Annotated in this window: 50 protein-coding genes and 1 tRNA gene (2 of these 51 cut by a window edge); 20 read left to right on the plus strand and 31 right to left on the minus strand. The window is 40.0% G+C overall.

What is annotated here, in order from left to right; translation table 11 throughout:
* The 10 genes from HCN54_RS00655 to HCN54_RS00700 form a co-directional block, all read right to left on the minus strand.
* Positions 1–1,170, minus strand: partial view of a DNA polymerase III subunit alpha gene (locus HCN54_RS00655; RefSeq protein ID WP_167596161.1) — the start only. 1,839 nt of this gene lie to the left of the window's left edge; 1,170 of the gene's 3,009 nt are visible here — the first part of the coding sequence; it begins with the start codon at positions 1,168–1,170; its stop codon lies beyond the left edge, outside the window.
* 15 nt (positions 1,171–1,185) lie between these two features.
* Positions 1,186–2,406 carry a DNA polymerase IV gene (gene dinB, locus HCN54_RS00660; RefSeq protein ID WP_167596162.1) on the minus strand — a complete coding sequence of 407 codons (1,221 nt, stop codon included), beginning with the start codon at positions 2,404–2,406 and terminating at the stop codon, positions 1,186–1,188.
* A gap of 97 nt (positions 2,407–2,503) precedes the next feature.
* Positions 2,504–3,244 carry a LytR/AlgR family response regulator transcription factor gene (locus tag HCN54_RS00665; protein ID WP_167596163.1) on the minus strand — a complete coding sequence of 247 codons (741 nt, stop codon included), beginning with the start codon at positions 3,242–3,244 and terminating at the stop codon, positions 2,504–2,506.
* Positions 3,241–4,275, minus strand: coding sequence for a sensor histidine kinase (locus HCN54_RS00670; protein ID WP_167596164.1), 1,035 nt, complete (start codon positions 4,273–4,275; stop codon positions 3,241–3,243). The genes HCN54_RS00665 and HCN54_RS00670 overlap by 4 nt, the downstream gene beginning before the upstream one ends.
* Before the next feature lie 75 nt (positions 4,276–4,350).
* Positions 4,351–5,571 (minus strand): ABC transporter permease, encoded by a 1,221-nt coding sequence (locus HCN54_RS00675; RefSeq protein WP_072984379.1) that lies wholly within the window; start codon positions 5,569–5,571, stop codon positions 4,351–4,353.
* Between the two features lies 1 nt (position 5,572).
* Positions 5,573–6,313, minus strand: coding sequence for an ABC transporter ATP-binding protein (locus tag HCN54_RS00680; protein WP_167596165.1), 741 nt, complete (start codon positions 6,311–6,313; stop codon positions 5,573–5,575).
* Between the two features lie 4 nt (positions 6,314–6,317).
* Positions 6,318–7,523 carry an efflux RND transporter periplasmic adaptor subunit gene (locus HCN54_RS00685; protein WP_167596166.1) on the minus strand — a complete coding sequence of 402 codons (1,206 nt, stop codon included), beginning with the start codon at positions 7,521–7,523 and terminating at the stop codon, positions 6,318–6,320.
* Positions 7,524–7,527: 4 nt separating this feature from the next.
* Positions 7,528–8,886 carry a TolC family protein gene (locus HCN54_RS00690; RefSeq protein ID WP_167596167.1) on the minus strand — a complete coding sequence of 453 codons (1,359 nt, stop codon included), beginning with the start codon at positions 8,884–8,886 and terminating at the stop codon, positions 7,528–7,530.
* 174 nt (positions 8,887–9,060) lie between these two features.
* Positions 9,061–9,903, minus strand: coding sequence for an EcsC family protein (locus HCN54_RS00695; RefSeq protein WP_167596168.1), 843 nt, complete (start codon positions 9,901–9,903; stop codon positions 9,061–9,063).
* 282 nt (positions 9,904–10,185) lie between these two features.
* Positions 10,186–10,258 (minus strand) — tRNA-Phe (locus HCN54_RS00700).
* Positions 10,259–10,403: 145 nt separating this feature from the next.
* Between HCN54_RS00700 and HCN54_RS00705 the strand changes: the two genes are divergently transcribed.
* The 7 genes from HCN54_RS00705 to HCN54_RS00735 all read left to right on the plus strand — a co-directional run bounded on the left by HCN54_RS00705 (position 10,404) and on the right by HCN54_RS00735 (position 18,103).
* On the plus strand, positions 10,404–11,135 hold the full coding sequence (locus HCN54_RS00705) for a type III pantothenate kinase (RefSeq protein ID WP_240924919.1): 732 nt from the start codon (positions 10,404–10,406) through the stop codon (positions 11,133–11,135).
* On the plus strand, positions 11,135–12,391 hold the full coding sequence (locus tag HCN54_RS00710) for a hypothetical protein (protein WP_072984368.1): 1,257 nt from the start codon (positions 11,135–11,137) through the stop codon (positions 12,389–12,391). Before HCN54_RS00705 ends, HCN54_RS00710 begins: the two co-directional genes overlap by 1 nt.
* Positions 12,392–12,422: 31 nt before the next feature.
* On the plus strand, positions 12,423–13,799 hold the full coding sequence (locus tag HCN54_RS00715; RefSeq protein ID WP_225597692.1) for a tetratricopeptide repeat protein: 1,377 nt from the start codon (positions 12,423–12,425) through the stop codon (positions 13,797–13,799).
* Positions 13,800–14,390: an LPS export ABC transporter periplasmic protein LptC gene (lptC, locus tag HCN54_RS00720; RefSeq protein WP_225597693.1), complete on the plus strand. Its 591-nt coding sequence runs from the start codon at positions 13,800–13,802 to the stop codon at positions 14,388–14,390.
* A complete protein-coding gene (locus tag HCN54_RS00725) occupies positions 14,390–14,584 on the plus strand; it encodes a hypothetical protein (RefSeq protein WP_167596169.1) in 195 nt (64 codons plus the stop codon). The genes lptC and HCN54_RS00725 overlap by 1 nt, the downstream gene beginning before the upstream one ends.
* Before the next feature lie 3 nt (positions 14,585–14,587).
* Complete coding sequence (locus tag HCN54_RS00730; RefSeq protein ID WP_167596170.1) at positions 14,588–15,874, plus strand: hemolysin family protein; 1,287 nt, start codon at positions 14,588–14,590, stop codon at positions 15,872–15,874.
* 105 nt (positions 15,875–15,979) lie between these two features.
* Positions 15,980–18,103, plus strand: a complete 2,124-nt coding sequence (locus HCN54_RS00735) for a peptidylprolyl isomerase (RefSeq protein ID WP_167596171.1) — start codon at positions 15,980–15,982, stop codon at positions 18,101–18,103.
* Positions 18,104–18,339: 236 nt separating this feature from the next.
* On the opposite strand, the gene HCN54_RS00740 is transcribed toward HCN54_RS00735, so the two are convergent.
* From HCN54_RS00740 to HCN54_RS00750, 3 genes are read right to left on the minus strand one after another with little or no spacing between them, the layout of a single operon-like run.
* Complete coding sequence (locus HCN54_RS00740; RefSeq protein ID WP_167596172.1) at positions 18,340–19,257, minus strand: GYDIA family GHMP kinase; 918 nt, start codon at positions 19,255–19,257, stop codon at positions 18,340–18,342.
* Between the two features lies 1 nt (position 19,258).
* Entirely contained in the window at positions 19,259–20,344 is a 1,086-nt protein-coding gene (locus HCN54_RS00745) for a serine hydrolase domain-containing protein (protein WP_167596173.1), read from the minus strand.
* A gap of 58 nt (positions 20,345–20,402) precedes the next feature.
* A complete protein-coding gene (locus tag HCN54_RS00750) occupies positions 20,403–21,734 on the minus strand; it encodes a hydroxymethylglutaryl-CoA reductase, degradative (protein WP_167596174.1) in 1,332 nt (443 codons plus the stop codon).
* 343 nt (positions 21,735–22,077) lie between these two features.
* On the opposite strand from HCN54_RS00750, the gene HCN54_RS00755 reads away from it, so the two are divergent.
* Genes HCN54_RS00755 through HCN54_RS00770 form a run of 4 tightly spaced genes read left to right on the plus strand, consistent with a single transcriptional unit; the run spans position 22,078 to position 28,014 of the window.
* Complete coding sequence (locus HCN54_RS00755) at positions 22,078–24,249, plus strand: S9 family peptidase (protein ID WP_167596175.1); 2,172 nt, start codon at positions 22,078–22,080, stop codon at positions 24,247–24,249.
* A gap of 6 nt (positions 24,250–24,255) precedes the next feature.
* Positions 24,256–25,668, plus strand: a complete 1,413-nt coding sequence (locus tag HCN54_RS00760; protein WP_072984352.1) for a peptide MFS transporter — start codon at positions 24,256–24,258, stop codon at positions 25,666–25,668.
* A 15-nt stretch (positions 25,669–25,683) separates the two neighbouring features.
* Positions 25,684–27,426 carry a peptide MFS transporter gene (locus tag HCN54_RS00765; RefSeq protein WP_167596176.1) on the plus strand — a complete coding sequence of 581 codons (1,743 nt, stop codon included), beginning with the start codon at positions 25,684–25,686 and terminating at the stop codon, positions 27,424–27,426.
* Between the two features lie 39 nt (positions 27,427–27,465).
* Entirely contained in the window at positions 27,466–28,014 is a 549-nt protein-coding gene (locus HCN54_RS00770; protein ID WP_167596177.1) for a thioredoxin family protein, read from the plus strand.
* 7 nt (positions 28,015–28,021) lie between these two features.
* Here HCN54_RS00770 and HCN54_RS00775 read toward each other — a convergent pair whose 3' ends face one another.
* From HCN54_RS00775 to surE, 4 genes are read right to left on the minus strand one after another with little or no spacing between them, the layout of a single operon-like run.
* Complete coding sequence (locus HCN54_RS00775) at positions 28,022–30,067, minus strand: ComEC/Rec2 family competence protein (RefSeq protein WP_167596178.1); 2,046 nt, start codon at positions 30,065–30,067, stop codon at positions 28,022–28,024.
* A gap of 47 nt (positions 30,068–30,114) precedes the next feature.
* Complete coding sequence (locus HCN54_RS00780) at positions 30,115–30,726, minus strand: C40 family peptidase (RefSeq protein ID WP_240924920.1); 612 nt, start codon at positions 30,724–30,726, stop codon at positions 30,115–30,117.
* A complete protein-coding gene (gene lpxB, locus HCN54_RS00785) occupies positions 30,707–31,825 on the minus strand; it encodes a lipid-A-disaccharide synthase (protein ID WP_167596179.1) in 1,119 nt (372 codons plus the stop codon). Before lpxB ends, HCN54_RS00780 begins: the two co-directional genes overlap by 20 nt.
* A gap of 33 nt (positions 31,826–31,858) precedes the next feature.
* Positions 31,859–32,641, minus strand: coding sequence for a 5'/3'-nucleotidase SurE (gene surE, locus HCN54_RS00790; protein ID WP_167596180.1), 783 nt, complete (start codon positions 32,639–32,641; stop codon positions 31,859–31,861).
* A 124-nt stretch (positions 32,642–32,765) separates the two neighbouring features.
* Between surE and HCN54_RS00795 the strand changes: the two genes are divergently transcribed.
* From HCN54_RS00795 to HCN54_RS00805, 3 genes are read left to right on the plus strand one after another with little or no spacing between them, the layout of a single operon-like run.
* Positions 32,766–34,913, plus strand: a complete 2,148-nt coding sequence (locus HCN54_RS00795) for a carboxy terminal-processing peptidase (protein WP_225597705.1) — start codon at positions 32,766–32,768, stop codon at positions 34,911–34,913.
* A gap of 3 nt (positions 34,914–34,916) precedes the next feature.
* Positions 34,917–36,035 carry an ABC transporter permease gene (locus tag HCN54_RS00800; RefSeq protein ID WP_167596181.1) on the plus strand — a complete coding sequence of 373 codons (1,119 nt, stop codon included), beginning with the start codon at positions 34,917–34,919 and terminating at the stop codon, positions 36,033–36,035.
* Between the two features lie 3 nt (positions 36,036–36,038).
* Positions 36,039–36,848 (plus strand): DNA/RNA non-specific endonuclease, encoded by an 810-nt coding sequence (locus HCN54_RS00805; protein ID WP_167596182.1) that lies wholly within the window; start codon positions 36,039–36,041, stop codon positions 36,846–36,848.
* On the opposite strand, the gene rodA is transcribed toward HCN54_RS00805, so the two are convergent.
* From rodA to purH, 6 genes are all read right to left on the minus strand, one after another.
* Positions 36,849–38,114 (minus strand): rod shape-determining protein RodA, encoded by a 1,266-nt coding sequence (gene rodA, locus HCN54_RS00810; protein WP_167596183.1) that lies wholly within the window; start codon positions 38,112–38,114, stop codon positions 36,849–36,851.
* Positions 38,114–40,030, minus strand: coding sequence for a penicillin-binding protein 2 (gene mrdA, locus HCN54_RS00815; protein ID WP_072984332.1), 1,917 nt, complete (start codon positions 40,028–40,030; stop codon positions 38,114–38,116). The genes rodA and mrdA overlap by 1 nt, the downstream gene beginning before the upstream one ends.
* A complete protein-coding gene (locus tag HCN54_RS00820) occupies positions 40,027–40,533 on the minus strand; it encodes a rod shape-determining protein MreD (protein ID WP_167596184.1) in 507 nt (168 codons plus the stop codon). The genes mrdA and HCN54_RS00820 overlap by 4 nt, the downstream gene beginning before the upstream one ends.
* Entirely contained in the window at positions 40,523–41,347 is an 825-nt protein-coding gene (gene mreC / locus HCN54_RS00825; RefSeq protein ID WP_072984328.1) for a rod shape-determining protein MreC, read from the minus strand. Before mreC ends, HCN54_RS00820 begins: the two co-directional genes overlap by 11 nt.
* 14 nt (positions 41,348–41,361) lie before the next feature.
* On the minus strand, positions 41,362–42,390 hold the full coding sequence (locus HCN54_RS00830; protein WP_009779085.1) for a rod shape-determining protein: 1,029 nt from the start codon (positions 42,388–42,390) through the stop codon (positions 41,362–41,364).
* Between the two features lie 70 nt (positions 42,391–42,460).
* Positions 42,461–43,987: a bifunctional phosphoribosylaminoimidazolecarboxamide formyltransferase/IMP cyclohydrolase gene (gene purH, locus HCN54_RS00835; RefSeq protein WP_072984326.1), complete on the minus strand. Its 1,527-nt coding sequence runs from the start codon at positions 43,985–43,987 to the stop codon at positions 42,461–42,463.
* A 138-nt stretch (positions 43,988–44,125) separates the two neighbouring features.
* Here purH and HCN54_RS00840 point away from each other — a divergent pair, with 138 nt between their 5' ends.
* Positions 44,126–45,379, plus strand: coding sequence for an ABC transporter permease (locus HCN54_RS00840; protein ID WP_167596185.1), 1,254 nt, complete (start codon positions 44,126–44,128; stop codon positions 45,377–45,379).
* A 70-nt stretch (positions 45,380–45,449) separates the two neighbouring features.
* Here the strand turns inward: HCN54_RS00840 and HCN54_RS00845 are convergent, their stop codons facing one another.
* Entirely contained in the window at positions 45,450–45,908 is a 459-nt protein-coding gene (locus HCN54_RS00845) for a GAF domain-containing protein (RefSeq protein WP_167596186.1), read from the minus strand.
* A gap of 38 nt (positions 45,909–45,946) precedes the next feature.
* Here HCN54_RS00845 and xrtF point away from each other — a divergent pair, with 38 nt between their 5' ends.
* The 3 genes from xrtF to HCN54_RS00860 are packed head-to-tail and all read left to right on the plus strand — an operon-like array spanning position 45,947 to position 47,503.
* On the plus strand, positions 45,947–46,489 hold the full coding sequence (gene xrtF, locus HCN54_RS00850; RefSeq protein WP_167596187.1) for an exosortase family protein XrtF: 543 nt from the start codon (positions 45,947–45,949) through the stop codon (positions 46,487–46,489).
* Positions 46,486–46,923 (plus strand): exosortase F system-associated membrane protein, encoded by a 438-nt coding sequence (locus tag HCN54_RS17600; RefSeq protein WP_167596188.1) that lies wholly within the window; start codon positions 46,486–46,488, stop codon positions 46,921–46,923. The genes xrtF and HCN54_RS17600 overlap by 4 nt, the downstream gene beginning before the upstream one ends.
* A gap of 40 nt (positions 46,924–46,963) precedes the next feature.
* Positions 46,964–47,503 carry a DUF3347 domain-containing protein gene (locus HCN54_RS00860; RefSeq protein WP_167596189.1) on the plus strand — a complete coding sequence of 180 codons (540 nt, stop codon included), beginning with the start codon at positions 46,964–46,966 and terminating at the stop codon, positions 47,501–47,503.
* A gap of 90 nt (positions 47,504–47,593) precedes the next feature.
* Here the strand turns inward: HCN54_RS00860 and groL are convergent, their stop codons facing one another.
* The 7 genes from groL to miaB form a co-directional block, all read right to left on the minus strand.
* Entirely contained in the window at positions 47,594–49,237 is a 1,644-nt protein-coding gene (gene groL / locus HCN54_RS00865) for a chaperonin GroEL (RefSeq protein WP_167596190.1), read from the minus strand.
* A 76-nt stretch (positions 49,238–49,313) separates the two neighbouring features.
* A complete protein-coding gene (gene groES, locus HCN54_RS00870; RefSeq protein WP_167596191.1) occupies positions 49,314–49,589 on the minus strand; it encodes a co-chaperone GroES in 276 nt (91 codons plus the stop codon).
* Positions 49,590–49,735: 146 nt separating this feature from the next.
* Positions 49,736–50,083 (minus strand): preprotein translocase subunit SecG, encoded by a 348-nt coding sequence (gene secG, locus HCN54_RS00875; RefSeq protein WP_167596192.1) that lies wholly within the window; start codon positions 50,081–50,083, stop codon positions 49,736–49,738.
* 53 nt (positions 50,084–50,136) lie between these two features.
* Positions 50,137–51,084 (minus strand): hypothetical protein, encoded by a 948-nt coding sequence (locus tag HCN54_RS00880; protein WP_167596193.1) that lies wholly within the window; start codon positions 51,082–51,084, stop codon positions 50,137–50,139.
* Positions 51,085–51,124: 40 nt separating this feature from the next.
* Entirely contained in the window at positions 51,125–51,640 is a 516-nt protein-coding gene (locus HCN54_RS00885) for an LptE family protein (RefSeq protein WP_167596194.1), read from the minus strand.
* A 52-nt stretch (positions 51,641–51,692) separates the two neighbouring features.
* A complete protein-coding gene (locus tag HCN54_RS00890; protein ID WP_167596195.1) occupies positions 51,693–52,949 on the minus strand; it encodes a sigma-54 interaction domain-containing protein in 1,257 nt (418 codons plus the stop codon).
* A gap of 10 nt (positions 52,950–52,959) precedes the next feature.
* A complete protein-coding gene (gene miaB, locus HCN54_RS00895) occupies positions 52,960–54,405 on the minus strand; it encodes a tRNA (N6-isopentenyl adenosine(37)-C2)-methylthiotransferase MiaB (RefSeq protein WP_167596196.1) in 1,446 nt (481 codons plus the stop codon).
* Between the two features lie 268 nt (positions 54,406–54,673).
* Between miaB and topA the strand changes: the two genes are divergently transcribed.
* Both topA and HCN54_RS00905 read left to right on the plus strand, forming a co-directional pair.
* Positions 54,674–57,184 (plus strand): type I DNA topoisomerase, encoded by a 2,511-nt coding sequence (gene topA, locus HCN54_RS00900; RefSeq protein ID WP_167596197.1) that lies wholly within the window; start codon positions 54,674–54,676, stop codon positions 57,182–57,184.
* Between the two features lie 3 nt (positions 57,185–57,187).
* On the plus strand, positions 57,188–57,671 hold the beginning of the coding sequence (locus tag HCN54_RS00905) for a formimidoylglutamase (protein WP_167596198.1). 683 nt of this gene lie beyond the right edge of the window; only the first 484 of its 1,167 coding nucleotides appear in the window; the start codon lies at positions 57,188–57,190; the stop codon falls past the right edge of the window.

Consider the following 57,671-nt stretch of genomic DNA (forward strand, 5'->3'; position numbering starts at 1 on the left):
ATGTTTAAAAGTGACATACGAGCCCAGTAAAGCAACTTGATTGTTTTTTCCGAATTCTCTAAAAATATATGCCGTTATATCCTCACGATCCCAAGTAGAAAAGTCGATGTCAAAATCAGGCGGACTACTTCTATATTCATTTAAAAAGCGCTCAAAATATAGATCTAATTCTATAGGGTCCACATCAGTTATGCGTAACAAATAAGCTACAATACTGTTCGCACCGCTACCGCGACCTACATAAAAATAATCTTGACTTCGGGCGTATTCAATGATCTTCCAATTGATTAGGAAAAAAGAAACAAAGTCTTTTTTCTTGATAAGCGTAAGCTCTCGTTCTAGTCGCTCCCTAATTTTAGGTGTGATCTCATCGTAACGCTCTTTTAAACCTTTTTCACAAAGTGCTAAAAGATGTTTGTAGTCTTTTTGTTCGCTGCCAAAAACAGTTTTTAAATTTTGATTTTCACGCTCTTTAGCAAATTTAAAATCGATGCTGCATTGCTTTAATAACGCTTGAGTGTTTAATAGAATCTGCGGAAACTCTTCAAATAGATTTTCTATCTTTTTTGGATCAAACATCAACTCATCAGGCAAGGCCTGTGCTTCTTTTGGGAGTTTGCTCAGCAGACAATTCAGATCTATGGCACGCAGTAACCGGTGCGCATTAAAATCTCTTTTAGAATTGAAACTCACCGGAAGCAACAAAACCAATTTGTCGTGATAAGTGCTGTATTGAGAAAAGCGTAGCTTGTTTAAATCGTGAATACCAATACCTATAAACTCATTTTCACTGAAATGGGTTTTGTCTAATTCAAGCGCGCGTTCAAAAGCATAAATGGTGAATGCATTTTTAAAAACCGGAGCTGTTTCGGGGAAATTAGTTTTGTTATGAAGGTGTTGTGCTAAGAAATTATTGAGTTCAAGATAGCCTTCGTTGTTTTTAGCAAGGCATACATAGCACTGTTCGATTCCGTTTCTAAAATCTACACCTAGCACAGGCTTGACTTTTTTTTCTTTCGCTTTGCGTACAAAATTGAGTCCGGCAGAAGTACTATTAATATCAGTGAGTGCAATAGTGTCCAGTTTATGATCTACCGCAAGATCAAGCAACTGCACTTCAGAAAGAGTGCCGTAACGTAAACTAAAAAAAGAGTGACAATTTAAATACATAAAATGCTTAGGTTGCTATTGATGTCTGTGTGCTAAAACAATAGGCGGCTGCCCATTAAACGGATTGCCTTGTCCACCAATGGTGCGCGAACCTTCGCCCAGCGTTGCAGCGCGCATAATACTGCGGTCGCCGTAACGTAGGCGTATCGCATCCATCGCTTTATAGAGATTCACGGTGCGGCTAGTGTTTTCAAAAAGATCTATCTGGTAGTGTCCTTCGGTCAAGCCGCTATAGCGTACACCTACTAATCGTATAAGCAGTCTGCGGTTATAAAGTTTTTCAAAAAGCTCTAAAACCTGCGGAATCAAGTTGTGATCTGCCGCGGTATATGGAATCTTAAGTTGTTTTGAATAGGTCTGAAAATCTGAATATCTCACTTTTACCGTAATGCAGGAAGTCAATTTATTGCCTGCACGTAATTGAAAGGCCAGATTTTCGGCCATTGCACGTATGGTTGTTTTGAGTTTTATGAGATCTGTGGTGTCTCTACCATACGTACGCTCACTAGAGATTGATTTGCGCTCGTGGTATTGCACAATAGGTGTGCGGTCAATACCATTGGCACGTTCCCAGATGACTCTTCCGTTTTTGCCAAAAACAGAAACCATCATTTCTATCGGCATTTGCTGTACCAGTCCTACTTTTTTAACGCCCAGATTACAAAACGTTCTAAAAGTTTTTTCACCCACCATAGGAATTTTTCTGATAGAAAGTGGCTCGAGAAAGATTTTCTCAAAACCAGCATCAACCTTTAGTTGGCTGTCTGGCTTAGCCTCATTCGTAGCGACTTTTGATACGGTTTTATTTATTGAAAGACCAAAGGAAATAGGCAAGCCTGTTTCTCTAATAATTTTAGTTCTAAGCTCTTTTGCAAACTTATAGCAACCAAAAAACCGATCCATCCCGGTAAGATCTGCGTAAAACTCGTCTACACTTGATTTCTCTAAAACCGGTACTTGTTCCTGTAGAATATCGGTTACCATTTTAGAGAATTTGGTATAAACACTTGCGTTACCGCGTATGTAGGTAGCGTGTGGACAAAGCTGTCGCGCCATACGCATCGCCATACCAGAGTGTACGCCATAAGCACGACACTCATAGCTGGCAGCGCTCACCACACCACGATCGCCGGTACCACCTACAATCACTGGTTTGCCTATAAGTTTGCTGTTTAATCTTCGTTCGCATGAAACGAAAAAAGTATCAAGGTCGAGATGTAAAATATTTCGATTCATAATTTATTAGGAATAAATACAAAATTATGGAAATATTCCTAATAAGTGAAAATCTCAAATTTTATTTGATGTTAAAACTTATGCAGCCTTGTCTTGTCTAGGATTGTATAGAATTGTCAGAAATATAATTTTGAAAGGCTTCTTTGTAGCCTTCAGAAACAGTTATGCGTTTTCCTGAAATGATAACTTGACTGCGTTCTATTTCATCGATTTTATCTAACGAAATAATAAATGAGCGATGTATGCGCATAAAGTTAGACGGCAACTCTTGTTCTAAAGCTTTTAGACTTTTTAGGGTGAGCACCGGTTTTGACTGACTCGCGAGGTAAATCTTTATGTAGTCTTTTAAACCCTCAAAATAAAGGATGTCGTCGAGTTCTAATTTTACCTGTTTATATTCAGATTTTACAAAAAGGTATTTTTTAGGTGGTGTGGTGGTAGTGTCAGTAGCCGTGCTAACTAACTTAAACCACGATAGCGCTTTGTTTGCCGCTAGTAGGAATTCGGTGTAATTAAAGGGTTTTAAAAGATAGTCTAGCGCATCAACTTTATAGCCTTGCAAGGCATAACTATCAAAAGCTGTTGTAAAAATAACACGCGTGGTTTTGCTAAGCGTTTTAGATAATTCAATGCCCGTTAAATCGGGCATCTGTATGTCTAAAAAAATAAGATCTATTTGTTCTGTATTCAGAATTTTAAGCGCTTGAATAGCGCTACTGCATTTTCCTTTTAGATCAAGAAAAGGTGTTTTTTGAACATAACTTTCTATAAGATTGAGCGCCATAGGCTCATCATCAACAACAATACAGGAAAGTTTAGGTTCTTGAGAAATACTCATCTAACAGGAATATTGAGCTTAGAGATAAATAAATCATTTTGCACATCTATTTTGAGCTTGTGATCATTACCGTAAATCAATTGTAAACGTTTATCTAAGTTAAGCAATCCTATGCCAGAACCACTCTGATCTGTGGCATCTTTAGGGTAATAATTGTTAACCGAAACAAATTTAATAGTTTCTTCTTCTACACTGATTTTAAAATCAATGCGTGATAATTCAGTTGATGAGATCCCGTGTTTAAACGCGTTCTCGATAAGTGTGATGATCAGTAGGGGCGCTATTCTTACGTCGCCGGAAACTGTAGGAAAACTATAATTAACGATGACATTGCTAGAAAACCGCAGTTTCATTAACTCGATATAGGTTTTTAAAAAATCTATTTCTTTCTGAAGCGGTACATACTCGGTAGCGGTTTCATAAAGCAGGTAACGCATTAATTTACTTAAGCTGTGAATGGTTTCTTTAGCTTGGTCTGGAGCAATATCTACAAGCGAATAAATATTGTTTAACGAATTAAAAAAGAAATGCGGCTGAAGCTGGTAACGTAAATACTGCAGTTCTGATTCAAGCTTGATCTTTTCAGCTTCTTGCGTGCGGGTCTCGTCTTTTTTCCACTTTTCGATAGTTTTAAATGCCAGAGCAAAAACTAACGGAACCACAAAAGTGATACTGTTTAAATAAATGAATAACCCTTCGTGAGGTGGGCGCTCTATAGTCTTGTTCTTGGCGAGAATATGCTCAAGATACATTTCTTTAAGCTCATAATTTAAAAACGCTAAAAGACCAATGAGAACCAGATTGAAGAGGATAAAAACAGTGTTCTTTTTCTTAAACAGAAACGCATTGATCAGGTATAAATAATTCAGATAAAAAATAACTGCATATAAACCTAGAGGCACCCAGGTATTCATAGCTACCGGCGACAATTCTACTTGACCACCTGCTAAAAAATAGGGCGTAAAAAACAGAGCCGCCCACACCATAAGGTGCAGTAAGATTAGAATTCGTTTGTTTCTTGTGAAATGCATATTTGTTTTTTATTGGCTCTGCCAATGGTTTAATATTCCGTCCCGATAGCTATTGGGATGTTTTGAAATTAAAATTTATTCGTAACGTAAGGCCACAATAGGGTCTAGAGCAGCTGCTTTGCGCGCGGGATACCAACCAAAGAATATTCCGGTGATGGCACATACTGCAAAAGAGATGATCACAGAATATAAAGTTACAATAGTGGGCCAGTTAAACACATTCTGAATGATCAAAGTTGCGCTGATGCCTAGAAGCACCCCTAAGATTCCGCCGGTGATGCTTATAAGAATAGCTTCGATCAAAAATTGAATCAAAATATCAGCTCCCTTACCGCCTACCGCCATTCTTAGTCCAATCTCGCGTGTACGCTCTTTAACCGAAACATACATAATATTCATAATCCCGATTCCGCCAATTAATAATGAGATACCGGCGATGGCTACCAAAAGTACGGTGAGAATTTCGCTGGTAGAACTCAGTGCGGTGATCAACTCTTCCATAGAAAAAACATTGAAATCATCTTCTTGCGGATTGGTGATCTGGTGGTTCTCTCTTAAAATAGCCGAAACCTCTTCAACGGCATCTGGCGCCTGCTCTTCATTTACTGCCGAAGCAACAATAGATTGTAAATAATCTATGGCCAAAATACGCTTTTGAACAGCAGTATACGGCGCCAAAATAATATCGTCTTGATCCTGCCCAAAGGTGTTTTCGCCTTTAGGCTCAAGAACCCCAATAACTTTAAAAGGGATTTTATTAAACCGAATCATTTTACCAATAGGGCTCTCGCCATCAGGAAAAATGTTCTCAACAATGGTCTGGCCTATCACGGCAACTTTAGCGGCAGATTTAACTTCGGCAGAAGTAAACATACTACCTTCTGCCAGCTCAAGTACGCGAATGTCAAGATACTCCGGAGTCACCCCATAAATAGAAGACGGCCAGTTATTAGCACCGCTAATCACTTGACCACTACCGGAAACTTGAGGCGAAATCGCGGTAAGCAAAGTTGCTTGATCTCTAAGGCTCTCATAATCTTCGAGCTTAAGACTTTGCATTTCGCCGGGATCAGTACGCACACCGCCCTGCATTCCTGCGCCGGGACGTATCGTGATCATATTAGACCCCATACTTGATATTTGGGTTTTTATACTTTGTGTAGAACCTTCTCCCACAGCAAGCATCGCAATAACTGAAGCAACACCAATTATAATACCCAACATCGTCAAAAAAGTGCGCATCTTATTCAGTTTGATAGCGCGCCAAGCGATCTTTAATAAGTTTAAAATTCTCATATTAATTTTCTTTAGGAAGCGCTGCAAGCTCTTGAGCTGCGTCTAAAATGTCTTCGTTGATTTTATCTGAAATGATAGTGCCATCTTTTAAAATAATGGTGCGATTACTGAAGCGTACGATATCATCTTCATGCGTTACAAAAACAATGGTTTTGCCTTTTCGGTTTAAGTCTTGAAAAAGCGCCATGATCTCGTAAGAAGTTCTGGTGTCTAAGTTTCCGGTGGCTTCATCTGCTAGAATCACCACGGGATCATTTACCAGTGATCTGGCAATCGCTACACGCTGTTGTTGCCCTCCAGAAAGTTGTGCCGGAGTATGATCTAGACGCTCGCCTAATCCCACAAGATTTAAAGCGTCAATTGCGCGTTTTCTGCGTTCTTCAGAAGAAACCTTACTGTTGTATAAAAGCGGAAGCTCTGCATTTTCAATAGCTGAAGTTCGCGGTAATAAATTATACGACTGAAAGATGAAGCCAATTTTCTCGTTGCGTATTTGCGCGAGTTCGTTTCGGCTTAATGCATTTACGGCAACTTGATCAATTTTATAACTCCCCGAAGTTGGCTGGTCAAGACAGCCCAGAATATTGAGCATTGTGCTTTTTCCGCTACCGCTTGAGCCCATTATGGTTACAAATTCACCTTCTTTTATAGCATACGAAATGCCTTTAAGGGCGTGAACGGTTTCGGTACCCATAATAAATTCACGTTTCAGTGTATCTATGTCTATGATCGTTTTACTCATGATATTACTTTTTTCCGGGAGGTTTTGGCATAAAAGGGCTACTACTGTCTTCTGCGCCGCTTTCTGAAGCGGTAACTGTTTTTAAATTATACACCAGTTTAGTGCCGGCTTGCAAACCAGATTTAACCTCGATATTGATTCCGTCGCTTGCACCTAAAGTAACTTCTACCGGTTTTAGTGAACCATCAGCGGCATATTGCCAGACTCTACTTTTTCCTTCGGAAACCTTAGGGATTTCGGAGATCACTTTATCTATTCCCTGTTGTTTGTAGTAGGTGTTGATCTCATTTAAAGCTGGATTGAAGTTTACCGCTTTAGCTTCCGTAGTCAATACATCATCAAGCTCTAGCGTGTAGATCGAAACAGTTGCGGTAAGTCCCGGTTTGAGTTTAAGATCCGGGTTGTCTGCTTTTATGACTACTGTGTAGGTGATCACACTTTCCTCTTCGGTTGGATCTAGACGCACCTGCGTTACTGTACCCGTAAAGGTCTCACCTTGATAGGCATCTACTGTAAAACTTACGCGCTGTCCTTCGGCAACATTGCCTATATCTGCTTCATCTACATCTGCTTCAACCTGCATTTCTTTAAGGTCTTTTGCGATGGTGAACAAAGTGGGAGTTTCAAAGCTGGCCGCTACCGTTTGCCCTTCGTCAACCTCTTTAGAAAGTACCACGCCGTCAATAGGCGAATAAATATCTGCATAACTCAAGTTGGTTTTTGCTTCCTGCAAATCAGAAAGTGCTTGAGTAACCGAAATTTTGGAGTTGTTGAAATTGTATTCCGCATCATCAAAATCTGCCTGACTGATAACCTCTTCTTCGTAGAGTTTTTTCTGTCTTGAGTAGATTTTGTTATAATAATCGCGCTGAGTTACCGCATTAGAATAAGAAGCATTTGCTTGCTGAAGGGCTGCGATTAAATTGGTTTTGTCTAACTCGGCAAGAAGTTGACCTTTAGTGACTGTACTGTTATAATCTACATAAATTTTCTCTACTTCGCCTGATACTTGAGTACCTACTTCAACTTCGGTAAGAGGTTCTATGGTGCCGGTTGCGGTAACCATAGTGGTTACTTTTCCTTTGGTTGCCGTTGTGATTTCGGCGGTAATGGTTGTGCCTGAATCTGTACCGAAGAAGGCATAGCCTACCCCTGCGATAACGCAAACCAGTATAACGGCAAGAATTATTTTTGACTGTGTTGTTTTCATCTAATTAAAGTTTGATTTCGTTTCCTTGATAAAATTGAAGCAGCTGCGCATAAAGGATTCCCAGATACTTGGCTTGAATGTAATTTTGCTCAGCATTGCTGTATGTGTTCTGTGTAAGCACCAAGTCTGTGGTATTGATGGCGCCTACTTCATATTGTTTTTGAGCAAGTTCGTAAGAGTCTTTTGCTGCATTTCGGGCGGCCTCAGCGGCGAGCAACTGTTCTTGAGAAGAGCGGGCATTTCTCCACGCGGTCTCTACTTTATTATAAAGTTCTTTTTCTTGAGTACGCAAGGCGATGTTTGCTTTTTCAATATTGATTTTGGCGTTTTGTACATTGGCTTTAGTCTGGCCTCTATTAAAAATGGGCACACTTAAAGAAAGTCCCAGACGCTGGTTGAAATTAATATCAAACTGATCTGTAAAACTCATATCCTGTATGCTGGTATATCCGCTACCTAAACTGCCTGTCAAGGATAGTGTTGGGAGATAGGCGCCTTTTGCGATCTCAAGATCTTTTTCTGAAATGTCAATATCTAGTTTGCTAGCGGCAATTTCCGGAAGGGTATTCAAAGCATTGTGATAGACGTCTACCTTATCTAGAAGGAGTGTACTGCCGTTATAATCAATATCAGGATCAACGATATCAAAGTTGGTCTCAGGCTCAAGTTCTAGCAATTGTCGTAACAGCAGCAATTGAGCTTCATAACTGTTTTGTGCTTGAATCAATTTATAATTATTAGATGCTTCCTGAGATAAAGCATCAGAATAATCTTTTTTAGCGATCGCTCCCGCATCATAACGAGACTTAGCAATTTTTGATTCTTGTTGTGAACCTGCTAATGTATTTTGTGCAACTGCAATTGCTTCTTTATAGTATAAGGCTTGAAGGTAGGCTTCGGTAAGACTTAATGTGATATTGTTTTTAGCTTCCTCAATAAAGAGCGCACTTTGATCAAGCAACAGCGCGTTTTGATCTATTTGATTATTCAATTGTGAACCTTGAAATAACGTGATTGAAGTGTTTAAAGAGGTGCTTGTGCTAAAGATATCCTGATTTACATAGTTGCTGGTAATGGGATCAATGCTGTAACCGCGACTGTAAGATTCAGATGCGCTACCGGTAAGATTGGGTAATCGTTGTTGTTTTGATTGCTTGTAGTTTACCGCGGCACTGCTTGCATCTAATTGGGCGTCTAGAACCGTAAGGTTGTTCAGAGCAGCATAATCGATACAGTCTTGCAATGACCAGATAACTTGATCAGGATCTGTTTCTGTAAGTTTCTGCTGAATTGCTTCAAGCTTTTCTTGAGCTTTTGATAGCAGCGGAAACAATACAATTAATATGATGAAGTATTTTTTCATTTGGCTATTCATTAAAAATGATAGTCCAAAATACCTGATTTTAAAGCAGTTTTACACTACGTAATAGAAGTTGAGCGCGATTCTCTAGATGAATCCCGTCGTTTTATAGAAGTTATTTTTTAGTTAACTGAAGAATTATGCAAAAACAGAGTATGCCTGAACTGTAAAATAGAGCTAAGCTATTTGATTTAAATTCAGGTTTTCATAGGTTTCTTGAATGAGTGCTTTGGAATATTTACGTTCTAAGCGTCTCAATGTAAAATGTGCAGTAGCCATTTTCTGAAAATGTGAGATGAATAAAACATTGATTGAAGCACCAGCGGCAGCCCCGATAACAGGGATGGCCTGAGCGGCAAATTTTTCACCTACTTGTACACTAAAACGCGCCGCCACCTGATTAATGAGTTTTGCAATAGGAGCTGCTGTTTGAGCAGTGATTGTTTCTATGATCTTTTTAGTGCCATTTTCGGCAATGTAAGCGCTGGCTTGATTTATTGTGGTGTGTAGCGCGGCTCGAGTCGCATAATAGCTGGTGTCGAGTTCGTCATCGTGTTCAGAAGTTCCGCCTAGCGCGAAGACTTGTAAACAGGCTAGCTGGGTATCGATACTATGAACATCTTCACCTTGACTTCGGGCGATATCCATAATGGAGCGCATCATAAACTTAGTAGAGAATAATAAATCTGCTGTAAAACCCGCCACACCAAAAAATCCACCTGTAGCTCCGGAAATTCCGGTGGCGAGTTTATAGGTTAAATTAGAAGAAGGCAGGCTGCGCTTTTCGGGTTTTAGCGTTTTTAAATTGGCTTTTACAGCTAACTGTAATGCTTTTTGAATCGTATCACTAACCTTATTCTGAATATTTTTTGGTAAAAGTTCTAATCCTGAATCTATAGGCGTGCCAATGGTATTGAGCGCGCGCATCAAAAAGGAAATCTCATCAAGGTCTTTGCGGGATTTTTTGATGAGGGCTAGGTCTTCTAGCGAAATTTTATCTGTTTTAGTGAGTTGCGTCATTGGTATTATTCAACAGTTATAAGCCTAAGATACACTTTACAATTTAAGCGCGAATGCAACAAGATGATAATATGTAGTTAAAACGAAACTTTAGATTTTTTATTGGCGCTGCCAGCTTGTAATACCTTAGATGGTTGGCAGGCTTTTGGGAAAATTGAAAAGAGCGAAAAATTAAATAATCTTTTTACCAACAAACAGACTTCATTCGTCCCCCTCATTCGCACCCTAAAAAAGAAAAAGCCCTGTAAAGCTAGTGTTTACAGGGCTTGTCTAATTTAAAAGTGGTACCTCCAGGAATCGAACCAGGGACACACGGATTTTCAGTCCGTTGCTCTACCAACTGAGCTAAGGTACCTCGCCAAAGCGGCTGCAAATATAAAATCAATTTTTAGATTGCACAACAGTTAAATGAAAAAATCTGCTAATAATTTTTATTCCTTTTTCTAATTATGTGATTGCGAGGTATTAGGTATTTGTATTTTTGCAAAAAAAATTGACTTATGATAAATCTTGCTATAGATTTTGGAAATACTCGCGTAAAATATGGCGTATTTCAAAATTCAGAGTTAAAAATAATCTGGGCAGGAAGCGTGTCTGATGCTAAGACAAAGCTTATTGAATTACAAAAAACCTATGTCATTGATAAAGCAATGCTTTGCGCTACGGGCAATTCAAAAGATTTTGTCACGTTTGTAAAAAAAGCAGGTCTTTCAATTGAGGTTTTATCGTCACAGACACCGCTGCCGTTTACAAATGATTATGAGACACCACAAACACTAGGTGTTGATCGCATCGCTCTGGTGGCTGCTGCTCAAAAGTTGTATTCAGGAAACCATGTTTTGGTTATTGATGCCGGTACGTGTGTGACGTATGATTTTAAAGATGCTTATGATGCTTATCAGGGAGGTGCAATCGCGCCGGGGTTGCACATGCGTTTTAAAGCGATGCACGAGTTTACGGCAGGTTTGCCGCTTGTGGTTTATCCTGAGGCTGAGGTTCCGGTGATTGGCAAGAATACAGAAAGTGCCATGCAATCTGGAGTGATTAATGGATTGATTGCCGAAATAGAAGGTGTAATACGTTGGTATCAATCAAATTATGAGCAATTAACGATTATTTTAACAGGAGGGGATGGGCTATTTTTGTCTAGTAGGTTAAAAAATGGCATCTTTGCGCATTCTAATTTTCTCCTGGAAGGACTGAATTATATAATAGAATTTAATAGAGATTAATGATAAAAAGAATATTAGTAGTTGTTTTAATTACCATTACAACTTCTGCATTTGCTCAGGAAGGAAATTCATCACCGTATTCATTTTATGGCTTGGGGCTCTCTAATTTTAAGGGGTCAATAGAAAATCAAGCGATGGGAGGGTTGAGTATATTAGGAGATAGTATACATACTAACTTTAGAAACCCTGCGGGATATGGCGCACTTAAGCTCACAAACTTTACCATTGCCGGAAGTCATCGGGAAGTAAATTTAGAATCTGATAATCAAACAGGTTCTACTACTTCTACTACCATAGACTATTTATCTTTAGCTTTTCCTGTGTCAAAAAGAGTGGGTGTTGGCTTTGGTCTGATCCCGGAAACTTCTGTTGATTATGAGATTTTTGAAGGTGATGATGAAGCGCTCTCGCAATATACCGGGAGAGGCGGAGTCAATCGTGCTTATTTAGCTGCGGGTGTTGAGTTGTTTAAAGGCTTTAGAATTGGTGCAGAAGGAAGCTATAATTTTGGAAGCATTAAAAACGAGAGTATTCAAGCTAACGTTGATCAGCAATATAGCGTGCGCGAAATCAATGAGTCTGATGTAAGCGGGTTTACCTATAACTTGGGCGCTCAGTTTGAAACAACACTGACCAGAGATTATAAAATTTTTACTTCTGCGAGCTTTCAGCCGGAAACCACCCTTACGCTGGAAAATGAGCGTGCTTTAGAATCTGTAATTTATTCGCGCTTAGATAATGCAGTTATAGGCGTGGTGGATTCTCAGGATATCCCGGTGGGAGATACTGAGTTTATTAATCCAAACACATACTCGTTTGGTTTAGGTACTGGTCAAGTAAATAAATGGTTTGCCGGTGGTCAAATTGAGTTTTCTGAAACGAGTAAAATGACCAATAGAGCATTTAATATTGCAAATGCTTCTTATGACGATTCATTTAAATATCGATTGGGAGGTTATTTAGTTCCTGATTATAATTCACTTACAAGTTATTGGAATAGAGTGACCTATAGAGTGGGTGCGCGCTATGAAGAATCAGGATTATTAATAGAAAATCAGTCTATTGATGAGTTTGGCATATCTTTTGGACTTGGGTTACCGTTAGGAAGAGGATTCAGTAATGCCAACATCACTTTTGAGTATGGGCAACGCGGAACAACAACCGCCGGTCTCGTAAAAGAAGATTTTTTTAAAGTTGGTCTTAGTTTATCGCTTAACCCGCTTAGACCGTGGTTTGTTCCTAACAAATACAACTAAAATTCTTAATATTGCTTTTTTAAACCTTACAATGATGAAAACTAAACTGACATTACTTTTTATAGCCCTTGTGGGAGCTGTAAACTTCGTGAGCGCTCAAGCAACCGAAGAATGCATTACCACAATGTCTATTTTTTCAGAACACGCAAAAGTTAAAAACTATGATGCGGCTTATGAGCCTTTCATGAAATTGCGTAAAGATTGCCCAACCACTTCTTATGCACTTTATCAATATGGAGAGCGTATTCTTCACCATAAAATCGAGAATTCTACCGGTGCAGAGCAGAAAGCATTTCTTGCTGATTTAAAGAAATTATATAAAGAGAAAAAAACACATTTTGCAAGCAAAGCAAAAGAAGGTGATGATATTGCTGATGTTGCACTTGTAATGAATGAGAATAACATTGGTACTGCTGAAGAGCAATATGCAATGTTTAACGAGGCTTGGGAGACTGATAAAGAGACTTTCAACAATGCTAAAGGACTTTATGTGTATTTCAACTTAGCTGTTGAATTACAAGAAGCAGGCAAAATTGAATTGCAAGAGGTATTTGATCTTTACGATGCGTTACAAACTAAGATCACAGATGTTCAGAATGATTATGCAGAGCGTCTTCAGAAGATTTTAGAGAAAAACGAAGCAGGCACTGCGTTAACTTCACAAGAGAAAAGAGTGGAGCAAATTGCAGAAGTAAACCTTTCAAACTATTCTAAAATTGCTGCTGGTATTAACCAGAAATTAGGAGTGCTTGCAGACTGTGATCGTTTGATTCCTTTTTATGAAGCAGATTATGAAGCTAAGAAAAATGATGTTGCTTGGGTAAGAGGTGCAGCAGGTCGTTTGATCTCAAAAGAATGTACAGATAGTGAATTATTTGTAACTCTTGTTGAGCAGTTAAACACTTTAGAGCCTTCAGCTAAAACTTCATACTACTTAGGTCGTCTTGCTGAGCAACGTGGTGAAGATGCAAAAGCACTTCAATACTACGAGGAGTCTGCAGAGCGTCAAGATGATCCTGCTGAAAAAGCTAAAGTATATTACAGACTTGCAGAAAACTTTAGAGGTAAAGCAAGCTATAGTAGAGCTCGCGGATACTACCAGAAAGCGGTAGCGGCTCAGCCTTCTATGGGTATTGTGTACTTAAGAATTGCAGATATGTACGCTAAAAGTGCCAACAACTGTGGTAACACACGTTTTGAGAAATTAGCGATCTATTGGTTAGCTGCAGATATGGCTGCACGTGCAGGACGTATTGATCCTTCATTAGCAGATACAGCTAATAAAACAGCAGCTGCTTACCGAGGTCTTGCTCCTACAAGAGAGATGATCTTTAGTGAAGGAAATGCAGGACAACGTATTTCTTTCAGCTGTTGGGTAGGCGGTAGTGTAACCGTACCTAGTCTATAAGTGAGTAGAAACTCAAGACATATAATCTTAAACTTAGTCACAGCATTTGCTGTGACTTTGTTTTTTAGCTGCGGAAACAACACTGAAGCGATTCAGAAATTCAATCAGCGCTCAGAAGGGCCTTCAGCAGAAGGTGAGGGAGTGTTGTTAAAATATACAGATTCTGGTAAGGTTGTGGCTACGCTAAAAACTCCGTTGATCATCGAGTATGGTTTGGTCGACTTTCCGTATGAAGAATTCCCAGAAGGGGTTGCGGTGACTTTTATAGATGATAATAAAAAGGAGAACTACATCACTTCAGATTATGCGATTCGGTATAAACGTACCAATCTTATAGATCTTAGAAAAAATGTGGTGTTGATCACCAGTGATTCTACCAGACTTGATGCTTCGCAATTGTTTTGGGATCAAAAGAATAAATGGGTGTTTACAGATAAACCTTACACCATTAAATTTCCTGATGATTCTTATAATAACGGGGATCTTTTTGATAGCAGTGAAGACTTCAAAAATTTTATATCTTTAGATAATCAAAGCCGAATGTATGTAAGTGAAACTGCAACAGAGGCACCTAACGACAGCATACAATAATGTCAAAATACTTTAAATACTTCGAATACGCCTACCTATTCTTTGCTGCGCTCTTTTTATTTGAAGCCGTAAGAATTTGGAGTACAGAGCCTAATAAAGCGTATGTATTCTTGTTTTTTGTGGCAGTGGCCGTAGGGATGTATTTCTTCAAGCGTAGGTTTAGAAAGAAGTACGAGCAACGCAATCAGAATTAATCAATGGAGACTGATATTCTCATAATTATTATTTCCTTGATTTTGTCTGCATTCTTTTCTGGGATGGAGATTGCTTACGTTTCTTCAAATAAAATTCATATTGAGATTGAAAAAAAGCAAAACGATCTCATCGCAAAAGTACTTACTAAGCTTACTCAGAAACCGTCAAAGTTTATTGCGACGATGCTGGTGGGTAACAACCTCGCACTAGTAGTGTATGCTTATTATATGGGCGGAATTCTTCAATCTTGGATCGAAGGCGCGAATTTTGGTTACCCGTGGCTGACTGATTTTTTTGTAGAATTCAGTTTGTTGACACAAACTTTGATCTCAACGCTTTTAGTACTTATTACCGCCGAATTTCTTCCTAAGGTATTCTTTCAGATTTACGCTAATTCGCTGCTGAAAATATTTGCTGTACCTGCGTACCTTTTTTATGTCGCATTCAGTTTTATCTCTTCTTTTATCATTTGGATTTCTGATAAGGTTTTAAAAAAATTCTTTAAAACCGAAGGAGATGAGGTGCAACTCGCGTTTACCAAAGTAGAATTAGGGAATTATATCACCGAGCAAATTGAGTCGGTAGAAACTAACGAAGAACTCGATTCTGAAATTCAGATTTTTCAGAATGCGCTAGAGTTTTCCGAAGTGAAGTCCCGAGAGGTGATGATTCCACGTACCGAAATTGTTGCGGTAGAAAAAGAAGAATCGCTTTCAGAGCTTAACGCGATGTTTACCGAGACCGGACTTTCAAAAATATTGATCTATCAGGAGTCTATCGACGATATTGTAGGGTATGTGCATTCGTTTGAACTGTTTAAAAAACCACAAAGCATAATCGATATTTTGCGTCCGGTGATTTTTGTGCCCGAAACCATGCTGGTTAAAGATGTGCTGAATATTCTTATAAAGAAGCGTAAAAGCATTGCGGTCGTGATCGACGAGTATGGTGGAACCAGTGGGATGATGACGGTTGAGGATATTGTAGAAGAACTTTTTGGAGAGATCGAAGATGAGCACGACAGCGTTGTGCTTATTGAAGAAGAAGTTGCGGAAGGTGTGTATAAGTTTTCGGCGCGATTAGAGGTTGATTATATCAATGAGGCTTATAAGTTAGAGCTGCCTGAAGATGAGAATTACGAGACCTTAGGCGGACTCATCGTTAATCATACCGAAGGAATTCCAGAAGAGAATGACGTGGTGGATATAGAAGGCTATCAATTTCATATCATACAAACTTCAAACACTAAGATCGAGCTGGTGCAAGTACGCGTCATAGAAAGCGATTAAGGTCTTCATAATTCCATTAACAATACTTTTTATTTTGGCGATTTTAGATTTTATTTTTTCATATAAAATGGTATTTTCGCCCACTATTTGACAAACACTTAAGAAATGGCAGTTTTAAACAAAATTAGACAGCGCTCTGTATTTTTAATTGCGATCATCGCCTTAGCATTATTTGCATTTGTATTGGCAGACGTATTTAAAAATGGTGGTTTTTCTACAGATAAATCGCAGCGAATTTTAGGCTCTGTGAACGGTGAAGATATCGAGCAGCAAGAATTTGCGCAATTAGTAGATAATCAGACCGCGCGTTACGGTAACAACATTACCAATACTCAGGCGGTAAATGCAGCTTGGGAACAAGAAGTGCGTCGTATCATTCTTGATGAGCAATACGAAGAATTAGGTATAAGCATTGAGCGTGATCGTATAAATGATTTGCTTAAAGAAGCTTTGCAAAGTGATCCTAATTTTCAAAACGAAAATGGTGTTTTTAGTGAGCAGAAACTTAGAGAGTATATCGCTACGTTAAAATCTACTAACCCGCAAATGTATGAGCAGTGGGTGGCTTACGAGCAGCAGCTGGCAAAGAATGAGCAGCAGCAAATTTATTTTGATTTGATCAAAGCTGGTTTGAACACAAGCTTTAAGGAAGGTAAAATGGATTTTGAAATGGAAAACAACCTGCGCGATTTAGAATATGTGCAAGTGCCTTACACTTCAATTCCTGATGAAGAGGTTGCTGTTTCTAAAGAAGAAATTACAGCGTATATTAAAGAGCACGCTAACGAATTTCAAACTGAAGCTGCGCGTAACATTCGTTATGTGAAGTTTAATGAAGATCCTACTTTAAGTGATGAGGAAGCGGTAAAAGCAAATTTATCTGAACTGCTCGAGAACCGAGTAGAGTATACCGCGGCTACAAAAACTAATGATACTGTAGCAGGTTTAGCAAATACTACAACTCCTGAAGATTTTGTAAACGAATATTCAGACGAGCGCTATACTGATCTGTATTTGTTTAAAAATGAATTGCCGGCAGATGCTTCAGACGAACTTTGGGCATTGAATGAAGGTGATGTTTATGGGCCATATAAAGATGGCGCTGCTTTTAAAATTTCAAAAGTGGTTGCAGTGTCTCAGATTCCTGACTCGGTACAATCTTCACATATCCTATTAACCTATCAAGGTTTGGCAAACGCGGGTGCACAAACACGCACTAAAGCCGAAGCTAAAGCACTTGCAGATAGTCTTGCCGGGGTAATAAAAGGAAATGCTTCAAAGCTTGCAGAATTAGCTCCTGAGTATTCTGCAGACGGAAGTAAAGAAAAAGGCGGAGATCTTGGTTACGCGACTAAAGGTCGTTTTGTACAGCCTTTTAATGACTTCATCTTCGATGGAAAAACCGGAGATGTTGGAGTTGTTGAATCACGTTTTGGGTATCACGTAATTCGTATTACTGATCAAAAAAATGTTCAGCGCGCAATTAAATTGGCGACCGTAACTAAAGCTGTTGAGCCTTCTCAAGAAACCATTAATAATGTGTTTAACGAGACTACTAAATTTCAAATGGCAGTCACAGAAAACAAAAATGGTTTTGAAGATGTGGCAAAAGAAGGAGGTTATAACGTACGTCCTGTAAACAGTATTAAGGCACTTGATGAGACCTTACCAGGGCAAGGAAGTCAGCGTGAAATCATCAGATGGGCGTTTGATGAAGAGCGTAAAACCGGAGATGTTGAGCGTTTTAATGTTGATGGTGGCTATCTTGTGGTACAACTTACTAAGAAAACAGAAAAAGGTCTTTTACCGGCAGATGAAGCTTCGCCACGTGTGACGCCTATCGTGCGCAATCAGAAAAAAGCCGCGCAGATCAAGAAGAATATTTCAGGTTCTGATCTAGCAGCAATCGCTAGTGCAAATAATGTGACGGTTCAAACTTCTCCTGGTGTAAACCTTAAGAACCCTACTTTGGCTGGTTCTGGTACAGAACCTAAGGTCGTGGGTAAAGCATTTGGTTTAGAAGAAGGAAATGTTTCTGCTCCTATTGAAGGAAACCGCGGGGTGTATGTGGTTAAAGTGACTAAAATTACTCCGGCGCGTGAACTAGACAATTATGCAAGTTTTGCGGTTCAGAAGCAAAATGCTGACCGTGCTACTGTAAATATGCGCGTAGTACAAGCTTTAAAAGATGCTTCAGAAATTGAAGATAAACGTTCTAACTTTTACTAGTAGAAACGTTATTTAAAATATAAAAGCGCCGCACAATTGTGTGGCGCTTTTTTTATTGGCGCCGCCAAAGGATTAATATTCCGAGGCTTGCCGCGAAATTGAAAATTTGTTTCCAACTAATGCCTTACAGGCTTACTCTGGGATGGTTTACGGGTACTTCTAAAAGGAATAATCATCTTGAGGCTTGCGCCGGAAAAGTTTGTCCTCAGACTATTAATTAGATTGAATCGTCTCTGTTAGCTGAATATCATTTCGTCAAAGCTAAGTATGGTTTCATAGCCTTTGGCTCTAAAATAATCCTTCGCTTCAGGACCACCGGTAGCTAAAATAAAATCACCACCCCAGGCACCTAGGCTTTTAATGCTTCCTTTAAAATCAGAGAATAAGGTTTGCTTTACGGTTTGTATGTTCAAAACAGAAGCGATGATGCGTTCATGGGCTTCTATAAGCACATTAAAGCTGAAAATGCTATCAACGGTCAATAAGGTTTCGGTAATACCGGAAACCTTCTGAATTGCCTCTATTTTGCGTGCTTCGGGTTGCTTGCGGTAATTGGCGATAGCTTCACGACTGTTTTGTTTTTTATTGAGATAAACAAAGAAAAGCTGATCGCTAAAATCAGGATAAAAATTGGTTTGAAAAACCTGCGGAACGTCCTCAGAGCGTTGATACAAAATAGGACTGTCGTTTCCTGCGCAAGCAATATCATACCCGCTTCCGCCAAAGGTGAGTTCAAGCAGTTTATAAGCATCAACTTCCGCCCACTGTGCAAGCATATAAATTAAAGTCGACGAACTGCCTAATCCCCATTTTTGATGAAATTCTAATTGCGTAGTCACTTTTAAAGAAGGTTGTTCTTTAAGAAATTCTGGATTCAATTTTTGAGCTGCAAGTAGAATTTGCAGTAGACGAATTTCAGGATTTTCAGAGGCTGCTGGTCGCGATTGTTCAAATAATGCATAATCTAAATGAAAGGTAAACCAGACCTCGCCAGATTCTTTCAATCCTTCCCAGGTGATACCGGGTTGTTCAGCTTCGGCTACCGTTAACTTCTGACCTTTTTTAGTAGGAATGGCAAGAGCTAATGCTCCATCAAGTACAAGGTATTCGCCGGTGATCAATAGTTTTCCGTGGCCATAAAAGTGTTGTGGCATATTATTCGGTTACATTTTCGGGATTATCAGAAATTAATTTTTGAAGTGTGTAAATGGCATTTACAGCATCTTTAGTGGCTGCATTAGCCATTATCGCTACGGCAATCTCTTTATGAGGAAATACCACCACGTGGCAGTAATAGGTGCCGGCACTTCCGTCGTGATAACTTATCTGATGGTCGTTTTTAGAAATATTTCCCCAGCCATAAGCATAATTGTCCAGTCCAAAATGCAACTCTTGGTAAGCCTCTGCTTCTAGAAAATTATCCTTTCCTAAAAGTCCTTGAAGATGCAGCTGTAAAAACCGAGCATAATCCTGACTGTTCATTGCAATATCTCCTGCGCTAGACATATACGCCGGTAATTTATATTCGTGATCAGGACCTAATGCCGTCAGCGTGCCTTTTGAGTTAATATGCCCCCATGGATTGGTATCGTTTTCTTTGTTTGGGAAACCTACAAAATAATCTAAGTCCAAAGCGTTCATAGTTTCATCAAGCAAAGTTTTAAACGGCTTTTCAGTGGATTTCTCTAGCATAAGTGCGGCAAGGACATAGCCGGCGTTAGAATAGGTGCCGGGGTCTGAAGGTTTTTCTTTTAGAATTTCTTGTGTAAACGCATAGCGTTTTTCGCTTGTTGAACCTTTCAGAGTATTGAATTTTTCCAGATCTGCACCTTTAGTATAGGCGTTGATCCCTGCATTATGCGATAGCAATTGACCCAGCGTGATATCTAGGTAAGCGGGATTACTGCTGTTTTCTAATTCAGGAAATAACTGAAAAAATCGCGTGTCCCAGTTAATAATTCCTTGTTCACTCAAATGTTTGGCGATAAAAGCGGTAATAGCTTTAGAATTACTTCCTAAATGAAATTTAGCATCTTGAGAAATACGGGCTTTTTTGGCAGTCCTAATCTTGCCATTTACAAAAGAGAATATACTATCTGGAGTGATCAAATTAACAGATATTGCCGGAATCTGATGTGCTTGCTGTGCTTTCTTGACCTGAGACTGAAAAGCTTCAGTGAATTGCTGAGCAAACCCAAAACTGCTGATTAGCATTAAAAGTAAGAGTGCAGACTTTTTCATAAATTTTGGTTTAACTCAAATTCAAATTACTGATTGAAACGCTTTTGCCACCCTTAATTTAAGCGTTTTGCGCCGATTTTCGAAGGTTGGTTATAAGATTCCCGACGGCGCTGTAGGTGACTTTGTTGGTCTTAAAATGTTGAATTGCCTGATTCTTTTCTTCCTCAGAAGCTTCAAATTGATTGAGCATATTCATCAGATGCATTTTCATATGCCCTTTTTGGATCCCGGTAGTGGTTAAGGATTTTACAGCGCCAAAGTTCTGCGCAAGACCGGCTACAGCAATGATTTCCATCAATTGCGGAGCACTTGGGTTACCCAGCATTTCAAGATTCAGTTTTACTAAAGGATGCAATTTTGTGAGTCCGCCCACGGTACCTAAGGCTAATGGGATTTCAATCCAAAATTTAAAAATACCATCTTCGATGGTTGCGTGGGTTAAACTGGAGTAGTTTCCGTCTTTGGCAGCGTAAGCGTGAGCAGCAGCCTCAATCGCTCTAAAATCATTGCCGGTGGCGAGCACTACAGCATCAATGCCGTTCATGATGCCTTTGTTGTGTGTGACCGCGCGATAAGGCTCAACTTCTGCAATGCGCACAGCTTGTACAAATTTGTTTGCAAAGAGTTGCGGATCGATCCCATCTGCCTCTGAAAGTTCAGAGACCGGGCAACTTACCTCTGCGCGTACAACACACCCGGGAACATAATTGCTCAAAATGCTCATGATGACCACAAGCTCTTGATCAGCAGATTTAAAAGAAGCTTTTTCATTATACAAACGCTGCCAGCTTTCGGCGATCTGCTCTAGGCACGTATTGATAAAATTGGCGCCCATCGCATCAAGTGTTTCAAACGTAGCGTGCAGTTGGTAATAATGCTCAAGCGCATTGGTTTTGTTGACAAGTTCAAGGGATTTTAGACCTCCGCCGCGACGCTCCATAGATTCCGTATGCGGTTTTAAATCTTCGATGATCTGGGCTTTCTGTTCTTCAAAAAAAGCACTGATCTTTTTAGAATCTCCGGAAAAGGTAAAGTGAACCTGACCTATTTTTTCGGTACCTAATATTTCAGCTTTAAATCCGCCGCGTGACATCCAGAATTTTGCAGCCTTACTCGCTGCTGCTACCACCGAACTTTCTTCGATCGCCATGGGGATGGCAAAACTCTTATTGTTGATGATAAAATTAGGAGCAATGCCGAGCGGAAGATAATAGTTAGAAATGGTGTTTTCTATAAACTCATCGTGCAGCTGTTGCAGTTTTTGATCATCATTCCAGTATTGCTTTAAAATTTGAGTAGCATTTGTGTTAGACGGCAAGAAGTTTGAAGTTAACCAAGCTATTTTTTCATCTTTGGTCAATCGGGAAAAACCTTGAATGGTGTGTGACATAGCAAAAAATAGTATTGAAAGTCAGGGTACTTTTGTTTTTAGAAAGTGATGCGACAACAGGCAATTTAATTGAAATTCTAAAATTCAGGTTGCCGGGTAAAGATAGTATTTTGAATAGGTTAGTGCTGAAAAAATGCATTTTCAAAATAAAATAGAATCCAAATTCTTAAGAGAGAGGGCAATTGGTGAAACCCATTTAAAAAACGACAATGACCTTCCGTAATAAAAATGATAAACCAACGCAGTATTTTACGCAAATCACTGCGTATTTAACAACGAAATTGACGGTTCTTTAGTTAATTTTTAGTAAAATTGGCGGTCTATTTTTTACGATATAATAACTATGAATATTAGAAAAACTACCCTTTTGCTATTATTGCTGGTAGCGGGAGTGGTCACTGCACAGCAAAAGAATATCACCCTAGAAGAAATTTACGACGGCACCTTTAGAATGCAATATCTTGACCGACTGCATTCTATGAATAACGGGAAAGAATATGCCGTTCTCAATACCGACCGCAACACAGGAACAAAAACACTAGATGTTTATAGTTATAAAACCGGTGAAAAAGTAAATACCTTGATCAATTCAAGCGAGATCGATGGGCTAGATTACTTTATTGGTTACACGCTGAGTGCAGATGAGAGCAAAGCTTTACTGAGTACAAAATTACGCTCTATCTACCGTCGCTCATCGTTAGGCGTTTATTACGTTTATGATCTAGAGACCAAAGAATTGGTTCAGGTTGCTGAAGAAGCTATTCAGGAGCCTACTTTCTCGCCAGATGCTTCAAAAGTAGCCTATGGCCGGGATAACAATATTTATATTAAAGATCTGTCTAGCGGATCGACCACACAAGTAACTACAGACGGAGCTAAAAATAAAGTGATCAACGGAATCACCGATTGGGTTTATGAAGAAGAATTTGCGTTTGTAAGAGCTTTTGATTGGAATGCAAGCGGAGATAAAATCGCGTACATTCGATTTGATGAAAGCGAAGTTCCAGAATTTTCAATGGATGTCTTCGGAAATGAATTATACCCTTCTAAAGATACGTTCAAGTATCCAAAAGCCGGAGAAACCAACGCCACTGTAAGTCTGCATATTTACGATGTAGCTTCAGCCGAAACAAAAGCGGTAGATTTAAGAGGATTCCAGAACTATTATATTCCGCGTTTAGAGTGGACGCCGGAAGCAAACGTACTAGCAGTACAAACCACAAACCGCAAACAAAACGATATCAACCTTCTTTTTGTTGACGGGACTTCGGCAGAAGCCAAACTCATCCTTTCAGACAAAGACGATGCTTATGTTGATGTAACTGATAATCTTACTTTTTTAGAGGATAATGATTTCATTTGGACCAGCGAAAAAGACGGCTGGAATCATATTTATCTTTATGATAAAAACGGAAAGTTAAAAAATCAGGTTACCCAAGGACCTTGGGAAGTGACTAGTTACTACGGTTATGATCCTAAAAGTAAACGCGTATTTTATCAGAGTTCAGAAAACGGTTCAATTAACCGCGGCGTGTATTCAATTAAAGTTAACGGAAAAGGCAAAGAAGCCCTTGCTGCAAAAGCGGGAACCAACTCGGCTAATTTCAGCACAGATTTCACCTATTTCATCAATAGCTTTTCTGACGCCGAAACACCATATGTGTTTACATTAAATGATGCTGAAGATGGAGATGTAGTTCGCAAGATCAAAGACAATCAAGCTTTAAAAGATCAATTTGCTGACTATGTAATTTCAGAAAAAGAATTCTTTACGCTTCCTGTAAATGGAGAAGAGCTTAATGCGTATATGATCAAGCCGAAGGATTTTGATCCTAATAAAAAGTATCCTGTATTTATGACCCAATATTCCGGGCCGGGATCGCAAAGTGTGGCAAACAGCTGGAGCGCCGGTAACGGATATTGGTTTCAAATGCTGGCTCAGGAAGGCTATATTATTGTTTGTGTAGACCCTCGAGGAACCGGATTAAAAGGGCGTGACTTTAAGAAAATGACCCAAAAAGAATTGGGTAAATATGAGGTTGAAGATCAGATCGCTGCTGCGCAGGCATTGGGCGAGCGTGATTATGTAGATGCAGACCGCATAGGTATTTGGGGATGGAGCTACGGTGGTTTTATGGCTTCTAACTGTATTTTTCAAGGAGCAGACACCTTTAAAATGGCAATTGCTGTTGCGCCGGTAACCAGCTGGAGATTTTACGATTCGATTTATACAGAGCGTTATATGACGACTCCGCAGGAAAATGCTTCGGGCTATGACAATAACTCTCCGCTTTCTCACGTAGACAAATTAGAAGGTAAGTTTTTATTGGTACACGGTAGTGCAGATGATAACGTACACGTTCAAAACAGTATGCGTTTGATCGAAGCTTTAGTGCAAGCTAATAAGCAGTTTGACTGGGCGATCTATCCTGATAAAAATCACGGGATTTATGGCGGCAACACGCGCTTGCATCTGTATACTAAAATGACAAATTTCATTAAAGAAAATTTATAAGCACTTATGGCACAATCAGCACAACTTCCTAAACAGAAAGAATTGTTTGGGCATCCGGTAGGACTGTATATTTTATTCTTCACAGAAATGTGGGAGCGCTTTTCCTATTACGGAATGCGGGCAATTTTGGTATTGTATTTAGTGGCAGAAACAGCATCTGGAAATCCCGGTTTAGGATGGACCAATGCCGAAGCGCTTTCGCTTTACGGTACATACACAATGCTAGTTTATGTTTCTTCCATTCCGGGAGGTTGGATCGCCGATAAATATTTGGGTCAGAAAAAATCTGTGCTTTACGGGGGGATTCTTCTTGTTGCCGGGCACGGTATTCTTGCGGTTGAACAAATGTGGGCGTTTTATACAGGGCTTGGTTTGATTATCGCCGGAGTTGGGATGTTAAAACCAAACATCTCCACAATGGTTGGTGGTCTGTATAAGCAAGGAGATATTCGTCGAGATAAAGGATTTACTATTTTCTACATCGGAATCAATTTAGGTGCTTTCATCTCAAGTTTGGTAGTTGGTACTGTAGGTGAAGTTTACGGCTGGCATTATGGTTTTGGTCTTGCAGGAATTGGAATGGCTTTAGGGCTCTTGCAATATATGCTAGGTCAGAAATACCTTAAGCGTGTAGGAAACTTTTTAGGTTCGTCTACAGATCCTGAAGAACTTGCAGCGAGTAAGCGCCCATTAAGTAAAATTGAAAAGGACCGTGTGATCGTTTTATTAGTTTCTTTCTTAATGGTGATCGTTTTTTGGGGTGCTTTTGAGCAAGCCGGTGGTTTGATGAATATTTATGCTTCTGAAAAAACAGATAGAACGCTTTCTTTCGCTTTACCATTTATCGGTAATGAAGTACCTGCATCTTGGTTCCAATCTTTAAATGCGTTATTTATCATTTTGCTAGGAACATCAGTGGCTGGTTTTTGGGCAAAGCGTAAACTCAAAGGAAAAACTGCTACCTCTCTATTTAAAATGACAATGGGACTTATAATTATGGGGTCTGGATTCTTTTTTATGACAGCTGCTTCTGCGCAATTTCAAGCGAACGGAGCGTCAGCAATGTACTGGTTGGTATTGGCTTATTTATTCCATACTGTTGGAGAACTTTGTCTTTCGCCGGTTGCGCTTTCATACATTACTAAACTTGCGCCTTTAAAATATGCGTCTATAATGATGGGCGTTTATTTTGCAATGACAGGTTTTGGTAACAAAGTAGCCGGACTTTTAGGAGAGTCTGCTTCTGAGTTGGGTGAGTATACCATTTTTACCGGAATCGCAGTTTTCTGTATCGCTTTTGCTTTACTGGTTTTAGTTTTTAGAAAGAAATTAGAAAAGCTTACTCACGGTGCCGAAGATAACGAGCGTGAGATGCTGGAGCAAGAGGAGTATGAACTCGCAGATCCTGATATTAACTAATACAGAAACGTTCAAATGGCAACTACGTCTACAGAACAATTTTTCAAAAATCCGGTGTTGGGTCATCCCGCCGGATTATTTGTTTTATTTTTTACCGAAATGTGGGAGCGCTTTTCGTATTACGGGATGCGCGCACTGCTGGTTTTATTTTTAACGGCTTCGCTGTTTGAAGAAGGTTGGGCGTGGCCAAGAGAGCACGCCTTGTCGCTCTACGGAACTTACACCTCTATGGTGTATCTAACACCTATTCTGGGCGGTTATATTGCCGACAGAATCATCGGGTATCGGATGGCAGTGGTTGTAGGGGCTTTGTTGATGACCTTAGGTCATGCGTCAATGGCGGTTGATAGCGAGTTTGCATTATATCTTGGACTGTTCTTCTTATGTGCAGGTAATGGCTTTTTTAAGCCAACGATGACTTCGATCATTTCAGAGATGTATGCCAATCACGAGCATAAAAAAGACGGCGCATACACCATTTACTATATGGGTGTTAATGCCGGTGCTTTTTTAGGGATTTTACTGTGTGGCTACCTGGGTGAGCAATGGGGTTGGCATTGGGGCTTCGGTCTGGCCGGAATTTTCATGTTTGCAGGAATGCTTCAGTTTTATTTTGCCCAAGGAATATTTGGTGAAGTAGGGAAGAAGCCTGTTAAAACCGAAAGTAAAGAAGTGACCGAAGATCCTTCGGTTAAAAGAAATCCGTTTACGGCGATCGATAAACTATTAATCGCTGTAAGTGCGCTTATCGGGTTGGTGTGGATCATTAATGATCCCATGTCAAAAATAGGCGGCACTGATGTTTTTGCGTTTGAAGTAGGTAGTCTTTCCGGAAGTAACATTATGATTCTTCTAGCGCTTTTAGTATTTCTGGTATTGGTTGTAGCCAGAATTGTTCGCTATACGACCGTGGTGCGCGACCGAATGATCGCAGTATCTATTTTTGCCTTCTTCACCATTTTTTTCTGGGCAGCTTTTGAGCAAGCCGGTGGGTCGATGACCATTTTTGCAAATGATTACACAGACCGCGTTTTAGAAGGAAGCGCAGGGACCATTTTTAGAATCGCAAACACGTTGATCACGATCATTCCGCTAGGGGTAATCACTTGGGTGTTATACTTGTTGTTTAAGCAAACGTTCAAAAATTATAAGTGGGCAAATATCATTCTTGGAGCAAGCTTTTTAATAATCTGGGGACTTGTATTGACGATGCTTTACGAGCAGTACACTGCAGAATCTCCTGAAGTACCTGCTTCTTGGTTTAGTGTATTAAACTCTTTATTTATCATCATTTTTGCACCACTTTTTTCTAAAGTTTGGGAATCAAAATATAACCCCAGTGTGGCTGTAAAATATGGGGTCGGACTCATACTTCTTGGTACTGGTTTTGCGGCTCTGGCATACGGTGCTAGCGATATTCCGCAGGGTGCGCAAACTGCGGCTGTAAGTATCATTTGGTTGATTCTTGCCTATTACTTTCATACGATGGGAGAACTTTGTCTGTCTCCGGTGGGGCTTTCCTACGTAAGTAAATTGGTTCCCGGTAGAATGATCGCAATGATGTACGGAGTTTGGTACCTGGCAATAGCTATCGGAAACAAGTTGGCCGGAAGCACCGGTGGAATGATCGATCAGGTTACTCAAGAATATAGTTTGTCAACCTTCTTTTTATTATTCTTTTTAATTCCGGGAGGAGCAGGAGTTTTAATAATTTTGTTACACCCTTTACTGAAGAAATTAATGCACGGAATTCATTAAAACGGTCTGTTTTTTGAATTACCACCCTAAAAATAATATATGCAACGAGTTATAGTTTTTTTAATGATTGCCATTTGTAGTGCCGGAAGCCTTTCAGCACAAGAAAAAATAAAATGGATGAGTTTTGGAGAGGCGCTTAAAGCTCAGAAAAAAGAGCCTCGCAAGATCTTTATGGATGTGTATACAGATTGGTGCGGGCCGTGCAAATTACTGGATAAAAACACCTTTCAGAATCCTGATGTCGCAAAGTATGTGAATCAAAATTACTATGCGGTAAAATTTAATGCAGAAGGAACAGAGTCTATAGATTATCAAGATTTTGTGTACACGAACCCTAATTATGATCCTAAACGAAAAGGACGCAACAGTCAGCATTTATTTGCGCATGCAATGAAAATAAATGCGTACCCCAGCATAGTATTTTTTGATGAAAAAGGCAATTTGATTCAGCCGTTGCCCGGTTATAAAACACCACAGCAGTTAGAACTTTTTCTGAAGATGATCGAGTCTGACGACTATTTAGAAATCACGACTGCTGAAGCTTGGGAGGAATATCAATCTAATTTTGAAAGTACGTTTAAGAGCTAAAAAGTAACTACTCTATCTTATAAAATCCCTTTTCATACGTATTGTGAAAAGGGATTTTCTTTTTTGTACAAGTAGCTTCCCAGCGCGCTACATAACTTTTGTAGTTGCTTCCGTCAGCAATGTAAACCGCATTTGGATAACGTTCAGTAACCCGATCCAGATTCACTTTTGGAGACTGAGTAAGAACAATAAAATCGGGTTCAAGCTTCGAGATATCAAAAACGGCACTGCTATCTATTCGAAAAATAGTCTGTTCTTTAATGTGGTAGAAGTGTTTCAGCTTAGCTGCTTGCGCAGCAGCAACCTGCTGATGGGTTTTAAACTGGTTTAAAAGTTGTTGAGGTGGTTCGCGATCTGATTCGGTGTAATAAGTGAATTCAAGTTGTTCATTTTGATAAGAAAACAGACTGGTTTGGTATTGATGAAGAATGTAAAACTTAGGTTGCCTTTGGGCGAATTCAGTAAGGCAAAGCGTGACAGGAAAACTTATAAGCACTAGAAGTAGCAGGCTTATGTTTTTAAAACTAAACCTTCGGCTAAAGTTTTCCGCGGAAAAAATTAAAAGGTACGATAGAATGACTAGCGGTAACGAGAAATAAATGTTTTCGATTAGGAATACATCAAGACTCGCCAACCCTTTTATAAAGGTATTAAGCCAAGTCAGGATCAGATCATAACAATCAACTGCAAATTTAGGAAGCAGGTTAAGCGCTGCTGCAATCAGTAGGATCAAGCCATAAATTAGAATAAAACCTAAAAAGGGCAACACGACACAATTGGCTATAAGAAATACTCCCGGGAATTGGTGAAAATAAAATAGGCTTAGCGGCAGTACGCCTATTTGTGCGGCGAGACTGACCAAAATGATTTTCCAGTAATACTGTAGTAGCTTATTCCTCGGGAGACCTAATTTTTCAAATTTTGGATAGAGCCACAGGATGGCAAAGACCGCTGCATAACTCAATTGAAAACCTACTTCAAACAGTAATCTTGGTCTGATCGCCAGCAATACAAATGCCGAAGCGATCAGCGCATTGAATCCTGCTTTTCGCTGATTAAAAAAGAATCCAGCTTGAATGAAGGTGAACATTGTTGCGGCTCTTAATACCGAGGGCGAGAAGCCGGTGATTAACGCAAACCCCCAGATCCCTAATAAAACGATTAGTGTTTTTAGAATGCGGCTGCGCCGATAGTTGCCTAGTGGTTTAAGCAGAAATTGTACTATAAGCATAAGGATTCCCACGTGAAGGCCAGACACAGCTAGTATGTGAATGACTCCGGCGTTGGCGTAATCATTCTGCAAGTCGGTAGAGAGCTCTTGGCGTTGTCCTAATACAAGTGCGTTCAAAACCGCTCTGTTGTCCGGATGCATTGTAAAACGGTCTAGTTTGGCATTCAGACTTGAGCGTAGATGATCTGCAAAGGATTGTGGCGAATTCCTTTTATTAGGAAGTTGTAGCAACTCTTGCTTAGATACTGTTATTGCAGCAAAAATACCTCGTTGTTCGAGATAGGCTTTGTAATCAAATTGAAACGGATTACGAGGTGGTGCGATCTTTTGCGCAGCTGTTTTTGTTAGGATGTATTGCCCTACTCGGAGATCTGACGCTGGTTTGGCACTGTCTTTTTCGATATTTACAATCAGTTTTCCGGTTGCCGGTTTATTCTGAATTTGAAGTACGCGGGCTACATATTTAGAGTCGTAAAAACCGGGTTTGAGTTTTTCGTCAATTTCAAGCAAGATCGTTTGAGGTTGATCAAAGGCTAAAGTTTTGTTGTAATGCGATTCTTTGAGCAAAGGATCAGAAAGCGTAACTAGTAAAACACCAATAGAAACAAAAAGCAAAAATGCTGCGAATGCTGTAAAAACACTGTAGATGTGTTTCCGTTTAAAAATAAAATGAAGACTAAGGAAACTGAAAAAGCAACTTAAAAATACAATGAATTCTATGAGCAAGCTGAAGTTCAAAACCGGGCATAAGAGGATACCTGAGATCAAACCCAGTAGGGCAATGCAAAGTGTTATGTTGATGCCTTTCATAACAAATGGCAACAAGAAGTGGGTTAATACTTTGCAATACTAGTCAAAAAATCAATGAGTTACATAATTCTTCGGGCTTCTTTAAAGGCATTGTTCCAGTAGCCTTCATTAAGCGAAGAGACGATCACACCTTGAGAGGTAGAGGAGTGGATAAAAAGAATTTGCCCCGGTAAAACATCAACCACAATACCCACGTGATTGATTTGACGGCTGCGTCTGCCGGTAATGAAGAACAATAAATCACCGGGAATTACATCATCGGTTTTAATGCGTTCGCCTTCTTCTGCAATATGTCTGCTCACACGCGGAATGCTTATTCCTTCCTCCAGAAATGCGGTGTATACGAGTCCGCTGCAATCCATTCCTTTAGGAGTTGTGCCTCCGTACTTGTAAGGCGTGCCTTCATACTGGCGCGCATTTTTGATGATATTGAATCGAAGTTGATTTTCTTCACTTGGTTTTATTTCTGATAAATACATCAATTCACGCGTTGAAGGATCAGAGGTGGGGACCGAACTTTTTTCTGGAGCTATATATCTCGTGTTTTCTACCGTTGTTGCAGATTTTACCGCTTTTTTGCTTCCGCCGCAGCTTACTAAAGCAATACTTATAATTATAGAGAGGCTTGTTCTGGTCATATACAATCTAGAGTCAGTTTGACTGAATAGCATTTACAATAAGTTTAGCCGTAGAGGCACTTGCGCCTACGCCGCCTAACTTTTTTTCTAATTTATAATATTCTGAAAAAAGTGCTTTTCTTTTTTCTTCTTCTAAAATCTCTGCTAACGCTTTTTTAAGCGTTTTGGTATTGAATTCGGTTTGAATTAATTCTTTTACTACTTCGCGATCCATAATCAGGTTTACTAACGAAATGTAATCGAGATTAATAACGCGTTTTGCGATCTCATAAGAAATTCTTCCACCTTTATAACAAACGACTTCAGGAACTTTAAAAAGTGCAGTTTCTAGAGTTGCTGTGCCAGAAGTTACCAGCGCAGCGTGTGCGACGTCTAGTAAATTATAGGTTTGATTCATAACGATATGAACCCGATTCTTCTTTAAAAACGGTTCGTAAAAGTCAAGGTCTTGACTTGGGGCTCCGGCGATCACAAACTGATAATCGGGAAAATCAGGAGTAACGCTCAACATAATCTCAAGCATTTTTTGAATTTCCTGCTTACGGCTTCCGGGTAGTAGTGCGATAATAGGTCGCTCATCTAATTGGTGTTCCTTTCTGAAATTTTCAGGAATCACCGGTGTACGTGCACTGATCTCATCAATTAAGGGATGTCCCACAAAGTGCACCGGGAAGTTATGTTTCTCCTCATAAAATTGCTTCTCAAACGGAAGAATCACATACATCGCGTCAACATCTTGTTTGATTGCTTTTATACGGCCTTCCTTCCAAGCCCAGATTTGTGGAGAGATGTAGTAATGGTTTTTATAGCCTTCTTGGCGCGCCCATTTTGCAATGCGCATATTAAAACCGGGGTAATCAATATAGATGATCACATCGGGGTTAAACTGAGCGATGTCTTTTTTACAAAATGCTAGATTCTTAGTGATCGTGCGCAGATTCATAAGCACTTCGAGGAAACCCATAAATGCCAGATCGCGATAGTGTTTAACGAGCGTGCCGCCCACTTTTTGCATCAAATCGCCACCCCAGAACCTAAAATCAGCCTGTGGATCTTCGGCTAAAATTGCTTTCATCAAATTAGCTGCGTGTAAATCGCCACTGGCTTCTCCTGCTATAATATAGTATTTCACGAATTGCGTAATTGTTTTCCGTAGAACGAATAGTTAATCATTAAATTTCCAGTCATTCAGTTTTTCTATAAAATGATGCGCGGTCAGATCAAATTGCACAGGCACCACCGAAACATAACCGTTAGCCAAAGCCCACTCGTCTGTATCCTCACCTTGATCTTCGTTTACAAACTCGCCACTCAACCAATAGTAATCTCGCCCCATTGGGTTGGTGCGCTTGTCAAAATCTTCAACCCATTGCGCATTAGCTTGACGCCCCACTTTAATGCCGCTTATTTCGCTGGATTTTAATTTTGGGATATTTACGTTGAGCACAACACCTTTTGGCAATCCGTTTTGTAATACTTCTTGCGTGATCTTTTTTACGTAAGCCGCGCAATGCGAGAAATCAGCATCTATAGAATAATCGAGTAGCGAAAACCCAATTGCGGGAATTCCTTCTACACCTGCTTCTACAGCTGCGCTCATAGTACCGCTATAAATGACATTAATAGATGAATTAGAGCCGTGATTTATACCACTGACACAAATGTCAGGCTTGCGATGCATAATTTCTTGTACGGCGATCTTAACACAATCAGCTGGTGTGCCGGAGCAACGGTACTCTTTGTGCGTGTCCTCCTGAAATTCTTTTACCGGGTCGCAATAAATAGTGTCGTTAACAGTTATAGCATGGCCCATACCGCTTTGCGGGCTGTCAGGAGCTACAACGACCACATCTCCAAGCTCTTGCATGATGCTGATTAATTTGCGTATTCCGGGAGCCGTGATGCCATCGTCGTTAGTGACTAATATAAGAGGTTTTTGATCGGTCATTTGGTTTTGCTTTCTGACGCTAAAATACTAAATTACCAAGCCATAGCCCGGCTTAACGTTTAACAAATTGTTAGCTGAAAAATTAAGCGCTGGCACGGTTTTTAATGTAGATTGCTAGTAAAAGATGAAAATGCAACGTATTATGATAAAAAATGTGAAGGTGCTCGTTTTGGCCTTACTGTTAGCTGCAGCTTCTTGCAGTTTTACCACAAGTGATGAAGATCCCGGAAAAGATAAAGTACTCGTTAGCTTAATTTCTTATGTGCTCGAAAAAGGGCACTATGATGCCAAAGAATTTAATGATGAATTCTCTGAGGAGGTTTTTGATGATTTTGTAACTGCCTTAGATCCTCTAAAGCGTTATTACCTTAAAAGTGATATCAAAGAATTCGAAGCCTATAAAGATCAGATAGATGATCAAATTAGAAAGGAAGATATTAGCTTTTTTGATTTAGCATACACACGACTTAGAGAACGTATGGAAGAGTCAAAGGCGATTTACGATGATATTTTATCTCAGCCATTTGATTACTCTAAAGATGAAACTATTGATACAGAGTATGAGAATTTAGACTATGCTAAAAATCAAAAAGAGCTTAAGGCACGTTGGGAAAATCAACTGAAGTTCAACACCATTGGCACGTATTACGACCGTATTGAAGAAGAAGCCAAAAAGGCTAAAGACTCAACAGGATATACGCCGTTATCAAATTCAGAAATTGAAAAAGAAACGAGAGAGACTACCAAGCAATCTTTAGTTGAATATTTTGAGTTTGCAGATGAATTAGATCGAGAAGATTACTTTTCGATTTACATCAACTCTATAGTTGAAGAATTTGACCCGCATACCACGTATTTTGCGCCGGTTGATAAAGATCGTTTTGATATGCAAATGAGTGGTCAGTTTCAAGGAATTGGAGCCCGTCTTCAGAAAAAAAGTAACGAGATCAGTATCACCGAAATTATTTCTGGTGGACCAGCTTGGAGAGGTGAAGAGCTTAAGGAGGGAGACATTATTCTAAAGGTAAAACAGGCAGATGAAGATGTTGCAACTAGCGTGGTTGGTATGCGTTTAGATGATGCGGTAGAGCTGATTAAAGGCCCTAAAGGAACCGTAGTGACCCTTAATGTGAAGAAAAAGGATGGCTCTATCAAGAATATTGCAATCACGCGTGATGTTGTGGAGATTGAAGAAACCTATGCTAAAACCACGACTGTAGATAAAGACGATAGAACGTACGGTGTGATCAACTTACCAAAGTTCTATTTTGATATGCAGAATGCAGAGCAACGCAATGCTGCTACCGATGTTAAGAAAGAGATTATTCGTCTTAAAGAGCAGGATGTAGATGGTCTTGTAATTGATTTAAGAAGTAATGGTGGAGGATCACTTTCAACTGTGGTAGATATCGCAGGTTTATTCATTAAAGAAGGACCTATTGTACAGGTAAAATCAAATGGTGCGGATAGTGAAATTTTAAAGGATAAAGATCCTGAGATTTTATGGGATAAGCCTCTTGTGATATTAGTCAATGAAATTTCGGCTTCAGCAAGTGAGATTCTTGCAGCTGCTATGCAAGATTACAAAAGAGCTGTGATTATAGGTAGTAAACAAACCTATGGAAAGGGAACAGTTCAAAATGTATATGACCTAAACCGTTGGTTGCGTCAGAATGATTTAGGTGATATGGGAGCTTTAAAAATCACTACACAGAAGTTCTACCGAATCAATGGTGGTTCAACGCAATTAGAAGGTGTCAAAAGTGATGTAGTGGTTCCAGACCAATTCAGTTACATTGATATTGGTGAAAAAGATCTAGACAACCCGTTACCTTGGGATAAGATCGCTGCCGCTGATTATGAGGTTTGGGATGGTTATATAGATTATGATCAAACCATCAGCAACAGTAACGCGCGTATGGCTAAAAACAAGCAGTTGCAATTGATTGAAGAAAATGCAAAATGGATCAAGAGCAAGCAAGATGATTCAGTTTGGCCTTTAAACATTGATGCATATTCTGCTAAAATGGAACAAAATGAAGAGGAAGCTAAACGCTTTGATTCCTTACGCAATTATAAGTCAGGCTTAACGTTTAAATCGCTTCCATACGAAATTCAAAAATTTGAGAGCGACACGGTTTTAAAACAAAAGCGTGAGCGTTGGCATCAAGATCTTGCTAAAGATGTGTATATGGATGAAGCCATTAACGTGTTAGAAGATCTTAAAGTAAATAATATTAGAAGAGGTAAATTGGCTGACGTTAGGGATTAACCTATGGCAGAACATTCAAGTTCATTAACTCATTTAGCGCTCCAGAAATTCAAAAGAAATTTCTGGGGCGTTTTGAGTTTTATATATATCGTGCTCTGCGGTTTGATCGCCTTATTTGCATATTTGATCGCACCAGACGACTCGAGCAATGCCAATCAAATGCATTTGGCTATCCATTCTAAAAAGCCCGGATTTCGTGTAGAAATGCTGAATGTTCCCGGGCCCGACCATCAAAAGCAAACTTGGTTAGGAGCGCTGTTGAATGGAAAGGTCAATACCGATACAGAAATCCCGATCTCGAGTTGGACCTTGCACGAGGATGAGGTAGAATATAAGCCTTATTCTGAAGATGAAGACCTCGAGTTAACCAAAGCAGTTGCTTTAAAAGATTTTGGAATTACAGAGGTTGCTAAGAAAGACTTCGAGGAACAATTTATATCTGAAAAAGTTTTTCTTCTGGGTACTGATAAATACGGTCGTGATTTGCTGAGTAGAATGCTCATAGGTACGCGTATTTCTTTTAGTATTGGTTTTGTGGCTGTTTTGATCTCATTGTTGATCGGTGTGGTTTTAGGAGCAATCGCGGGCTATTACGGTGGTAAAATAGACGCACTCATTATGTGGATTATCAATGTTACTTGGTCTATCCCTACATTATTGCTAGTAATTGCCATTACTTTAGCCTTAGGGAAGGGTTTCTGGCAGGTTTTTATAGCTGTAGGGCTTACGATGTGGGTAGAAGTAGCGCGTGTAGTTAGAGGGCAGGTTCTTAGCGTTAAGGAAGCGCAATATGTCACCGCCGCTCGTGCTCTTGGCTATGGTAATATGCGCATTCTATTTAAACATATTATCCCTAATATTTTGGCGCCGGTAATTGTGATCAGCGCCGCAAATTTTGCCAGCGCAATACTTATAGAAAGTGGACTCAGCTTTTTAGGGATTGGTGCACAACCGCCTATTCCAAGTTGGGGAGCGATGATTAAAGATCACTATTCTTATATTATTTTAGGGAAAGCCTATTTAGCAATTATTCCCGGTCTGGCGATTATGAGTTTAGTGATGGCATTTATGCTTATGGGTAATGCCTTACGCGATGCTTTGGATGTAAAAGGAGTAAAATAATTTATGCGAAGAAAGTACACTTACCCGCTATTGATGATGGTGGCTATTACGATCATTTATCTTGTAAATCAGCATTTAGATCAAAAGCAAAAAGAGCAACACGTAGCCACTGGTGCGGAAATCAAGTCAACGGCATTAAGCTTTTTACTTCCGGAAGCTGCGCCTGCAACGTTGGTGCATCATCAGTACTACAGCTTATCATATAATGAAGCTGCAGAGCAAGCCTCTTGGGTGGCTTACACCTTAGAGAAATCCCAACTGCAGAACAGCAAGAGTTTGAGTAGGCCGTATTTTATGGTAGATAATGCCGTAGAAACGGGAGCGGCAGACTGGCGTAATTATAAAAACAGCGGTTATGACCGCGGACATTTATGCCCTGCCGGAGACCGAAGCTTTAGCACGCAGGCGTACAATGAAACTTTTTTGACCAGTAATATCAGTCCGCAACTGAATGCGTTCAACGCGGGGATATGGAATCGGTTGGAGCATCAAGTTAGAGATTGGGCTTCGCGGTACAATAAGATAACGGTAATTACCGGCGGACTAACAATTAACGGTTTGGGTACGATAGGAACCGAGAAGGTGGTCGTTCCTAGTGCTTTTTACAAGATCGTCCTTCGGAAAAATGATTCAGGCTACTCTTGTTTGGCTTTTTTAATTCCGCATCGCGAAAGTAACGCAGCGCTTCAGCAGTTTGTGGTCTCTGTAGATGAGGTAGAAAATGCAACCGGAATTGACTTTTTTCCGCAGTTGGAAGATTCCGTAGAACACAAAATAGAAGCTGAAAAACCCGTGGATCGCTGGGTGTTTTAGTTACCATTCATTAACCCGATTGCTGTCGAGTTTAATAAAGATAAACAGCAAAATGGTGAAGCCCCAAAGCCCCGAACCACCATAGCTAAAAAACGGCAGCGGGATACCTACAGTAGGGAAAACTCCGGTAACCATCCCGATGTTCACCAAGAAGTGTATAAACAATATTCCGGCGATGCTGTAACCATAAATGCGGCTAAACTGACTCTTTTGCCGTTCTGAAAGAATGATGATCCGCAGCATTAAGCCTACAAAAAGAAGGATTACCAGCGTGCTTCCTAAAAATCCCCATTCTTCGCCTACGGTGCTAAAAATATAGTCTGTATGCTGCTCCGGCACAAAGTTTCCCTTAGTTTGAGTTCCCTTTAAAAAACCTTTTCCGGTCAGTCCGCCGTTGCCGATGGCAATTTCAGATTGATAGGTATTATAACCTATACTTTTCATATCTACATCTTTACCCAATACCACATTAAAACGGTCTCTGTGGCGCTGTTCAAAAACGTTCTGAAAAATATAATTCACCGAAAGTACAAACAGCATAGATACAATTGGCAGAATGTAAAAATAACGTTTGCCAAAGCGCTTTTTTCGGTTTTTGATGAGCAGAATAATAGCGATTAGCACAATGCCGGCAATGATATACACAGGGCCAAAAGCAAGCGTTAAAACAAACAAAGCGATGGTAATGGAACCGGTAATTAAATAAATTCCAGAAAGTCCTTCGCGATAAAGCGGAAAGAAAAAGGCTGCGTAAACAAGTGCGCTTCCGGGGTCAGGCTGCGGTACAATACAAAGCGCAGGCAAAGCGATGATGATAAAAGCTCTAAACTGGTGGGTGAATGACTTTACATCAGTCTGAATATCGCTAAGATATTTGGCCAGGGCTAGAGCAGTAGCTGCTTTGGCAAATTCACTAGGTTGTAAACTAAAGCTTCCAAAGGCATACCAACTGGTTGCACCACTTATGTTTTTTCCGAAGACAAAAAGGCCTAGTAAGGAGGCGATCGAAACGACGTAGATCACACTGGCAAACCGCTCAAAGAATTTGGCTTCCAGTGAGAGTATGAACACAATTAGCAGTAAGCTCAAAGCTATAAAGAGCAGCTGCTTTGTATATAGATTGCTGAGGTCAAAAAAGTTGGAAACTCCAGAAGGATCAATAGAAGCAGAGTAGATATTTACCCAGCCAATACCTACCAGCGCTAGATAGATCACTATAAGAAGCCAGTCAAAATTATTGCGTGCGTTGCGTGCTGTACTGCGCATTAACTTTTGAGCTTTTCTTCGATTTTACCACTTATTTTTTTACCATCATTAATTGGGAATGGCTTTCCGCTTAAGGGTTTTGCGTATTCTTCTTCAAGACTGTGCGTTAAGATCCAGTCTTCAAGATCGGTACGGGTAATCTCACCTTTTATATGCTTTTCGATCATTAGACTGGCAATCTTTCCGCCGTAGCGACCACCCCAATAACCGTTTTCAACAAAAACAGCGATAGCAATTTTAGGATTGTCTTTAGGAGCAAAAGCTACAAAAATCGAATGATCTGTAAGCTGCTGACGTTTACCGTCTATTTTGGTATAGTTTTCAGCAGTTCCTGTTTTTCCGCAGATCTCAATTCCAGGGATCTGTACGCCTGCCGCTGTACCGTAATTATACGCGCCAGACATTCCTTCAACTACAGGTTCGTAGTTTTTAGCATCGATGGTCGTATAATTCTTGGTGCGGTATTTTTCAGGAATTGCGTCGTGTTCACCTTCGATATCTTTTACAATGTGCGGCGTATAAAACCAACCTCTATTTGCAATGGTGGCAGTCACATTTGCAAGTTGAATAGGCGTGAGACTCACTTCGCCCTGCCCGATAGAGTTTGAGATCGTAGCAGTACTAAACCATTTGTATTTAGGATATTCATAGGCTCTGTTGTAGTAATCGCTATCAGGAATATAACCGGGACGGCCCGTAGGTAAATCGGTTCCCATATATTGCCCAAGGCCAAAACTTGCCAAGTGATTGTGCCAAACGTCCATACCTTCCTGTGGAGTGTCATACTTCTCGATTACGCGGCGATACACATTGGCAAAATAGGCATTGCACGAGTTTGCGATTCCTGGTACCATACTCAACGGACTAGGGTGGCTGTGACAGCCTAATTTTCTTCCTCTAGAACCGTAATAATAACCCATATGGCAGGCAAAACTTTCTTGAGGGTCTACCACATCTTCCTGTAAAGCAATAAGTGCATTCAGGGTTTTAAAGGGAGATCCCGGAGGATATTGTGCTTGTAAACCGCGGTCAAAAAGTGGTTTTGCAATAGAATCGTAATATAAGTTGGTGAAGTTGCGGGAACGCTCTCTACCAACGAGCAGGGCGGGATCAAAATTAGGTGCGCTTACTAAGGCAAGAATTTCGCCTGTTGAAGGTTCAATGGCGACAATTCCGCCGCGCTTATTTACCATTAGCTCTTCGCCATACTTTTGCAGCTCAGCGTCAATGGTAAGCGTTAGGTCTTTTCCAGGCTTGGGAATAGTATCGAGGCTTCCGTTTTTATAAGCGCCAATATCACGGTTGAAACGATCTTTCTGAATGTATTTAACTCCTTTTACTCCGCGTAAAATTTCTTCGTATTGGCGTTCAACACCTGTACGCCCTTTTAAGTCACCTGATTGATAGTACGGGTTATCTTCAATATCAGCACGATTTACTTCGGCGATATAGCCTAAAAAGTTTGCACCGTAATCTACCTGATAATCACGCAACGAGCGTTTTTGAATGTAAAAACCTTCATACTTACGCATTTTTTCTTGCAAATAGGCGTACTCCGATTTTGTAAGCTGCGGAATCACAATAGACGGAAGTCTGGGAGAATACACACGGGCTTTGTCTAATCGCTTGACCAAGGCTTCTTTCGTCATTTTTAATAAGCCACAAAACTCGGTAGTGTCAAAGGGTTTTACTTCTCGAGGAATAACCATAACATCATACGAAGGTTGGTTGCTGACTAATAGCGAACCGTTGCGATCATAGATGTGGCCGCGTTGCGGGTAATCATAAATTCGCTTGATCGCATTGTTTACCGATAAACTGGCATAGGAAGTATCTAAAATCTGAAGATAAAAGAGCCTTCCTGTTAGGAGGATTCCGGAAATTAAAACAATAGAAAAAAGCAGAATTTTTCTCATCTACGCTTAACGCTAAAAAGGGTTATTAGAATGATACAAAGAAGCACAGTAAAGGCCCCACTGAACAACGTCTTTTTAAGTATATAGATTATGTCTGAAAAGTTAAAACTTTCGAGGAAAAATAATATCAAATGATGTGAGAATACTAAGATCGTGGTATACAGTAAGCGTTGTCCAAAAGCTGCTTTAACCACTTTGACTGCGTTATATTCATAAGCAAGGCCAAAAATAGATTGTAAGATCCAAGGTCTTAAATAGGCTATGGTCACACAGCTGGCGGCGTGCATTCCGCCACTATTGCAAAACATATCAATGCTGATCCCTAATAAAAAGCTTAGCGCCAACAATAAGGCTTTGTTATCACCTATGGGAAATAAAATAATAAACAACACGTAGGGATACGGATTGATATACCCTAAAAAATTGATGTTGTTAAATATTGCGATTTGAACCAAAACAAGAAATACAAACCGCAGTATGTTTTGCGTGACACTATTGTTCATCTGCTGTTTGTTGTTCTAGAGTTTGTATTTCGGTTCGGTCAAGATTTTCAATGACATACACATACCCAATGTTTGTCATGTCGTTAAAAAGTTCAACTTTAATACTATAAAAGTTTTCGCTAGGATCAAGCTCAAAAGACTTGATGGTGCCTATGCCAATACCTTCCGGAAAGATGGTTGACTTTCCGCCGGTAACAATGGTGTCGCCTTTTTGAACAGGAGCCTTAGACTGTACATCGATAAGGTCTACTATATTAGGATCCCCGCCGCGCCATACTAAAATACCAAAGTGATTACTTTTCTTCAGCTTGGCATTGATCTGTGAATTGCTATTAAGAATGCTTATCACAGTGGCATAATTAGCCGAAGCGCGATCTACGATACCTACAATTCCTTTGCTGGTGATCACACCTAAATCTTGTTTCAGGCCGTCTTTAGTCCCGGCACGTAGCGTTAGAAAATTGTCCTTAAACGTATAGTTGTTATTAATAGTTTTAGCGGTCGTAAACCGGAAGCGCTTATGAAAAGTAGCCGTGTCTATTTTTTGCGAAATGCTGTCTCGCGTGTTAAGCAATCGGGTGCGTAACCTGTTGTTTTCTTCAACAAGCTGCGCATTGTGCACTTTTAAATCAAAGTACTCTGTAATATTATCAAGACTGCTGTAGATTCCACCGCTTAAGAAGTTAGCTGAATTTACAAACTTGCTACGATGATACGAGTGCGACTGAATCGTAAAAACCAGCGAAATAAACAGCAAAAAGGCATAGAGCAGAAAGTTTCTGTACTTTATGAAAAAATTGACGATTTGCTGCATGAATCACGATGCTATTATTTGATGAGTACGCTTTTAAACTTGTTTAGGTTTTTAAGCGTGATCCCGGTACCGCGCACCACAGCGCGCAAAGGATCTTCAGCAATGTACACCGGTAAGTCGGTTTTTTGAGACAAACGCTTATCTAGCCCACGTAGCATACTACCACCACCGGCAAGGTAAATCCCGGTGTTGTAAATATCTGCAGCAAGTTCCGGAGGCGTTTGAGAAAGCGTTTCCATCACCGCATCTTCAATACGTAAGATAGATTTATCTAAAGCTTTAGCGATCTCTCTAAATGAGATTTGAACCTGTTTTGGTTTCCCTGTAAGCAAATCACGTCCTTGAACGCTCATATCTTCCGGCGGAACCTCTAAATCTTCGGTAGCTGCTCCTATTTGAATTTTTATTTTTTCCGCACTGCGCTCTCCAACATACAAGTTGTGTTGGGTGCGCATATAATAAATGATGTCATTGGTAAAGACATCACCCGCAATTTTAACCGATTTATCACATACAATTCCACCTAAAGCGATCACCGCGATTTCAGTGGTTCCACCACCTATATCTACAATCATATTTCCTTTAGGCTGCATAATGTCAACGCCAATACCAATAGCCGCAGCCATAGGCTCGTGAATCAGGTAAACCTCTTTACCGTTAACACGCTCAGCACTTTCTTTTACCGCACGCATCTCAACCTCTGTGATTCCTGACGGAATACATACCACCATTCTAAGCGCAGGAGCAAACATACGTTTCTTAAGCGCCGGGATCTCTTTGATGAACATACTCATCATTTGCTCACTGGCATCAAAATCAGCAATTACACCGTCTTTGAGCGGGCGAATGGTTTTGATGTTTTCGTGCGTTTTACCTTGCATCATCGCAGCGTCTTTTCCGGCAGCAATGATCTTATTGCTCATGCGGTCACGGGCTACAATAGACGGACTGTCAACCACAACTTTGTCATTGTGAATAATAAGGGTGTTTGCGGTACCAAGATCTATCGCTATTTCTTCGGTAAGAAAATCAAAAAAGCCCATATGCGCTGTTGGAAATTAGGGTGAGTATGCTAAAGGTTAAATCTTAAATGTAGTTAAAAAATATGATTTTTTAATGTTTAAAATGTCTGGTTCCGGTCATTACCATGGCCAATTCATTTTCGTTGCAATAATCAATGCTCAGCTGATCTTTTATAGAGCCACCCGGTTGAATTACCGCTGTGATTCCGGCTTTGTCAGCGAGTTCAACACAATCCGGAAACGGGAAAAATGCATCACTGGCCATCACTGCGCCTTTAAGGTCAAAACCAAAAGAAACTGCTTTATCCACAGCTTGACGTAACGCGTCAACACGTGACGTTTGACCGGTTCCGCTTGCGCAAAGTTGTTTGCCTTTTGCAAACACAATCGTATTTGATTTGGTATGCTTGCAGATCTTAGAAGCAAAGATTAAATCACTTAACTCTTGTTCTGTAGGTTTATTGTTTGTAACGGTAGAAAGATCTTCAAGACTATCTGTTTTTGCATCTTTATCCTGAACTAAAATGCCGTTTAAACAGCTGCGTACTTGATCGTTAGGAAGCGCAATTGGCTTTTGAATTAAAAGCACGCGATTTTTCTTTCCTTTTAAAATTTCAAGTGCTTCTTCAGAATAGCTAGGAGCGATAACTACCTCACAAAATAATTTGTGAATTTCTTCAGCAGTAGCTTTATCAATTTCTTTATTAGCGATTAAAATTCCACCAAAAGCAGAAACCGGATCTCCGGCTAAAGCATCTACGTAAGCTTGATGTAAGGTGTCGCGCTGGGCAAGGCCACAGGCATTATTATGCTTTAAGATTGCAAAAGTGGGCGCTTCATTTTGAAATTCTGCCATCAAATTAACTGCAGCATCTACGTCGAGCAGGTTGTTGTAAGATAATTCTTTACCGTGAAGTTGGTCGAACATCGCATCAAAATCACCAAAGAAGGTTCCTTTTTGATGTGGGTTTTCTCCGTAGCGTAAAGACTTGCCTTGTGTGTAGCTGGCTTTATAAACCACTTCCTCTTCATTAAAGTAGTTGAAAATAGCCGTGTCATAATGCGATGAAACATTGAATGCTTTTGCAGCAAAACGCTTACGATCTGCTAGCGTGGTCGTTCCTTCATTAGCGCTGATAAGCTCTAAAACCTCTTCATAATCATCAACCGAAGAAACACAAAGCGTGTCTTTAAAGTTCTTTGCAGCGGCACGAATCAACGAAATACCACCAATATCAATTTTTTCAACAATATCTTGTTCTGAAGCTCCTGAGGCAACCGTTTTTTCAAATGGATACAAGTCAACGATCACAATATCAAGTTGCGGAATGTCGTATTCTTTCATTTCAGCAACATCGCTCTCATTGTCCTGACGGTTTAAAATTCCACCAAAAACTTTAGGGTGAAGGGTTTTTACTCTTCCACCTAAAATTGAAGGATAAGAAGTTACATCTTCAACAGGTACAACCGGTACGCCAAGATCTTTAATGAATTTCTCTGTACCCCCCGTAGAATAAAGGGTTATACCTAATTCATCAAACTTTTTAATCAATGGCTCAAGGCCTTCTTTACTAAAAACGGAAATTAGCGCGGCTTTTGCCTTTATCGGAGTGCTCATGAAGAAATTTTTAATTTGGGTGCAAAAGTATGAATTTAACTACTAAAATAGCTTGCTAATTTTCGTAATTTCTTAGCTTAAATTTGTAACACACAGCGGGCTTTTGCGTCATACCTGTGTTCAAATTAAAACGCCTTTATGCTCATCTATCTTAGGGTATTAAAAGAAAGTCTTGCTTTTGCTATCAATGCGTTGCGAAATAATAAGTTGCGTACCCTGCTTTCCTTACTGGGGGTGACCATTGGTATTTTTTCAATTATTGGGGTTCTTGCTGCTGTAGATTCACTCAAGCAAGAGATTAAAGGTAGTCTTGCTTCGTTAGATAATAACACGATCATTATCATGCGTTTTTCGTTTGCGCCCACTGATATTCCACAATGGAAACGCGAGCAGTTTCCAGATGTGAGTTATGACGAATACCAGTATATTAAACGAAATGTTCCTGATGTTGAGGCGGCATCTTTCAGCTTAAATGTAGGAGCCGAATCTATAAAGTACGGAGATAAATTAGTGACGGGAGTGAACATAATTCCTGTGACTGACGGATATTATAATATCGAAGCTTTGCAGCTTACTGACGGAAGATTTTTTAATGAGTCAGAATCCAATAGTGGTTCAAATGTTTTGGTTTTGGGTCAGGAAATCGCCGAAAGTTTATTTGGAGGTTTAGATCCTATTGGTAAACAAGTGAGGCTTTACGGACAGCGCTTTTCGGTAATTGGAGTTTTAGAAAAGGAGGGAAGCAGTATGTTTGGTCCGTCTAAAGACGGCATGGTGATCTTGCCTGTAAATGTTGTGCGCCGTATTTATGGAAGCAATAATAAATCAGCTTTTCCTCAAATTGTGGTAAAACCGGCTGAGGGTGTTGATATCCCTGAATTTAATGCGGTTCTTGAGCAGCGTCTACGCCAACTCAGAGGATTGAAGCCTAATGATGTAAGCAACTTTTTTATCAATCAGCTTTCGGGCTTTACAGACTTGATCGATAATATCACCGGCACCATGTCTACTATTGGTGGTTTTATTGGGTTATTTTCTTTACTCGTAGGAGGCTTCGGTATTGCAAATATTATGTTTGTGAGCGTGAAAGAACGTACCAATTTGATTGGAATTCAAAAAGCACTAGGAGCTAAAAACCGATTTATATTGCTTCAGTTTTTGTTTGAATCTATAATTCTTGCTACAATAGGAGGTTTGATCGGTCTGGGTCTTGTCTGGATCATTGCGCAGGTCATGTCGCAATTTACAGGAGACTTTCAGTTTGTGCTTTCGGCAACCAATATCTTTTATGGATTGTCAAGTTCTATTGTGATCGGACTTTTCGCAGGAATTGTGCCTGCATTTATGGCTTCGCGACTTGATCCTGTGGAAGCCATCAGAACCGGAATGTAATCCTTCAATCTTAAAAAAGGCAGCACTGTTCCCAGATACTGCCTAATGTATATTTTCTTTGAGGTAGTTGCTATGCCAGGATTGCAGCAACCTGCTCATTAACCCATTCTAAAAAGCGCTCGTCAGCTTCAGTAAAGGGATCTGGAGTGTTAGAGTCAATATCGATTTGCCCAATGTTTTCACCATTAACAAAAAGCGGAACGACAATTTCAGCCTTTACAGTGATACTGCACGCAATGTAGTTGTCTTGTGCGGAAACATCAGGAACAACAAAGTTTTGATTAGAAACAGCCACTTGGCCACAAATTCCTTTCCCAAAAGGGATAATAGTGTGGTCTGTAGGAGCCCCAGCATACGAACTCAATTTCAGTTCGTTTTTATCCCCATTTTTAAAGTAAAAGCCAACCCAGTCATAATACGCCACGTTGTCTTTAAGTAACGTGCATACATCTTCTAAGCGGTGCTCAACAGAAAGGTTGCTGCTGTCTAAAATTTTTGATACTTCAGGTTTTAGGGCTTCAAACGTCATTTTTCTTGTAATTTAGGGCGGTCTAAACCGTATTGAAATTGTTTAAAATAGTTGGCAAATATAAGTCGGTAATCTTATTTATCCTTACATTTTTAGGAGTGTATGTGGTGCTGAGTTTACTTTATGGATTTTATCTGAGTAGATCAGCGTCAAGTAGCTATTATCCTGATTACATCACGCATCAAGTTGCCGTGCAAAGTGCGTGGCTTGTTGAGTTTTTTGGGTATACAACGCAGTTGGCGCCGCATCCTGAAGAAGCTTCCATGGTGCTCGGCGTTGAGAATGTTTATGTTGCTCGAGTAGTAGAAGGATGTAATGCGATGAGTGTCATTATTTTATTTGTCGCTTTTGTGATGGCTTTTTTTCAAGGTTGGCGACGTACCATTCTTTTTACTTTAGGCGGTGTAGTATTGATTTATGTCGTGAATATTTTGCGAATTGCTTTGTTGAGTATCGGTTTGTATCGCTTTCCTGAAGCTCAAAATCTATTGCACGATGTTGTATTTCCGGCGATTATTTACGGTCAGGTTGTTCTACTGTGGCTGCTTTGGGTACGCAATTTTAAAAAGCAGGCAGGTTGAAATTACTTCTCAAAATAAGCATTGTAAGTGCTGCAATTTTCTGTTTAATCGCTATTAGATATTGGCAAGAACAGCTTTTTTACGACCCGCTTCTGCGTTTTTTTGAAGGAGAATATCTGCAAGCGATAAGCCTTCCTGAGTTAGACGCTCTCAAACTTTATCTTCACGTAATACTTCGGTTTTGGTTAAACTCCGCGTTATCAATATTGATATTAGTAGTGCTTTTTCCGAAGAAAGAAATTTTTAGAATCACACTTCTGTTGTACGGTTGTTTGTTTTTATTGTTGATATTAGCTTTTGTGACGATCATTGGTGTATACGACGCGCGGTGGAGTATGCTTTTATTTTATGTGCGACGTTTTTTAATACAACCCATCTTGCTGTTGGTTTTAGTGCCTGCTTTCTATTATCAAAAACTACTGAGCAAAACCTAGTTTGTATATTTGCTGAATTATTTTTTAAAGAATTTATAGAATGAAAAGAATATATATAAGTGTTGTTTTACTCGGGTTAGTGGCTTGTGGAGATTCAAAATCGAAGCAGCAAACAGTCGAAGTTTCTCAAGAAGAAACCGCTCATAAATCCGAAGCGTATTCCTCAGAAGAGCGCAACGCAGCATTTAAAAATCCCGAAGTTGCTCAGGTGTATGATGATTATAACCTTTTAAAAGCGGCCTTGGTGAATACAGATGCTGAAGCAGCAAAAAATGCTGCACAAGTAATGCTTAAAAACAGTGAAGCTAGTACTCTGGAGTTGGGTTTTGTAAAGGCGATTCAGGCAATTGCTGATGAAGACGATGTGAATATTCAGCGGGAACATTTTGAAGCAGTAACCGTTGGAGTTAAAGACCTGGTTGAAGAAAATATAGTTTCAGGAACCTTATATTATCAATACTGCCCGATGGCTTTTGATGGAAAAGGAGCGTATTGGATCTCAAATGAGGAGAAAATTTACAATCCGTATTTTGGAGATGTTATGCTTAATTGCGGTACTGTTGATGCTGAAATAAACTAAGTGAAAAGAGTAGAGGCTTAAAAAAGAAAATCCCTTCAGAATATTCTGAAGGGATTTTTGTTTTAAAAGGTTTGACTGTGCGGCTCGCGCTTACATCATACCTGGCATTCCGCCACCCATTCCGCCTGGCATTCCACCGCCACCTGCAGGAGCTTCCTCAGGGATGTCAGTCAATGCACATTCGGTAGTTAAGATCATTCCAGAAACTGATGCTGCATTTTCTAATGCCACACGCGTTACTTTCTTAGGGTCAATAATACCTTCCGCTAACATATTTACGTAGCGATCAGTCTTAGCGTCATAACCGTAGTCTTCATCACCTTCAATTACTTTAGCGATAACTACAGAGCCTTCGCCACCTGCGTTAGCTACAATGGTGCGTAAAGGAGATTCAATCGCACGGTTTACAATTTTGATACCTGTAGCTTCATCTGCGTTAGCAGCTTCAAGTGATTCAAGTACACGTTTTGCGCGTACTAAAGCTACACCACCACCGGCTACGATACCTTCTTCAACAGCAGCACGTGTTGCGTGAAGTGCATCATCTACACGGTCTTTTTTCTCTTTCATTTCAACTTCAGAAGCAGCACCTACATAAAGTACAGCTACACCACCTGCTAATTTAGCAAGACGCTCTTGAAGTTTTTCTTTATCATAATCGCTGGTTGTAGTTTCAATTTGCGCTTTGATTTGATTAACGCGTGCTTTGATATCGTCACTGTTACCAGAACCGTTTACAATAGTAGTGTTGTCTTTATCGATAGTTACATTTTCAGCAGTACCTAACATATCGATAGTTGCGTTATCTAGAGAGAAACCGCGCTCTTCGCTGATTACAGTACCACCAGTCAAGATTGCAATATCTTCTAACATTGCTTTACGACGATCACCAAAACCAGGCGCTTTAACCGCTGCGATCTTAAGTGCACCTCTCAATTTGTTTACTACTAAAGTAGCTAATGCCTCACCATCCACATCTTCAGCGATGATCAATAAAGGTTTACCTGACTGAGCAACTGGCTCAAGAACCGGTAATAAATCTTTCATTGAAGAAATTTTCTTGTCAAATAACAAGATATAAGGGTTCTCCAATTCAGTTTGCATTTTTTCGCTGTCAGTAACGAAATACGGAGATAAATATCCGCGGTCAAACTGCATACCTTCAACTACATCAACGTAAGTTTCGGTACCTTTTGCTTCTTCAACAGTGATCACACCTTCTTTACCAACTTTACCAAATGCTTCAGCGATAAGCTCACCAATTACATCGTCGTTATTAGCAGAGATCGCTGCAACTTGCTTGATTTTTTCTGAAGAGCTTCCTACTTCTTTAGTTTGCTTTTCAAGATCTTTAGTGATCGCTTCTACCGCTTTGTCAATCCCACGTTTTAAATCCATTGGGTTTGCACCTGCAGCAACGTTTTTAAGACCTTCTTGCACTATTGCCTGAGCAAGTACGGTTGCGGTAGTAGTACCGTCACCGGCAAGATCGTTAGTTTTAGAAGCAACTTCTTTTACCATTTGCGCTCCCATATTTTCAAGAGCATCTTGCAATTCGATCTCTTTTGCTACAGAAACACCATCTTTGGTTACTTGTGGTCCACCAAAAGACTTGCTGATAATTACGTTACGACCTTTAGGTCCTAAAGTTACTTTTACTGCGTTTGCGAGTGCATCAACACCGCGCTTAATGCCATCTCTTGCTGAGATGTCAAAGGTTATATCTTTTGCCATTTTTAATGTTATTTAAATTTTTCGCGGCTGCGAAAAATAGCGTGTTGTTATTAAAGTTAAATAGAAGAATTAAGGCTTAGATTATTGCAAGAATATCATCCTCACGCATGATAAGATAATCAGTGCCTTCTAGTTTTAATTCGGTCCCGGCATATTTACCATAAAGAACAGTGTCTCCTACCTTTACGGTCATGTCGTGGTCTTTTTTACCGCTTCCTACAGCTACAACTTTACCTTGCTGAGGTTTTTCTTTTGCTGTGTCAGGAATATAGAGTCCTGAAGCTGTTTTGGTCTCGGCAGCCATTGGCTCTACCAAAACGCGATCTGAAAGAGGTTTAATGTTTACTCCCATTTTTAATATAAATTTTTAGTTAACAATTTTCTTAGTTGTGCTGCTGTATAGTCAGAAATTATGCCATCAAAATTTCACTGACAAAACGGCAAAAAAAAGACCGCAATATTGCGGTCTTTCTAAATTGTATATGTCTAAACTGTCATTTAGTTTGATGTGCTGTCTGAAGCAGGTGCTGCATTTGTAGGAGCCTGAACGTCTTGAACCGGCATAATGTTTTCTACATCTTCACCTTCAATAACCTTAGATTCGTTAGCTGAACGACCACCAAAAATGGTTACGTTAGAAATAAGAATTAGAATCAATAACGCAGTTGCAAGTCCCCAGGTACTTTTGTCAAGAAAATCGCCGGTCTTTTTTACACCGCCTATTTGCTGAGAACCACCGCCACCAAAAGAAGAAGATAAACCGCCACCTTTAGGGTTTTGAACCATAATTACAACAATAAGTAAAAAGGCTACAATTACGATTAAAACTAAAAATATAAAAAACATAGTTTTGACTTTATAAAATGCGGTTTAAGTTCTGACTTGTTCCGCTAAGTTGTTTATTTATTTTCTTGCAATTTTTCTATTGCCCGAATTTGGTCTGCAAAGAAACCACTTTTTTCCGGATATTTCAAACTTAAAATTCTATAAGCTTGTTTGGCTTTTGAAAAGTTTTTTTGCTCCACATAAACGCGAGCCAAAGTCTCGGTCATCAAGCTGTCATTGGGCTGAAAGCGGTCTTCTAGATTGGGTTTTTTAAATGAGCTGTCAGGAGCGCTTACTTTGATCTTGGGATTGCTCTCAATAAATTTATCAATCAATTCTAATCTGCGGGCGCGCTCAGCGTCTGGTTCCGGCTCTGTAAATGATACTTCTGAGGTTGGTTCTGCAACTTCTTTTGATATGGCTGAAGGTGCTTCGGACTCATCAAGAGTTGTGGTTTTTTCTGTAGCGTCTAAGTCAGTTGTTTTTTGCTGTAGTTCTTCTTCAGAACGGTTGATTTTATTGAATGATGTAAGCTTAAGCCACTCACTAAAGGAGTGTGTTTCGGCTTTATTAAAATCAAGAGGCTTGCCTAACTGAAGCTGTTCTTCCGGTTGGGTTGCTTCTGGTTCTTCCTTCGGAATAAAAAATTCAGGATCTAAAACTTTGTTGGCTTTCTCTAATTCTTCAGCTTCCATTTCAGCAGAAACATCAACGGCATCCGTGACGGTCATATTTAAAAGCTGAGCTTCTTGAGCTTTTATTTGCGCGCTAATATCTTGCTGATTAAAAATATCTGAAGTGATAAAATCAAAAAGCACCGCGCGATCCTGCGTATGTGCAGCGGTCTTTTTTAATTGCGTGTTGTATAAGAAACTGTCTTCATTTTTTAGACCTTTTAGATGCAAGGCACGCGCCGCCTGAAAAAACGGAAATTCGTTAAGCACCGTTTTTAGCTGCGAAGTTTGCTCTGAATTGATCGTGTCAGGATGTTCTAAAAGATATGTAAACGTTTCTGTATTCATATACGCAATAGGCGAGATGTTTGACAGGTTACTTTATGGGTTACCAATTGGCTAGCGATTCTTGAAAAATATCTTGGGTGATACGTTCGTAAATTTCTTCGATAGCGCCATCTAAAACTGCACCTACCGGCTGTGCTGTACCTGCCAGATCGACGAAAAAGGAAAAGCGTTTTTCAAAATCCTGACTTCCGTCTGCGATAGATTTATTGGTGAATCTACAAAGAATCACGATCGTCAGTCGGGTTTGGGCGGCGACGTTGTCTGAGGTTGCCGTTTGCGGAGCAAAATAGTAATCTACAATTTCACCTTCATAGATCAAGTCGGCACTTTCTGCATTCGCCGAAAGATTCAAGCTGGTTTGATTTTGAATAAGATCTGAAAGCGCAAACGTAAAGTCTCTGTCAATTCCAGGTTCTACAATGGGCGCATTATTTTGAAAATAACGCACATAAAACGATTCAGCAGCACCGATATCTACTCCGGTGAACGAATAAAATCCGCAGCTGTTATAGCAAAGCAGGCTTAAAAATAAAAAGGCAATTTGTAGTTTTTTCATAAACGAGAAGCTTCTATTGTTATGCTATAACGTGCGCTAGGCTTAATGGATTTTATAGATCGTATTGTTTTATTTTTCGGTACAGTGTGCGCTCGCTGATGCCTAATTCTTTGGCGGCAGCTTTACGTTTTCCGTTATGGCGTTCCAAAGATTTTTCAATCAGTTCGAGTTCTTTTTCTTGAAGTGAAAGGGTTTCTTCTTCCTCTACATCTTCAGCAAAATGATACTTGTCTTTCATTGGAGAACTCACCACCGATTCTTCGGGAAGCTGAAGCACTTCAGTGATGTCTTCGGCGCTTTCGTAAGCGTCGCTGTCATCTTCGCTATAGATTTTTTTGATCAGCGATTTATTCTCTTCTTGAACCGTGGCGTTGTTACCGTTTTCCATCAATTCAAGCGTGAGTTTTTTAAGATCGTTTAAGTCGCTTTTCATGTCAAAAAGCACTTTGTACAGAATCTCGCGCTCACTGTTAAAATCGCTTTCACTCTTTTTATTCTGGCCAATAACTGCAGGCAAATTAGAACCGGTATCAGGTAAATACGCTCTCAGTTTTTCTGCGGAAATACTTCTGTTTTGCTCTAAAACCGAAATTTGCTCGGCCACATTACGCAACTGTCTGATGTTTCCTGACCAGCGATATTTTAACAGATTTTGCACAGCATCATCTTCTAGTCTAATGGTAGGCATCTTATATTTTGTGGCAAAGTCTGAAGCAAACTTTCTAAACAAAAGATGAATATCACTCTTGCGATCGCGCAACGGCGGAAGGTTAATTTCTACTGTGCTTAAGCGATAATAAAGATCTTCTCTAAAACGCTCATTTTTTATGGCGTCAAACATTTTGACGTTTGTAGCTGCCACAATGCGTACATCAGTCTTTTGGGTTTTAGACGAACCTACTTTTAAAAACTCACCGTTCTCTAAAACACGCAGTAGGCGTACTTGCGTAGGTAAAGGCAACTCGCCTACCTCGTCTAAAAAGATGGTTCCACCGTCTGCTTCTTCAAAATACCCGCTTCGGGTTGAAGTTGCGCCGGTAAAAGCACCTTTCTCGTGACCAAAAAGTTCACTGTCTATGGTTCCTTCAGGAATCGCACCGCAGTTTACGGCGATATACTTGTTGTGTTTGCGGTGTGAAAGGGAGTGAATGATGCGCGGAATGCTTTCTTTTCCCACACCACTTTCACCGGTTACTAAAACCGAAATATCAGTAGGAGCAACTTGAATTGCTTTTTCAATCGACCTGTTGAGCTTAGGGTCATCACCAATGATCCCAAAACGCTGTTTTATTGCGTGAACTGATTCCATCTATAATCGATTAATTATTATCTGAATATCCAACGGCTTTTCCTAAGAGCGTAGTGCTGGTGCAATCTAGTATTTCAACATTTACAAAATCGCCTACGTTATAGTGCTCTTTAGGGAATACAACTACGGTATTTTGTGAATTGCGACCTGCCCATTCCGCATCACTCTTTTTTGAGGCCTTCTCAATAAGAACTTCGACCGTTTTGCCTACTTGCTTTTGTGTGTTATATAAAGAGTGCTCTTGCTGAAGCGCGATCACTTCGGCTAAGCGACGTTTTTTTACATCTAACGGGATGTCGTCTTCCAGTTTACGCGCAGCTAAAGTTCCCGGGCGTTCACTATAGGCAAACATAAATCCGAAATCGTATTTTACATATTCCATCAAACTCAAGGTATCTTGATGGTCTTCTTCGGTCTCGGTAGGGAAACCGGTGATCATATCTTGAGAAATTGCGCAATCTGGCATTATTTCTCTGATATTGTCTATAAGCTCAAAATATTCCTGACGGGTATGCAGGCGATTCATTTCTTTTAAAATACGATCACTACCACTCTGTACAGGTAAATGGATGTATTTACAGATGTTAGGATATTTTGCCATCGTTCTTATCACATCAAGCGTCATATCCTGTGGGTTAGAAGTGGAAAAGCGAATGCGCATTTTAGGTTGTGCTTCGGCAACAAGGCTGAGTAGGCCTGCAAAATTTACAGCGGTAGCTTTTGCCATATCGCTGGCTTTTTCAAAATCTTTTTTAAGACCGCCACCGTACCATAAATAACTATCTACGTTTTGGCCAAGAAGTGTTACTTCTTTAAAGCCTCTTGCCGCAAGATCATTTACTTCTTCAACAATGCTTTGAGGATCTCTACTGCGTTCGCGACCACGGGTAAACGGCACCACGCAAAAAGTACACATATTATCGCAACCTCGGGTGATGCTCACAAAGGCGGTAACGCCATTGCTTTGCAAACGCACCGGTGCGATGTCGCCATAGGTTTCTTCTTTAGAGAGAATAACATTGATGGCGTCTCTACCTTCTTCAACTTCGCCTAAAAGATTGGGCAAATCTTTGTATGCATCAGGACCAACTACAAGGTCAACGATCTTCTCTTCCTCGAGAAATTTACTTTTTAAGCGCTCTGCCATACAGCCCAGAACACCGACTTTCATCGTTGGATTTCCTTTTTTAACGGCGTTGTATTTCTCAAGACGCTTACGTACCGTTTGCTCGGCCTTGTCTCTAATAGAGCAGGTGTTTACTAAAACCAGATCGGCGTCTTCTAAATGCTGGGTGGTATTGTAGCCTTCTTTGGCTAATATAGAAGCCACGATCTCGCTGTCGCTAAAGTTCATCTGGCAACCATAACTTTCTATAAAAAGCTTTTTACCATTGGTGGTTTGTGGCTCGAGAACCAGTGCTTCACCTTGTTTGCTTTCGTCAATAATCTTCTCCATAATACGTACTGCTACCTAAAAATAGTGGGCAAAGATACGATTAACAAAAGTTGTGACAAAGTGTCATTAAGCCGAAAATTAAAAAGAAATTTTAAAGGGGTGCAATGGATTTTTGGGGCACCTTCAGGTAGGTTTTATTTGTGGCTATAAACAGCGACAGGATACCGAATAATAAATTTTCTACTACTTTTGCCAATCTAAAGTCAGAAAAAATGTAGACTTGTGCAGTCTTTAGGATTTTAAATGACAAATTTTTGAAAAGAGCATTATGGCAAAAAATCTGGTAATTGTTGAGTCACCTGCAAAGGCAAAAACTATTGAGAAATTTTTAGGTAAGGATTTTAAGGTAGAGAGTAGTTTTGGGCATATTGCAGACTTGCCAACAAAAGAACTTGGGGTAGATGTAGATGGTGATTTTTCGCCAAAATATACGGTCAATAAAGACAAGAAAGCGGTTGTTAAAAAGCTGAAGGATCTAGCGAAAAAGGCAGAGACAGTTTGGCTAGCGAGTGATGAGGATCGGGAGGGAGAAGCGATCGCCTGGCATCTTGCCGAAGAATTAAAACTCGATAAAGATAAAACCAAACGTATTGTCTTTTCTGAAATTACCAAGAAGGCTATTTTACGAGCGATTGAAAATCCGCGGGATATAGATTATAATCTGGTAAATGCGCAACAAGCTAGACGTGTTTTAGATCGTTTTGTGGGGTATGAGATTTCTCCGGTTTTGTGGAGAAAAGTAAAAGGCGGACTCAGCGCCGGAAGGGTGCAATCTGTTTCTGTGCGGCTTATCGTAGAGCGTGAGCGCGAAATTCAAGCTTTTAATACCGAAGACTATTTTAGGGTTGACGCTGAATTTGCCAATGCAGATGGAAAAACCTTAAAAGCAAAACTTCCGAAGAATTTAGATACTAAAAAGGAAGCTGAAGAATTCTTAAAAGCGAATGCTGACGCCACATTTACGGTTGAAGCTTTAACAACAAAACCTGCTAAAAAGAATCCGGCGCCACCATTTACAACGTCAACACTTCAGCAGGAAGCATCAAGAAAGCTCTATTTTTCGGTAAGTAAAACGATGAATATGGCTCAGCGTCTTTATGAGGCGGGTCTTATTACATATATGAGAACTGATAGTGTGAATCTTTCTCAAGATGCAAAACAAGGAGCAGCAAATGAGATCGTTTCTGCTTACGGCGAGAAGTATCATAAAGAACGTAATTATAAAGGAAAGAGTAAAGGGGCTCAAGAAGCTCACGAAGCGATACGACCTACAGATTTTAGCAGACATACTGTAAATCTGGAGCGCGATCAGGCGCGTTTATATGAGTTGATCTGGAAGCGTGCAATTGCTTCGCAAATGAGCGAAGCTAAACTGGAGCGCACTAATGTTCAGATCGCATCGTCTAATCACCCTTCTAATTTTACTGCAAATGGTGAGGTTATCAAATTTGACGGATTCTTAAAAGTGTACCTTGAAGGAACCGACGATGAAGATCAAGAAGAAAGCGGAATCCTGCCTCCGTTGACAGAAGGCGAAGCGCTAAATAATCTTTGGATCACAGCAACAGAGCGTTTTACCCGAGCGCCTTACCGTTATACCGAAGCATCTTTGGTTAAAAAATTAGAAGAATTAGGTATCGGGCGACCTTCAACTTATGCGCCTACCATTACAACCATTCAGAACAGAAAATATATAGAGAAAGGTAATGTAGACGGTACCGAAAGAGAATACGACCTACTTACGCTTAAGAAAGGTAAGGTGAGCGCTAAAAAGCTTACTGAAAAGGTAGGTTCTGATAAAGGAAAACTCGTGCCAACAGATGTTGGGATGGTGGTGAATGACTTTTTAGTAAATCACTTTGAGAATATTTTAGACTACAATTTCACGGCAAAAGTTGAAGAAAACTTTGATGAGATCGCAGAAGGAAACGAGGAGTGGACTAAAATGATGAAAGACTTCTACAAAGATTTTCATCCGCAGGTAATGAATGTTGCCGAAAATGCAGAGCGTGAAGTTGGTGAGCGTGTTTTAGGAGAAGATCCTAAAACCGGAAAGCCGGTAAGTGTACGTTTAGGAAAGTACGGTGCAATGGTGCAAATAGGTTCGGTGGAAGATGAAGAGAAACCAAGGTTTGCTGGTCTCCTTCCTGATCAGCAATTAGAAAGCATCACATTTGAAGAAGCGATGGATCTGTTTAAGCTTCCGCGTGAATTGGGTGAGTTTGAAGGAGAGACGGTTGAGGTAAATAACGGGCGTTTTGGTCCGTATGTGAAATTTGGTAAAACCTATGTGTCGCTTCCAAAAGGAAAAGATCCTTTAGAGGTTGAGTACGATGAGGCTGTTGTTTATATTAAAGAGAAACAAAAAGCTGATGCGCCTATTTATCATTATGAAGATAAGCCGGTGCAAAAAGGTGTTGGGCGTTTTGGTCCGTACCTCAAATGGGATGGAATGTTTATCAATGTAAATAAGAAGTATGACTTTGATAACCTTTCTGATGAAGATATCGTTCAACTAATTGAAGATAAAAAGCAAAAGGAAAAAGATAAGATCATTCACGACTTCAAAGATGAAGGCATCCGTGTTGAAAAAGCCAGATGGGGGCGATCGAATATTATTAAAGGAAAAGTGAAGATCGAGCTTCCTAAAACGGTAGATGCTCAAAAGCTGACGCTTGAAGAAGTGAAGGATATTCTAGAAAAGCAAGGTCCTAAGCCAAAGAAAAAAGCGACTAAGAAAAAAACTACCCGAAAGAAATCAACTGCAAAAAAGAAGTAGTCTATGGCTTTTGAGAACCTTCTGCCTGTTTCAGATGCTGTGATAGCGCATTCCGCATTATTACATGAGCAAAGTTTATTTAATCAGATTCGCCTGCATACACGCCAAGATGGGTTGCCCAATCTTAGCGAACTTCAGATCGCCATAATAGGCGTTCGTGAAAATCGGGGCGCAGCAGACACTCAGGAAACCTTGATTGATTTTGCGCCTATACGCAAAGCGTTGTATCGATTGTTTCCGGGGAATTGGCATACGGTAATTGGAGATCTGGGAGATTTAGAAGCTGGCGATCAAATTTCAGATACATTTTATGCGCTTCAGGATATGGTCGCGCAGCTTGTTAAAAATAATGTGATTCCAGTTGTTATAGGAGGAAGTCAGGATTTAACGTATGCGCTGTATCGCGCTTTTGATAATCTGGATCAAATGGTTAACCTGGTGAATGTTGATGGTTGTTTTGATCTGGGTGACAGTAGTTTACCTATGA

Source organism: Leeuwenhoekiella sp. ZYFB001, from assembly GCF_011784865.1.
Lineage (GTDB): Bacteria > Bacteroidota > Bacteroidia > Flavobacteriales > Flavobacteriaceae > Leeuwenhoekiella > Leeuwenhoekiella palythoae.

What these genes read in the sequence shown, in the direction of transcription:
- dinB (WP_167596162.1), bottom strand. Translation starts at nt 2,406, where the DNA reads ATGAATCGAAATATTTTACATCTCGACCTTGATACTTTTTTCGTTTCA.
- HCN54_RS00665 (WP_167596163.1), bottom strand. Translation starts at nt 3,244, where the DNA reads ATGAGTATTTCTCAAGAACCTAAACTTTCCTGTATTGTTGTTGATGAT.
- HCN54_RS00670 (WP_167596164.1), bottom strand. Translation starts at nt 4,275, where the DNA reads ATGCATTTCACAAGAAACAAACGAATTCTAATCTTACTGCACCTTATG.
- HCN54_RS00675 (WP_072984379.1), bottom strand. Translation starts at nt 5,571, where the DNA reads ATGAGAATTTTAAACTTATTAAAGATCGCTTGGCGCGCTATCAAACTG.
- HCN54_RS00680 (WP_167596165.1), bottom strand. Translation starts at nt 6,313, where the DNA reads ATGAGTAAAACGATCATAGACATAGATACACTGAAACGTGAATTTATT.
- HCN54_RS00685 (WP_167596166.1), bottom strand. Translation starts at nt 7,523, where the DNA reads ATGAAAACAACACAGTCAAAAATAATTCTTGCCGTTATACTGGTTTGC.
- HCN54_RS00690 (WP_167596167.1), bottom strand. Translation starts at nt 8,886, where the DNA reads ATGAAAAAATACTTCATCATATTAATTGTATTGTTTCCGCTGCTATCA.
- HCN54_RS00695 (WP_167596168.1), bottom strand. Translation starts at nt 9,903, where the DNA reads ATGACGCAACTCACTAAAACAGATAAAATTTCGCTAGAAGACCTAGCC.
- HCN54_RS00705 (WP_240924919.1), top strand. Translation starts at nt 10,404, where the DNA reads ATGATAAATCTTGCTATAGATTTTGGAAATACTCGCGTAAAATATGGC.
- HCN54_RS00710 (WP_072984368.1), top strand. Translation starts at nt 11,135, where the DNA reads ATGATAAAAAGAATATTAGTAGTTGTTTTAATTACCATTACAACTTCT.
- HCN54_RS00715 (WP_225597692.1), top strand. Translation starts at nt 12,423, where the DNA reads ATGATGAAAACTAAACTGACATTACTTTTTATAGCCCTTGTGGGAGCT.
- HCN54_RS00725 (WP_167596169.1), top strand. Translation starts at nt 14,390, where the DNA reads ATGTCAAAATACTTTAAATACTTCGAATACGCCTACCTATTCTTTGCT.
- HCN54_RS00730 (WP_167596170.1), top strand. Translation starts at nt 14,588, where the DNA reads ATGGAGACTGATATTCTCATAATTATTATTTCCTTGATTTTGTCTGCA.
- HCN54_RS00735 (WP_167596171.1), top strand. Translation starts at nt 15,980, where the DNA reads ATGGCAGTTTTAAACAAAATTAGACAGCGCTCTGTATTTTTAATTGCG.
- HCN54_RS00740 (WP_167596172.1), bottom strand. Translation starts at nt 19,257, where the DNA reads ATGCCACAACACTTTTATGGCCACGGAAAACTATTGATCACCGGCGAA.
- HCN54_RS00745 (WP_167596173.1), bottom strand. Translation starts at nt 20,344, where the DNA reads ATGAAAAAGTCTGCACTCTTACTTTTAATGCTAATCAGCAGTTTTGGG.
- HCN54_RS00750 (WP_167596174.1), bottom strand. Translation starts at nt 21,734, where the DNA reads ATGTCACACACCATTCAAGGTTTTTCCCGATTGACCAAAGATGAAAAA.
- HCN54_RS00755 (WP_167596175.1), top strand. Translation starts at nt 22,078, where the DNA reads ATGAATATTAGAAAAACTACCCTTTTGCTATTATTGCTGGTAGCGGGA.
- HCN54_RS00760 (WP_072984352.1), top strand. Translation starts at nt 24,256, where the DNA reads ATGGCACAATCAGCACAACTTCCTAAACAGAAAGAATTGTTTGGGCAT.
- HCN54_RS00765 (WP_167596176.1), top strand. Translation starts at nt 25,684, where the DNA reads ATGGCAACTACGTCTACAGAACAATTTTTCAAAAATCCGGTGTTGGGT.
- HCN54_RS00770 (WP_167596177.1), top strand. Translation starts at nt 27,466, where the DNA reads ATGCAACGAGTTATAGTTTTTTTAATGATTGCCATTTGTAGTGCCGGA.
- HCN54_RS00780 (WP_240924920.1), bottom strand. Translation starts at nt 30,726, where the DNA reads ATGCTATTCAGTCAAACTGACTCTAGATTGTATATGACCAGAACAAGC.
- surE (WP_167596180.1), bottom strand. Translation starts at nt 32,641, where the DNA reads ATGACCGATCAAAAACCTCTTATATTAGTCACTAACGACGATGGCATC.
- HCN54_RS00795 (WP_225597705.1), top strand. Translation starts at nt 32,766, where the DNA reads ATGAAAATGCAACGTATTATGATAAAAAATGTGAAGGTGCTCGTTTTG.
- HCN54_RS00800 (WP_167596181.1), top strand. Translation starts at nt 34,917, where the DNA reads ATGGCAGAACATTCAAGTTCATTAACTCATTTAGCGCTCCAGAAATTC.
- HCN54_RS00805 (WP_167596182.1), top strand. Translation starts at nt 36,039, where the DNA reads ATGCGAAGAAAGTACACTTACCCGCTATTGATGATGGTGGCTATTACG.
- rodA (WP_167596183.1), bottom strand. Translation starts at nt 38,114, where the DNA reads ATGCGCAGTACAGCACGCAACGCACGCAATAATTTTGACTGGCTTCTT.
- mrdA (WP_072984332.1), bottom strand. Translation starts at nt 40,030, where the DNA reads ATGAGAAAAATTCTGCTTTTTTCTATTGTTTTAATTTCCGGAATCCTC.
- HCN54_RS00820 (WP_167596184.1), bottom strand. Translation starts at nt 40,533, where the DNA reads ATGAACAATAGTGTCACGCAAAACATACTGCGGTTTGTATTTCTTGTT.
- mreC (WP_072984328.1), bottom strand. Translation starts at nt 41,347, where the DNA reads ATGCAGCAAATCGTCAATTTTTTCATAAAGTACAGAAACTTTCTGCTC.
- HCN54_RS00830 (WP_009779085.1), bottom strand. Translation starts at nt 42,390, where the DNA reads ATGGGCTTTTTTGATTTTCTTACCGAAGAAATAGCGATAGATCTTGGT.
- purH (WP_072984326.1), bottom strand. Translation starts at nt 43,987, where the DNA reads ATGAGCACTCCGATAAAGGCAAAAGCCGCGCTAATTTCCGTTTTTAGT.
- HCN54_RS00840 (WP_167596185.1), top strand. Translation starts at nt 44,126, where the DNA reads ATGCTCATCTATCTTAGGGTATTAAAAGAAAGTCTTGCTTTTGCTATC.
- HCN54_RS00845 (WP_167596186.1), bottom strand. Translation starts at nt 45,908, where the DNA reads ATGACGTTTGAAGCCCTAAAACCTGAAGTATCAAAAATTTTAGACAGC.
- HCN54_RS00860 (WP_167596189.1), top strand. Translation starts at nt 46,964, where the DNA reads ATGAAAAGAATATATATAAGTGTTGTTTTACTCGGGTTAGTGGCTTGT.
- groL (WP_167596190.1), bottom strand. Translation starts at nt 49,237, where the DNA reads ATGGCAAAAGATATAACCTTTGACATCTCAGCAAGAGATGGCATTAAG.
- groES (WP_167596191.1), bottom strand. Translation starts at nt 49,589, where the DNA reads ATGGGAGTAAACATTAAACCTCTTTCAGATCGCGTTTTGGTAGAGCCA.
- secG (WP_167596192.1), bottom strand. Translation starts at nt 50,083, where the DNA reads ATGTTTTTTATATTTTTAGTTTTAATCGTAATTGTAGCCTTTTTACTT.
- HCN54_RS00880 (WP_167596193.1), bottom strand. Translation starts at nt 51,084, where the DNA reads ATGAATACAGAAACGTTTACATATCTTTTAGAACATCCTGACACGATC.
- HCN54_RS00885 (WP_167596194.1), bottom strand. Translation starts at nt 51,640, where the DNA reads ATGAAAAAACTACAAATTGCCTTTTTATTTTTAAGCCTGCTTTGCTAT.
- HCN54_RS00890 (WP_167596195.1), bottom strand. Translation starts at nt 52,949, where the DNA reads ATGGAATCAGTTCACGCAATAAAACAGCGTTTTGGGATCATTGGTGAT.
- miaB (WP_167596196.1), bottom strand. Translation starts at nt 54,405, where the DNA reads ATGGAGAAGATTATTGACGAAAGCAAACAAGGTGAAGCACTGGTTCTC.
- topA (WP_167596197.1), top strand. Translation starts at nt 54,674, where the DNA reads ATGGCAAAAAATCTGGTAATTGTTGAGTCACCTGCAAAGGCAAAAACT.